The organism is Pseudomonas sp. GW531-T4 (assembly GCF_017349615.1).
Classification (GTDB): Bacteria; Pseudomonadota; Gammaproteobacteria; order Pseudomonadales; family Pseudomonadaceae; genus Aquipseudomonas; species Aquipseudomonas chlororaphis_I.
Map to the genome: position 1 here is coordinate 1 of NZ_JACMZT010000027.1, position 55,806 is coordinate 55,806.

56 protein-coding genes (1 of these 56 only partly in view) are annotated in these 55,806 nt (G+C 62.6%); 33 read left to right on the top strand and 23 right to left on the bottom strand.

Annotation, left to right across the window (positions count from 1 at the left end; genetic code table 11):
* Positions 1–98 precede the first annotated feature (98 nt).
* Together J4D28_RS20335 and J4D28_RS20340 are read right to left on the bottom strand one after the other, a co-directional pair.
* Complete coding sequence (locus tag J4D28_RS20335; RefSeq protein ID WP_016703894.1) at positions 99–1,319, bottom strand: CaiB/BaiF CoA-transferase family protein; 1,221 nt, start codon at positions 1,317–1,319, stop codon at positions 99–101.
* Positions 1,320–1,332: 13 nt separating this feature from the next.
* Positions 1,333–2,514: an acyl-CoA dehydrogenase gene (locus J4D28_RS20340; protein WP_103330775.1), complete on the bottom strand. Its 1,182-nt coding sequence runs from the start codon at positions 2,512–2,514 to the stop codon at positions 1,333–1,335.
* A gap of 157 nt (positions 2,515–2,671) precedes the next feature.
* Here J4D28_RS20340 and J4D28_RS20345 point away from each other — a divergent pair, with 157 nt between their 5' ends.
* The 11 genes from J4D28_RS20345 to J4D28_RS20395 all read left to right on the top strand — a co-directional run bounded on the left by J4D28_RS20345 (position 2,672) and on the right by J4D28_RS20395 (position 12,818).
* Entirely contained in the window at positions 2,672–3,571 is a 900-nt protein-coding gene (locus tag J4D28_RS20345) for a LysR family transcriptional regulator (protein WP_009046306.1), read from the top strand.
* A gap of 451 nt (positions 3,572–4,022) precedes the next feature.
* The gene (locus J4D28_RS20350; RefSeq protein WP_009046305.1) at positions 4,023–5,144 is read left to right on the top strand and encodes a Re/Si-specific NAD(P)(+) transhydrogenase subunit alpha; all 1,122 of its coding nucleotides are present in this window, start codon (positions 4,023–4,025) and stop codon (positions 5,142–5,144) included.
* A 15-nt stretch (positions 5,145–5,159) separates the two neighbouring features.
* Entirely contained in the window at positions 5,160–5,483 is a 324-nt protein-coding gene (locus J4D28_RS20355; protein ID WP_003187010.1) for an NAD(P) transhydrogenase subunit alpha, read from the top strand.
* Complete coding sequence (locus J4D28_RS20360) at positions 5,483–6,919, top strand: NAD(P)(+) transhydrogenase (Re/Si-specific) subunit beta (protein WP_009046304.1); 1,437 nt, start codon at positions 5,483–5,485, stop codon at positions 6,917–6,919. Before J4D28_RS20355 ends, J4D28_RS20360 begins: the two co-directional genes overlap by 1 nt.
* A gap of 180 nt (positions 6,920–7,099) precedes the next feature.
* Positions 7,100–8,593, top strand: coding sequence for an acetyl-CoA hydrolase/transferase family protein (locus J4D28_RS20365; RefSeq protein ID WP_009046303.1), 1,494 nt, complete (start codon positions 7,100–7,102; stop codon positions 8,591–8,593).
* Between the two features lie 319 nt (positions 8,594–8,912).
* Positions 8,913–9,128 carry a DUF1127 domain-containing protein gene (locus J4D28_RS20370; RefSeq protein WP_007924247.1) on the top strand — a complete coding sequence of 72 codons (216 nt, stop codon included), beginning with the start codon at positions 8,913–8,915 and terminating at the stop codon, positions 9,126–9,128.
* Between the two features lie 277 nt (positions 9,129–9,405).
* Positions 9,406–9,615, top strand: coding sequence for a DUF1127 domain-containing protein (locus J4D28_RS20375; RefSeq protein WP_039967552.1), 210 nt, complete (start codon positions 9,406–9,408; stop codon positions 9,613–9,615).
* Between the two features lie 164 nt (positions 9,616–9,779).
* Positions 9,780–10,097, top strand: a complete 318-nt coding sequence (locus tag J4D28_RS20380; protein ID WP_009046302.1) for a DUF2388 domain-containing protein — start codon at positions 9,780–9,782, stop codon at positions 10,095–10,097.
* Between the two features lie 106 nt (positions 10,098–10,203).
* Positions 10,204–10,512 (top strand): DUF2388 domain-containing protein, encoded by a 309-nt coding sequence (locus tag J4D28_RS20385; RefSeq protein ID WP_009046301.1) that lies wholly within the window; start codon positions 10,204–10,206, stop codon positions 10,510–10,512.
* 27 nt (positions 10,513–10,539) lie between these two features.
* A complete protein-coding gene (locus J4D28_RS20390) occupies positions 10,540–10,860 on the top strand; it encodes a DUF2388 domain-containing protein (protein ID WP_009046300.1) in 321 nt (106 codons plus the stop codon).
* Positions 10,857–12,818: a DUF4105 domain-containing protein gene (locus tag J4D28_RS20395; protein WP_103330776.1), complete on the top strand. Its 1,962-nt coding sequence runs from the start codon at positions 10,857–10,859 to the stop codon at positions 12,816–12,818. The genes J4D28_RS20390 and J4D28_RS20395 overlap by 4 nt, the downstream gene beginning before the upstream one ends.
* A gap of 56 nt (positions 12,819–12,874) precedes the next feature.
* On the opposite strand, the gene J4D28_RS20400 is transcribed toward J4D28_RS20395, so the two are convergent.
* Positions 12,875–13,276 carry a GFA family protein gene (locus J4D28_RS20400; protein ID WP_009046298.1) on the bottom strand — a complete coding sequence of 134 codons (402 nt, stop codon included), beginning with the start codon at positions 13,274–13,276 and terminating at the stop codon, positions 12,875–12,877.
* Positions 13,277–13,617: 341 nt separating this feature from the next.
* On the opposite strand from J4D28_RS20400, the gene J4D28_RS20405 reads away from it, so the two are divergent.
* The 9 genes from J4D28_RS20405 to J4D28_RS20445 all read left to right on the top strand — a co-directional run bounded on the left by J4D28_RS20405 (position 13,618) and on the right by J4D28_RS20445 (position 23,775).
* On the top strand, positions 13,618–14,925 hold the full coding sequence (locus tag J4D28_RS20405) for a CitMHS family transporter (protein ID WP_007924260.1): 1,308 nt from the start codon (positions 13,618–13,620) through the stop codon (positions 14,923–14,925).
* Between the two features lie 87 nt (positions 14,926–15,012).
* Positions 15,013–15,780: a TerC family protein gene (locus tag J4D28_RS20410; RefSeq protein ID WP_009046297.1), complete on the top strand. Its 768-nt coding sequence runs from the start codon at positions 15,013–15,015 to the stop codon at positions 15,778–15,780.
* A gap of 215 nt (positions 15,781–15,995) precedes the next feature.
* On the top strand, positions 15,996–17,654 hold the full coding sequence (locus J4D28_RS20415; protein WP_009046296.1) for a Na/Pi cotransporter family protein: 1,659 nt from the start codon (positions 15,996–15,998) through the stop codon (positions 17,652–17,654).
* A gap of 56 nt (positions 17,655–17,710) precedes the next feature.
* The gene (locus tag J4D28_RS20420) at positions 17,711–19,096 is read left to right on the top strand and encodes a pitrilysin family protein (RefSeq protein WP_103330777.1); all 1,386 of its coding nucleotides are present in this window, start codon (positions 17,711–17,713) and stop codon (positions 19,094–19,096) included.
* A 60-nt stretch (positions 19,097–19,156) separates the two neighbouring features.
* Positions 19,157–20,188, top strand: coding sequence for a DUF5924 family protein (locus J4D28_RS20425; RefSeq protein WP_009046294.1), 1,032 nt, complete (start codon positions 19,157–19,159; stop codon positions 20,186–20,188).
* A gap of 69 nt (positions 20,189–20,257) precedes the next feature.
* On the top strand, positions 20,258–21,406 hold the full coding sequence (locus J4D28_RS20430; protein ID WP_016703904.1) for an ABC transporter permease: 1,149 nt from the start codon (positions 20,258–20,260) through the stop codon (positions 21,404–21,406).
* Positions 21,403–22,206 carry an ABC transporter ATP-binding protein gene (locus tag J4D28_RS20435; RefSeq protein WP_007924271.1) on the top strand — a complete coding sequence of 268 codons (804 nt, stop codon included), beginning with the start codon at positions 21,403–21,405 and terminating at the stop codon, positions 22,204–22,206. The genes J4D28_RS20430 and J4D28_RS20435 overlap by 4 nt, the downstream gene beginning before the upstream one ends.
* A gap of 1 nt (position 22,207) precedes the next feature.
* Complete coding sequence (locus J4D28_RS20440; protein WP_009046292.1) at positions 22,208–23,146, top strand: MlaD family protein; 939 nt, start codon at positions 22,208–22,210, stop codon at positions 23,144–23,146.
* Positions 23,143–23,775, top strand: a complete 633-nt coding sequence (locus J4D28_RS20445; RefSeq protein WP_009046291.1) for an ABC-type transport auxiliary lipoprotein family protein — start codon at positions 23,143–23,145, stop codon at positions 23,773–23,775. Before J4D28_RS20440 ends, J4D28_RS20445 begins: the two co-directional genes overlap by 4 nt.
* Positions 23,776–23,846: 71 nt before the next feature.
* Here J4D28_RS20445 and J4D28_RS20450 read toward each other — a convergent pair whose 3' ends face one another.
* The 6 genes from J4D28_RS20450 to J4D28_RS30475 form a co-directional block, all read right to left on the bottom strand.
* Positions 23,847–25,076: a nucleoside recognition domain-containing protein gene (locus tag J4D28_RS20450; RefSeq protein WP_103330778.1), complete on the bottom strand. Its 1,230-nt coding sequence runs from the start codon at positions 25,074–25,076 to the stop codon at positions 23,847–23,849.
* Positions 25,077–25,282: 206 nt separating this feature from the next.
* Positions 25,283–26,614 carry a glutamate/aspartate:proton symporter GltP gene (gene gltP, locus J4D28_RS20455; RefSeq protein WP_007924276.1) on the bottom strand — a complete coding sequence of 444 codons (1,332 nt, stop codon included), beginning with the start codon at positions 26,612–26,614 and terminating at the stop codon, positions 25,283–25,285.
* A gap of 738 nt (positions 26,615–27,352) precedes the next feature.
* Entirely contained in the window at positions 27,353–27,817 is a 465-nt protein-coding gene (locus J4D28_RS20460; RefSeq protein ID WP_103330779.1) for an inhibitor of vertebrate lysozyme family protein, read from the bottom strand.
* 2 nt (positions 27,818–27,819) lie between these two features.
* A complete protein-coding gene (locus J4D28_RS20465; RefSeq protein WP_003177151.1) occupies positions 27,820–27,984 on the bottom strand; it encodes a DUF1328 domain-containing protein in 165 nt (54 codons plus the stop codon).
* 71 nt (positions 27,985–28,055) lie between these two features.
* Positions 28,056–28,343, bottom strand: a complete 288-nt coding sequence (locus J4D28_RS20470; protein WP_009046288.1) for a hypothetical protein — start codon at positions 28,341–28,343, stop codon at positions 28,056–28,058.
* A gap of 31 nt (positions 28,344–28,374) precedes the next feature.
* Positions 28,375–28,509 (bottom strand): hypothetical protein, encoded by a 135-nt coding sequence (locus tag J4D28_RS30475; protein ID WP_256587560.1) that lies wholly within the window; start codon positions 28,507–28,509, stop codon positions 28,375–28,377.
* A 282-nt stretch (positions 28,510–28,791) separates the two neighbouring features.
* On the opposite strand from J4D28_RS30475, the gene algB reads away from it, so the two are divergent.
* Positions 28,792–30,138 carry a sigma-54-dependent response regulator transcription factor AlgB gene (gene algB, locus J4D28_RS20475; protein ID WP_009046287.1) on the top strand — a complete coding sequence of 449 codons (1,347 nt, stop codon included), beginning with the start codon at positions 28,792–28,794 and terminating at the stop codon, positions 30,136–30,138.
* A 10-nt stretch (positions 30,139–30,148) separates the two neighbouring features.
* A complete protein-coding gene (locus J4D28_RS20480; RefSeq protein ID WP_009046286.1) occupies positions 30,149–31,936 on the top strand; it encodes a KinB sensor domain-containing domain in 1,788 nt (595 codons plus the stop codon).
* A gap of 3 nt (positions 31,937–31,939) precedes the next feature.
* Here J4D28_RS20480 and J4D28_RS20485 read toward each other — a convergent pair whose 3' ends face one another.
* From J4D28_RS20485 to J4D28_RS20515, 7 genes are all read right to left on the bottom strand, one after another.
* Positions 31,940–33,562: an EAL domain-containing protein gene (locus J4D28_RS20485; RefSeq protein ID WP_081001194.1), complete on the bottom strand. Its 1,623-nt coding sequence runs from the start codon at positions 33,560–33,562 to the stop codon at positions 31,940–31,942.
* A 72-nt stretch (positions 33,563–33,634) separates the two neighbouring features.
* The gene (locus J4D28_RS20490) at positions 33,635–34,414 is read right to left on the bottom strand and encodes an N-acetylmuramoyl-L-alanine amidase (protein WP_009046284.1); all 780 of its coding nucleotides are present in this window, start codon (positions 34,412–34,414) and stop codon (positions 33,635–33,637) included.
* A gap of 105 nt (positions 34,415–34,519) precedes the next feature.
* Positions 34,520–36,676: a GGDEF domain-containing protein gene (locus J4D28_RS20495; protein ID WP_103330780.1), complete on the bottom strand. Its 2,157-nt coding sequence runs from the start codon at positions 36,674–36,676 to the stop codon at positions 34,520–34,522.
* Positions 36,673–37,551 carry an endonuclease/exonuclease/phosphatase family protein gene (locus tag J4D28_RS20500; protein WP_009046282.1) on the bottom strand — a complete coding sequence of 293 codons (879 nt, stop codon included), beginning with the start codon at positions 37,549–37,551 and terminating at the stop codon, positions 36,673–36,675. Before J4D28_RS20500 ends, J4D28_RS20495 begins: the two co-directional genes overlap by 4 nt.
* A 13-nt stretch (positions 37,552–37,564) precedes the next feature.
* Positions 37,565–38,194, bottom strand: coding sequence for a thiol:disulfide interchange protein DsbA/DsbL (locus J4D28_RS20505; protein WP_009041530.1), 630 nt, complete (start codon positions 38,192–38,194; stop codon positions 37,565–37,567).
* 195 nt (positions 38,195–38,389) lie between these two features.
* Complete coding sequence (locus tag J4D28_RS20510; protein ID WP_009041529.1) at positions 38,390–38,995, bottom strand: cytochrome c; 606 nt, start codon at positions 38,993–38,995, stop codon at positions 38,390–38,392.
* Positions 38,996–39,040: 45 nt separating this feature from the next.
* A complete protein-coding gene (locus J4D28_RS20515) occupies positions 39,041–39,331 on the bottom strand; it encodes a cytochrome c5 family protein (protein ID WP_009041528.1) in 291 nt (96 codons plus the stop codon).
* A gap of 191 nt (positions 39,332–39,522) precedes the next feature.
* Here J4D28_RS20515 and yihA point away from each other — a divergent pair, with 191 nt between their 5' ends.
* Positions 39,523–40,164, top strand: a complete 642-nt coding sequence (gene yihA, locus J4D28_RS20520) for a ribosome biogenesis GTP-binding protein YihA/YsxC (RefSeq protein ID WP_009046280.1) — start codon at positions 39,523–39,525, stop codon at positions 40,162–40,164.
* 422 nt (positions 40,165–40,586) lie between these two features.
* On the opposite strand, the gene polA is transcribed toward yihA, so the two are convergent.
* Positions 40,587–43,385 (bottom strand): DNA polymerase I, encoded by a 2,799-nt coding sequence (polA, locus tag J4D28_RS20525; RefSeq protein ID WP_009046279.1) that lies wholly within the window; start codon positions 43,383–43,385, stop codon positions 40,587–40,589.
* Positions 43,386–43,459: 74 nt separating this feature from the next.
* On the opposite strand from polA, the gene J4D28_RS20530 reads away from it, so the two are divergent.
* Together J4D28_RS20530 and J4D28_RS20535 are read left to right on the top strand one after the other, a co-directional pair.
* A complete protein-coding gene (locus J4D28_RS20530; RefSeq protein WP_007924295.1) occupies positions 43,460–43,747 on the top strand; it encodes a DUF2782 domain-containing protein in 288 nt (95 codons plus the stop codon).
* 62 nt (positions 43,748–43,809) lie between these two features.
* Positions 43,810–44,760 (top strand): homoserine kinase, encoded by a 951-nt coding sequence (locus J4D28_RS20535; RefSeq protein ID WP_028683571.1) that lies wholly within the window; start codon positions 43,810–43,812, stop codon positions 44,758–44,760.
* 74 nt (positions 44,761–44,834) lie between these two features.
* Here the strand turns inward: J4D28_RS20535 and J4D28_RS20540 are convergent, their stop codons facing one another.
* A complete protein-coding gene (locus tag J4D28_RS20540) occupies positions 44,835–45,764 on the bottom strand; it encodes a zinc ABC transporter substrate-binding protein ZnuA (RefSeq protein ID WP_009046277.1) in 930 nt (309 codons plus the stop codon).
* A gap of 57 nt (positions 45,765–45,821) precedes the next feature.
* Between J4D28_RS20540 and zur the strand changes: the two genes are divergently transcribed.
* The 7 genes from zur to J4D28_RS20575 all read left to right on the top strand — a co-directional run bounded on the left by zur (position 45,822) and on the right by J4D28_RS20575 (position 51,445).
* Positions 45,822–46,304 (top strand): zinc uptake transcriptional repressor Zur, encoded by a 483-nt coding sequence (zur, locus tag J4D28_RS20545; RefSeq protein WP_007924301.1) that lies wholly within the window; start codon positions 45,822–45,824, stop codon positions 46,302–46,304.
* Positions 46,304–47,089 carry a zinc ABC transporter ATP-binding protein ZnuC gene (gene znuC, locus J4D28_RS20550; RefSeq protein WP_009046275.1) on the top strand — a complete coding sequence of 262 codons (786 nt, stop codon included), beginning with the start codon at positions 46,304–46,306 and terminating at the stop codon, positions 47,087–47,089. The genes zur and znuC overlap by 1 nt, the downstream gene beginning before the upstream one ends.
* Positions 47,082–47,870, top strand: a complete 789-nt coding sequence (gene znuB, locus J4D28_RS20555; protein WP_009046274.1) for a zinc ABC transporter permease subunit ZnuB — start codon at positions 47,082–47,084, stop codon at positions 47,868–47,870. Before znuC ends, znuB begins: the two co-directional genes overlap by 8 nt.
* 37 nt (positions 47,871–47,907) lie before the next feature.
* Positions 47,908–48,621, top strand: a complete 714-nt coding sequence (locus tag J4D28_RS20560; RefSeq protein ID WP_009046273.1) for a PA5502 family lipoprotein — start codon at positions 47,908–47,910, stop codon at positions 48,619–48,621.
* 313 nt (positions 48,622–48,934) lie between these two features.
* Positions 48,935–49,942 carry a methionine ABC transporter ATP-binding protein gene (locus J4D28_RS20565; RefSeq protein ID WP_009046272.1) on the top strand — a complete coding sequence of 336 codons (1,008 nt, stop codon included), beginning with the start codon at positions 48,935–48,937 and terminating at the stop codon, positions 49,940–49,942.
* Positions 49,942–50,616 carry a methionine ABC transporter permease gene (locus tag J4D28_RS20570; RefSeq protein ID WP_009046271.1) on the top strand — a complete coding sequence of 225 codons (675 nt, stop codon included), beginning with the start codon at positions 49,942–49,944 and terminating at the stop codon, positions 50,614–50,616. The genes J4D28_RS20565 and J4D28_RS20570 overlap by 1 nt, the downstream gene beginning before the upstream one ends.
* A 55-nt stretch (positions 50,617–50,671) precedes the next feature.
* On the top strand, positions 50,672–51,445 hold the full coding sequence (locus tag J4D28_RS20575; protein ID WP_009046270.1) for a MetQ/NlpA family ABC transporter substrate-binding protein: 774 nt from the start codon (positions 50,672–50,674) through the stop codon (positions 51,443–51,445).
* Positions 51,446–51,634: 189 nt separating this feature from the next.
* On the opposite strand, the gene J4D28_RS20580 is transcribed toward J4D28_RS20575, so the two are convergent.
* From J4D28_RS20580 to J4D28_RS20600, 5 genes are read right to left on the bottom strand one after another with little or no spacing between them, the layout of a single operon-like run.
* Positions 51,635–52,270, bottom strand: coding sequence for an SCO family protein (locus J4D28_RS20580; RefSeq protein WP_009041520.1), 636 nt, complete (start codon positions 52,268–52,270; stop codon positions 51,635–51,637).
* Positions 52,267–53,166: a heme o synthase gene (gene cyoE / locus J4D28_RS20585; protein WP_009046269.1), complete on the bottom strand. Its 900-nt coding sequence runs from the start codon at positions 53,164–53,166 to the stop codon at positions 52,267–52,269. The genes J4D28_RS20580 and cyoE overlap by 4 nt, the downstream gene beginning before the upstream one ends.
* A complete protein-coding gene (locus J4D28_RS20590; RefSeq protein ID WP_007924313.1) occupies positions 53,154–54,233 on the bottom strand; it encodes a heme A synthase in 1,080 nt (359 codons plus the stop codon). Before J4D28_RS20590 ends, cyoE begins: the two co-directional genes overlap by 13 nt.
* A gap of 10 nt (positions 54,234–54,243) precedes the next feature.
* Positions 54,244–54,837: a hypothetical protein gene (locus J4D28_RS20595; protein ID WP_009046268.1), complete on the bottom strand. Its 594-nt coding sequence runs from the start codon at positions 54,835–54,837 to the stop codon at positions 54,244–54,246.
* A complete protein-coding gene (locus J4D28_RS20600; RefSeq protein WP_016703916.1) occupies positions 54,803–55,543 on the bottom strand; it encodes an SURF1 family protein in 741 nt (246 codons plus the stop codon). Before J4D28_RS20600 ends, J4D28_RS20595 begins: the two co-directional genes overlap by 35 nt.
* A gap of 69 nt (positions 55,544–55,612) precedes the next feature.
* Between J4D28_RS20600 and J4D28_RS20605 the strand changes: the two genes are divergently transcribed.
* Positions 55,613–55,806, top strand: the 5' portion of a protein-coding gene (locus J4D28_RS20605) for a twin transmembrane helix small protein (protein WP_016703917.1). 10 nt of this gene lie beyond the right edge of the window; the window shows 194 of its 204 coding nt (coding positions 1–194); its start codon is at positions 55,613–55,615; its stop codon lies off the right edge, out of view.

A 55,806-nucleotide genomic window follows, 5' to 3' on the forward strand; every position in this document is an offset into this window, starting at 1 on the left:
TGCTTTTACTATGAATAAACTTGAAAACACCCCAAAAGGGGTGTTTTCAAGCCTCATATATAGAAGGGATCAGATGCTCTCTATATAGAAGAGCACATTCACAACACGCCCGAGGCTCGCAAGGCATCCACGGACTCAAGCTCAAGCCCCAACACCCGCTGCAGAACCTGGGCGGTATGCTCTCCTAATAAAGGAGGAGCATGACGGTACTCGACCGGCGTTTCGGAGAGACGGATCGGACTCGCCACCTGAGGCACCAGCCCGGCCAACGCATGGGGCAGCTCGATCGCCAACCCGCGCGCCTTGACCTGCGGATCTTCGAACATCTGCGCCAGGTCGTTGATAGGACCGCAAGGCACTCCCGCCTGCTCCAACTGGGTGACCCACTCAGCAGTGGTCTTGAATACCGTGGCCTGACGAATCAGTGGAATCAGCACCGCCCGATTGGCAACCCGCAGTTTATTAGTCGCAAAACGCGGATCGTCCGCCCACTGCGGTTGGCCCGCCACCTCGGCAAACTTGCGGAACTGCCCGTCATTCCCCACGGTAAGGATGAAATCACCATCCGCCGTAGGAAAGTCCTGATAAGGCACGATATTCGGGTGAGCATTACCCAGGCGCTTGGGAGCGACTCCAGTGGTCAGGTAATTCATCGCCTGGTTGGCCAGACACGCAACCTGCACATCCAGCAGCGCCATATCGATGTGCTGCCCACCACCGCTGTGCTGCCGATGCGCCAGCGCGGCAAGAATCGCCACAGTCGAATACAGCCCCGTCAGGATATCCGTCAACGCCACCCCGACCTTCACCGGCCCGGCACCTTCGTCGCCCTCAGGACGCCCGGTCAGGCTCATCAGCCCGCCCAGCCCCTGGATCATGAAGTCGTAGCCGGCACGCTTGGCATAAGGCCCGGTCTGGCCGAAGCCGGTAATGGAGCAATAGATCAGGTCAGGGTTGAGCGCCTTCAGCGACTGGTAGTCCAACCCATAGGCCGCCAAACCGCCAACCTTGAAGTTCTCGATCAGAATGTCGGACTTGGCCGCCAGTTCGCGCACCAGGCGCTGACCCTCCGGCCGAGTGAAGTCGATGGTCACCGACTGCTTGTTACGGTTGGCCGACAGGTAATAGGCAGCCTCCGTGGTGTTCTCGCCATAAGCGTCCTTGAGGAAAGGCGGCCCCCAGGCGCGGGTATCGTCACCATTGCCCGGACGCTCGACCTTGATTACCTCGGCCCCCAGGTCTGCCAGGATCTGACCGGCCCAAGGCCCGGCCAGCACTCGCGACAAGTCCAGCACCCGCAAATGAGATAACGCGCCCATGGTCGCTCTCCTATTAGTAGAACGCCTGGATGCCGGTCTGCGCGCGCCCCAGGATCAAGGCATGGACGTCATGGGTCCCTTCGTAGGTATTCACCACTTCCAGGTTGACCAGGTGACGGGCGATACCGAACTCGTCGGAGATGCCGTTACCACCCAGCATGTCGCGAGCCATGCGAGCGATGTCCAGCGACTTGCCGCAAGAGTTGCGCTTCATGATCGAGGTAATTTCAACCGCCGCCGTGCCTTCATCCTTCATCCGGCCCAGACGCAGGCAGCCTTGGAGGGCGAGGGTGATCTCGGTCTGCATGTCTGCCAGTTTTTTCTGGATCAGTTGGGTAGCCGCTAGCGGGCGACCGAATTGCTGACGATCCAGGGTGTATTGGCGAGCGGTGTGCCAGCAGAATTCGGCCGCACCCAGAGCGCCCCAGGAAATGCCGTAGCGGGCAGAGTTCAGACAGGTGAACGGACCTTTCAGGCCACGCACGTCCGGGAAGATGTTCTCTTCCGGAACAAAGACGTTGTCCATGACGATTTCGCCGGTGATGGAAGCGCGCAGGCCGACCTTACCGTGAATCGCCGGAGCACTCAGACCTTTCCAGCCTTTTTCCAGCACGAAGCCGCGGATATCGCCAGCATCGTCCTTGGCCCACACCACAAACACATCAGCGATCGGACTGTTGGTGATCCACATCTTGCTGCCAGTCAGGCTGTAACCGCCGTCCACCTTGCGAGCACGGGTAACCATCGCGCCCGGGTCGGAACCATGGTTGGGTTCGGTCAGACCAAAGCAGCCGATCCACTCGCCAGAAGCCAGTTTCGGCAAATACTTCTGCTTCTGGGCTTCGGTACCAAATTCGTTGATCGGCACCATCACCAGGGAGGACTGCACGCTCATCATCGAGCGGTAGCCGGAATCCACACGCTCCACTTCACGGGTAATCAGGCCGTAGCAGACATAGTTCAGGCCGCTGCCACCGTACTGCTCGGGAATGGTGGCACCCAGCAGGCCGACTTCGCCCATTTCGCGGAAGATCGCCGGGTCGGTCTTTTCATGACGGAAAGCTTCGAGCACACGCGGCGCCAGCTTGCCCTGAGCGAATTGCTCGGCACTGTCGCGCACCATGCGCTCTTCTTCAGTGAGCTGTTGATCCAGCAGAAGGGGATCGATCCAGTTGAAGCTTGCTTTACCGCCCATGAGTGAGTCCTCGTGAAGTAGGTCAACGTTCGTGGGTTGATCCTAGGCCGGCTTGCCGGGCGCGGCAAACGAGGATTTCGCATACTGTTGTGCTAATTTCTCACTCCGTAACAGCCGTAAGTGGCTTTTAGCGATTCCATTAGTGAGATTGCCGTACATGCGCAGAAAGATCCCCAGCACAGCCGCCCTGATCAGCTTCGAAGCCGCCGCACGCCACGAGAGCTTTACCAAGGCGGCGCAGGAGCTTTCGCTAACCCAGGGCGCAATTTGCCGACAGATCGCCAGCCTGGAAGAGTTTCTCGGGGTCGAGCTGTTCCGCCGGTCCCGGCGCGGCGTCAAGCTGACCGAAGCCGGGCTCTCCTACAGCCGCCGCGTGGCCACCCAACTGGACGCGGTGGAGCGCGACACGCTTTCCGTCATGGGCCAGCAGGGCGCCAACGTCATCGAGCTGGCGGTGGTCCCGACCTTTGGCACCCAATGGCTGCTGCCCCGACTCAAGGATTTTCAGCAGCGACACCCGGAAGTCACGGTCAACCTGACCAACCGCACCCGGCCTTTCCTGTTCGCCGATACCGACTTCGACGCCGCGATTTACTTTGGCGATGCCGACTGGTCGGGCACCCAATCCCATCGCCTGATGGGAGAAAACCCAATGCCGGTGTGCAGCCCCGCGACCCTGGGTAACCGCACCCGGCTAAGTGCCGAAGAAATCGCCGAGCTGCCGCTGCTGCAGCAGACCACGCGCCCCTATGCCTGGCGGCAATGGTTCAACTCACAGCACCTGAATATCCCGCGGGACATGACAGGCCCGCGTTACGAACTATTCTCCATGCTGGCGCAGGCCGCCATGCACGACATGGGCATCGCCCTGATCCCGCCATTCCTTATTCAACGGGAGCTGAGGGAAAAGCGCCTGGTGATCGCCAACCCCGAAGCCCTGGCGAGCATCAAGGCGTATTACCTGATGATTCCCGAGCGCAAGGTGGAATCAGCGTCTTTACGGGCTTTTCGCGATTGGCTGGTGGAGCAGGCACAAAGCTACAGCCTAGAGAAATAGCAGGGCAGGGCAACAAGCTGACTTCGTAGTCAGAAAAAACCAAACACTACAGATATAACTAAATGTCGCATTCAGACAGACTGTATCGATAAGCGGGACAACCGTCCTACAAGCGCCTAACCACGTGGCTTGTAGGGCTTTTTGAGGGTCATGAACGCTCATTCACGCGAGCAATATGAAAATTGTTTTATTTTCCGTCGAAATCCTTACAGGTCACGACTTACAAGGGATTGAGCCCAACCCTTGCGACATTCGGTCACAGGGTGACTTGTAGTTAATTTTCCGTCACCCCTCATAATCCCTTGAAGGGCGTAATGTTCGCCTGCAAAATGCCGCGCCCCGCCTTGATTCTGGCGGGATCGTGCTGATCGGCCGCCCCAGTTGCACCATCCGTAGTGCGCTGGCCTTCTAGAAAAGATCGAAAGCAATAAGATCAAGCAGGAGATTTGACGTGCACATTGGTGTTCCTCTCGAGACCCAAACGGGTGAAACACGGGTTGCTGCAACCCCGGAAACCATCAAGAAACTGATCGGCCAGGGTCATAAAGTCACTGTGCAGAGCGGCGCCGGCATCAACGCCAGTGTTGTCGACAGTGCCTATGAAGCGGCAGGTGCAACCATTGGCAGCGCCAACGATGCATTCGGCGCGGAGCTGATTCTCAAGGTCGTGGCTCCCAGTGACAGCGAGCTGGCCCTGATCAAAAGCGGCACCGTCCTGGTGGGCATGCTCAATCCGTTCAGCAATGAAACCATTGCCAAGATGGCCGAATGCGGCATCACCGCCTTTGCCCTGGAAGCAGCGCCACGTACCTCGCGGGCCCAGAGCCTGGATGTGCTGTCCTCGCAAGCCAACATCGCCGGTTACAAGGCGGTGCTGCTCGCTGCCCACTATTACCCGCGCTTCATGCCGATGCTGATGACTGCCGCGGGCACCGTGAAGGCTGCTCGCGTGCTGATTCTCGGTGCCGGGGTTGCCGGCCTGCAGGCCATTGCCACCGCCAAGCGCCTGGGCGCGGTGATCGAGGCCTCGGACGTACGTCCGGCGGTCAAGGAACAGATCGAATCCCTGGGGGCCAAGTTCGTCGACGTGCCTTACGAGACCGATGAAGAGCGCGAATGCGCCGTCGGTGTCGGTGGTTACGCGCGCCCGATGCCTGCCAGCTGGATGCAGCGCCAGGCCCAGGCCGTGCACGAACGCGCCAAACAGGCGGACATCGTGATCACCACCGCCCTGATTCCAGGCCGCAAGGCGCCAGTGCTGCTGAGCGCCGAAACCGTGGCCCAGATGAAGCCAGGCTCGGTGGTCATCGACCTCGCCGCGGCCCAGGGCGGCAACTGCCCGCTGACCGTGGCGGATCAGGTGGTCGTCGACAATGGCGTAACCATTGTCGGCCCGACCAACCTGGCCGGCGCTGTCGCTGCCGATGCCTCGGCGCTGTACGCCCGCAACCTGCTGGACTTCCTGAAGCTCGTCTTCACTAAAGAAGGTCAGTTCGAGGTCAACCTAGAAGACGACATCGTCGCCGCGTGCCTGATGTGCCGCGACGGCCAAGTCATCCGTAAAAACGCCTAAGCAGGGATTCAGACGATGGAAGAGCTTATCTCCCCCGGTATCTACAACCTGATCATCTTCGTGCTGGCGATTTATGTCGGTTATCACGTGGTCTGGAACGTTACACCCGCACTGCACACCCCGCTGATGGCGGTAACCAACGCCATTTCGGCGATCGTGATCGTCGGCGCCATGCTGGCCGCCGCCCTGACCGTGACGCCACTGGGCAAGACCATGGGCACGCTGGCCGTGGCCCTGGCCGCGGTCAACGTGTTCGGTGGCTTCCTGGTAACCCGCCGCATGCTTGAGATGTTCAAGAAAAAAGCCCCGAAAGCCGTAAAAGAAGAGGCGCCCAAGTAATGAGCATGAATCTGGTAACGACGCTCTACCTGATCGCGTCGATCTGCTTTATCCAGGCCCTCAAAGGCCTGTCGCACCCGACCTCCTCGCGTCGCGGCAACCTGTTCGGCATGCTCGGCATGGCCTTGGCGATCGTCACCACCGTCGGCCTGGTGTTCAAGCTGGGTTCGGAACTGGCGACTGTCGGCATCGGCTACGTGATCGTCGGCCTGCTGATCGGTGGCACCGCCGGTTCGATCATGGCCAAGCGCGTGGAAATGACCAAGATGCCGGAGCTGGTGGCCTTCATGCACAGCATGATCGGTCTGGCAGCGGTGTTCATCGCCATCGCCGCCGTGGTCGAGCCGCAGTCCCTGGGCATCGTCAAGCAACTGGGGGATTCGATTCCAGCCGGTAACCGCCTGGAGCTGTTCCTCGGCGCGGCCATCGGCGCCATTACCTTCTCCGGTTCGGTAATCGCCTTCGGCAAGCTGTCGGGCAAGTACAAGTTCCGCCTGTTCCAGGGCGCACCGGTACAGTTCGGCGGCCAACACAAACTGAACCTGATTCTCGGCCTGGCGACCCTGGGCCTGGGCGTGACCTTCATGTTCACCGGCAATCTCAGCGCCTTCGCCCTGATGCTGGTCCTGGCCTTCGTGCTGGGCGTGCTGATCATCATCCCGATCGGCGGTGCCGACATGCCGGTGGTGGTGTCGATGCTCAACAGCTACTCGGGCTGGGCAGCGGCAGGGATCGGCTTCTCGCTGAACAACTCGATGCTGATCATCGCCGGCTCCCTGGTGGGTTCGTCCGGTGCGATCCTGTCGTACATCATGTGCAAGGCGATGAACCGTTCGTTCTTCAACGTACTGCTTGGCGGCTTCGGCAACACTGCAGACGCTGGCGGCCCGGCGGGCGCGCAAGAAGCCCGCCCGGTGAAGTCCGGCTCGGCCGACGACGCCACCTTCCTGCTGACCAACGCCGACACCGTGATCATCGTTCCGGGTTACGGCCTGGCGGTCGCGCGGGCCCAGCACGCGCTGAAAGAGCTGACCGAGAAACTGGTACACCGTGGCGTGACCGTGAAGTACGCGATCCACCCGGTCGCGGGGCGCATGCCCGGCCACATGAACGTACTACTGGCCGAGGCCGAAGTGCCGTACGACCAGGTGTTCGAGATGGAAGACATCAACTCCGAGTTCGGCCAGGCCGACGTGGTGCTGGTGCTCGGCGCCAACGACGTGGTCAACCCGGCGGCGAAGAACGATCCGAAATCGCCGATCGCCGGCATGCCGATTCTCGAGGCGTTCAAGGCCAAGACCGTCATCGTCAACAAGCGTTCGATGGCCAGCGGTTATGCCGGCCTGGACAACGAACTGTTCTACCTGGACAAGACCATGATGGTGTTCGGCGACGCCAAGAAAGTCATCGAAGACATGGTCAAAGCCGTCGAGTAAACCCTGCTCCAGCGCAACACCCAAGACCTCAGCCTTTAGTAGGCTGGGGTTTTTTATTTCCCGCACAAACCCGACAAAAGGCTCTAAATCGCGGCCTTTCATTCGACCTTGGTAGCGGGACGAATTTTTTTGAAATCACTAGACTGCGCATCTTGCTTCCGCTGCCCGAGATAACAATCCATGTACCGTGATCGTATCCGCTTGCCTTCGTTGTTGGATAAGGTGATGAGCGCCGCCGACGCTGCCGCTCTGATTCAGGACGGCATGACCGTCGGCATGAGCGGCTTCACCCGCGCCGGCGAAGCCAAGGCCGTGCCCCATGCATTGGCCGAGCGCGCCAAGGTAACCCCACTGAAAATCAGCCTGATGACCGGCGCCAGCCTGGGCAACGACCTCGACAAGCAACTGACCGAGGCCGGTGTCCTGGCCCGACGTATGCCGTTCCAGGTCGACAGCACCCTGCGCAAGGCGATCAATGCCGGCGAGGTGATGTTCATCGACCAGCACCTGTCGGAAACCGTGGAACAGCTGCGCAACCAGCAGCTCAAGCTGCCGGACATCGCCGTCATCGAAGCCGTGGCGATCACCGAGCAAGGCCATATCGTGCCGACCACCTCGGTGGGCAACTCCGCCAGTTTCGCGATCTTCGCCAAGCACGTGATCGTCGAGATCAACCTGGCGCACAACCCGAACCTGGAAGGTCTGCACGACATCTATATCCCGACCTACCGGCCGACCCGCACGCCCATCCCGCTGGTGAAGGTCGACGACCGTATCGGCAGCACCGCCATCCCGATCCCGGCGGAGAAGATCGTCGCTATCGTCATCACCAACCAGGCGGACTCGCCATCCACTGTTTCGACGCCAGACAGCGAAACCCAGGGGATCGCCAATCACCTGATCAACTTCTTCAAGCAGGAAGTGGACGCTGGGCGCATGAGCAACAAGCTCGGCCCGCTGCAGGCGGGTATCGGCAATATCGCCAACGCGGTGATGTGCGGCCTGATCGAATCGCCGTTCGAAGACCTGACCATGTACTCCGAAGTGCTGCAGGATTCGACTTTCGACCTGATCGACGCCGGCAAGCTGAGCTTCGCTTCGGGCAGCTCGATCACCCTGTCGAGCCGGCGCAATGCCGATGTGTTCGGCAATCTGGAGCGTTACAAGGACAAGCTGGTGCTGCGCCCGCAGGAGATCTCCAACCATCCGGAAGTGGTGCGTCGCCTGGGCATCATCGGCATCAACACCGCCCTGGAGTTCGACATCTACGGCAACGTCAATTCCACCCACGTCTGCGGCACGCGGATGATGAACGGCATCGGCGGTTCGGGTGACTTCGCTCGCAACGCGCACCTGGCGATCTTCGTCACCAAGTCCATTGCCAAGGGCGGGGCGATTTCCAGCGTGGTGCCAATGGTCAGCCACGTCGACCACACCGAACACGACGTCGACATCCTGGTGACCGAAGTCGGCCTGGCCGACCTGCGTGGCCTGGCGCCACGGGAGCGGGCCCGGGTGATCATCGACAACTGTGTACACCCGGACTATCGCCAGCCCCTGAATGACTACTTCACCGCCGCCTGCGCTCTGGGCGGCCACACGCCGCACATCCTGCGCGATGCCCTGCGCTGGCACATGAACCTGGAAGAAACCGGGCGCATGCTCGCTGTGTGATGGGTACAGTCGATGGCTGACGCAAGCACAGTTGCGTCAGCTCATCGACAGTCCTTAAACACTTGTCAAAAACTGTACTGCTGTACTGGTGTTTTACCCTCTCAAAACCCTACCTTTTTCAAGAAAACGTCCTGAAACGCACCTAAATGGTGCTGATAGGTACAGTTGCATCATTTCCGAACAGTACAGCACCTATAAACAGTTAACTGGTCCCTCACAATACAGATGAACTGTATCTACAGAGACTGGCGCGAGAGGAGGATCATGGGCACCAGTTAAACCACTACCTAATCCCGCCACAAGCGGAAGGATGCACACCATGGAACGTACACTCAGTTCCGAACTGTTCTTCGAAGACAAAGCTGCAAAAACCCAGGCCTCCCTGCCTCTGCGCGTTCTCGCCAACCTGATGTTGTGGCAGCGCCGCATCTCCAGCCGCCACCAACTGGCTCGCCTGGATTCGCGTCTGCTGGCTGACGCAGGTATCAGCGAAGCTCAACGCTACGAAGAGCTGAGCAAGCCGTTCTGGCGCTAAGTTAGCGTCGCTGGCCCTGACCCACCGGGTCCACCGCCAGCACCCCGAATTGAAAAAACAAAACCCGTCGCGGGCAACTGCGACGGGTTTTGTCGTTTTAGGCCTGGCAATACTGGGAAGAGCCGGTACAGAAAGGGTATGGCCAGACAGGTACAGTTTAAATATAAATAAAACTGGACCAGTACAATTTCACACTGTTGTATCTGTATACGAGCCTGCGTGAATAGCAACATGGTGTCCCAAGTCCCTGACTTCGGCCTGCCGAAAGGACCGCACCATGAACCACATACCAGGACGTATCGCACCTCTCAGCTTCTCCCATCCTCAGATAAGCGCGTGGAAACGCTTGTACCGCGCCTTGTGCCAAATGCAACAGAACGCCCGGACACGCCGCGTACTGGCAGGGCTCAACGATCAGCAATTGTCCGATGTAGGCATCAGCCATAGCGACCGCATGGCTGAACTGGACAAACCCTTCTGGCGCTAGTTCGCGCCAAGACAGCAGAAGAGGGCTATTCGAACAGATGGGGTGGGCCTAATATCCAGTAGCGTGTAGCGATTTTCCTGAAGGGGCGTCTGATTCATCTGCCCCACAGTGACTACCCGGTGCCCACTCAGCACCACCCTATCTGTTATCAAGGAGTTTTACCTATGTCCCGTCTTCGCCTGCTCAGCGCTGCTGCCTTGCTGGCCTTGGCCTCCAACGCCCACGCCTCCAGCTTTATCGTCACCACCGATGCGGTTGTCGGCGCACTCAAGGCCACTTCCGATGCGACTTCCGACGTCACATCCTCGTTCCGTGACGACAAAATCGTGCGCGCCGCTCGTGACGACGCCGCCAGTTTTGTCGCCACCGAAGGCGCCATTCGTGGAGTGAAGCTGGAAAGCGCGTTTGACCACATCCGCCAACAGTTGCCACAACTGAGCGCTACTGACGCCCAGCTCGCTCAGGCCATCCTGACGATCTGACACCGGTCCGGCGACGGGTGCGCCCAACGCACCCGAAACCCTGGGCGCTGGCTCTCGCCCGGGCATTGCGCTAGCCTTGCCGCTGGTTTTTCAGCTGTCGAGACTCATGCGTTTTTTCAGATCCCTGCTTACCGTCCCTTCGTTGATTGCCGTTTGCTGGACAGGCTCGGCCGCTGCTTTCGACTTGAGCACACAAGGCCTGGTCATCACTGGCTACGCCACCAGCAAGGTGACCTCCGCGCCTTTCGACAACAAACGCGTACTGGCTGCCCAGGATGATGCCGCGGCGTTCGTCGCCACTGACGGCCACCTGCGCGGAGCCCGGCTGGAGTCAGCCCTGAAATACCTGCGTAAAACCCAGCCACAACTTCATGTCGGCGACCTTGAACTGGCGCAGGCAATTCTCGTCCAATAACTATCCCTGTCATCCCGGAGTCGTTCCATGCGTAGCCCGCTGATTGCTGCCACCCTTGGCCTGTTGCTGTTGGCTGATGTGGCCCAGGCACAAACCCTGGTAGCCACCAGTAACATCATCGTTCGAGCCTTTGGTCGTACCATCGATTTCACCTCGGACACCACCACCTCCATCCGCGACTCGAAAATCGTGCGTGCCGCCCATGACGACGCCGCCAGCTTCGTCGCCAGCGACGGCGATATTCGTGGCGCCCAGCTGGAGGCCGCCTTCGATACCTTGCGTAACCGCGTGCCGGAAGCCCGCGACGCCAGTGATCAGGTGCTCGCCGAAGCCATCCTCGCACTGTGAGGCCGCTCGCTGCCTGGCTGCTGGGTGCAGCGCTGTTACTCTTGGGCAACAGCGCTCAGGCCGATCTGCAACTGCGGCTCAAGACCGAAGGCTTGAGCCCGGAACAGCAGCACGCCAGCCAGGCGCTGCTGGATGAAGCGATGCAAGCGCTGCCGCCGCGCTTCATCGAGCAACTGGACCGGCGCATCGATGTCGGCTGGACCGACGACATGCCTCACAACGCCTACGGCCAGGCATCGCTGGTCGACGAACTCGACCTGAATCGCAAGCTGCTGGCCAGCCTCACCGACGGCAGCGCGGCCACTCAGAAAACCCATCGCCCCCATGGCACCGTGCGCCGGGAAATGCTCGCCACCGTGCTGCATGAACTCACCCATATTTATGACCGTTCGCGCCTGTGGCCTGGCGCCGAGCGCACGCTGATCCAGCGTTGCAGCCGCCAGAACAGTGCCTCGGGCCTGATCGGGCTGCCGGACCAGTGCCGCGGCCAGACCGCGCGCCGCTTCACCCTCAGCGACGACCCGCGCCTGCTCGACCTCGCTGGCTGGCCGCAATACGTCGGACGTCGCGGCGAGCGCGAGCAGTACAACCGCCAGGTCGCCCGCAGCCCGGATATCTACGAAACGACCAACCCGAAAGAGTTCGTCGCGGTGAACATGGAATACTTCCTCCTGGACCCGAGCTACGCCTGCCGCCGGCCAGCGCTGTACCGTTATTACCAGGAACACTTCGGCTGGGCACCGAAGGCCAAGGACACCTGCACCCAATCCTTCGCCTTCCTCAACGCCGGCAACGACTTCGCCAAGCAGCCGCTGGGCAAGGTCGACCCGGAGCGGGTCTACGCCGTGGATTACCTGCTGGCCGAAGCCAACCAGAACTGGGTCAGCCGCTGGGGGCACAGCATGTTGCGCCTGGTGATCTGCGCCCCCGGCCGGCCACGCGGGCCGGACTGCCGGCTGGACCTCGAGCAGCACCTGGTGCTGTCCTACCGCGCCTTTGTCGGTGACGTGCAGCTGTCGAGCTGGGACGGCCTGGTCGGCAAATACCCGTCCCGCCTGTTTATCCTGCCGTTGGCCCAGGTCATCGATGAATACACCAAGACCGAGCTGCGCAGCCTGGCTTCGGTGCCGCTGAACCTGTCGCGCAACGAGATCGAAGAAGTGGTCGAGCGCGCCGCCGAGATGCACTGGAGCTACGACGGCAACTATTACTTCCTGTCCAACAACTGTGCCGTGGAAAGCCTGAAGCTGCTGCGCAGCGGCAGCAACAATGCCCAGCTCACCGGGCTCGACAGCATCATGCCCAACGGCCTGCTGGAAGTGCTCAAGGGCCGTGGCCTGGCCGACACCAGCGTGCTGGACGATCCTCGCGAAGCCTTGCGCCTGGGGTATCGCTTCGACTCCTTCCGCGACCGTTACCAGGCGATGTTCGAGGTGTTGAGAAAGCACCTGCCGATCAAACAGAACAGCGTCGAAGACTGGCTGTCCCTGAGCGCCGCGCAGCGCCGCCAATGGTTCGACCAGGCGGACCTGCGCACCAGCGCTGCCTTGCTGCTGCTCGAACAGGCGAGCTTCCGGCGCCAGCTGCTGTTGGCCCAGGATGAGGTCAAGCAGCGTTACCTGGGCGCTCGCGACCTGCAGAACGGCGGCATGGACAAGGCCAACAAGACCCTGCAGGAAATCCTCGCCAACAGCGGCTTCCTCAGTCGCCCGGCCGAGTTGCTCGGTAGCAGCGGCTATGGCTTGCCGCAGCCAAGCGAATGGCAACGCCTGGAGTCGGAAAGCAGCCTGCGCCAGAAACAGCTGCAGGCCCTGACCGGCGATCTGGACAAGGAAGTACGGGCCTTGCTGGAGCCGAACCGCGCCGCCGAAATCGCCGCCAACGAAGCCAACCTGAAACAGCTGGGCGAACACCTGCGAGCCTTGCACAAGGCCGCGGGCGGGCTGGAACTGCCCTGATCCCGCATCGCGGGCCAGCCTCCTTCATAGCTGGCCCGCGAAGCGATCCCGCAACCTTACAACGTCTCCTCGGCCTCTCCCGGCAGCTGCTCATCCAGGTGCAGCCAGGGCAAACGGCTGTCGGTCCAGATATGCCGCTCGGCCGGCGCCAGTTCCGGATGATCCAGGGTAGCGATGGTCACATCGATGCTGTCCGGGCTCAGTTGTGTGATCAGCGCCAGATGGGCACCGCAGTTCGGGCAGAAGTACCGCGCACAGCCGGGTGAGGAGTGGTAACACGCCGGCGTCCCGGCCAGCCACTGGAAAGCCGGGCGGGGCAGGGTGATCCAGGTGGTCACCAGGCCGCCGCTGACCCGTCGGCAGATCGAACAATGGCAATGGGCGATATCGCGCAACGGCCCACTGAACTGATAACGCAGCTGGCCGCAATGGCAACCGCCGGTATGCAACAGGCTCATACAAGGACCTCCCATCGAATGGCAGCGGAAAACTCCGTCAGCAGGCCGATCTGGTTGTTTTTTAACCGCACGTCGGCTTGCGACGCATCTGATCATTGCTTTCTACAACGAAAGGTAGCTGAAAGCTTCCGCGATTAGGATCGCCTCCACTGCCGGCAACAGACCGGTTGGCCATTGGGCGTTTTCGCGCCTCCAGGCCCAATTAACAACAACAATGGTGATTCTGATGTCCGTTCGTACCCGCCTTTTCGCCCCGCTTCCTCCACGTCCCGCGCTTCCCGTTCTGCGCTGACCCCAACCGGTTCGCCATTCCCTAGCCGCGCTACGCCTGGAGTATTCCCATGCTGACTTTCCTTGGCTTCGCCATGGTCATCACCTTCATGTTCCTGATCATGACCAAGCGCCTGTCTGCGCTGATCGCCCTGATCATCGTTCCAATCCTGTTCGCGCTGTTCGGCGGCTTCGCCCCGAAGATCGGCCCGATGATGCTCGAAGGCATCACCAAGCTGGCACCGACCGGCGTGATGCTGATGTTCGCCATCCTGTATTTCGCCCTGATGATCGACTCCGGCCTGTTCGACCCGGCCGTGCGCAAGATCCTCAAGCTGGTCAAGGGTGACCCGCTCAAGGTCTCGGTCGGTACCGCCGTGCTCGCGCTGGTGGTGTCCCTGGACGGCGACGGCGCCACCACCTACATGATCTGCGTGGCGGCCATGCTGCCGCTGTACAGCCGCATCGGCATGAGCCCGCGGATCATGGCCGGCCTGATCATCCTGGCTGGCGGCGTGATGAACATGACCCCCTGGGGTGGCCCGACCGCCCGTGCCGCCAGTGCGCTGCATGTCGACCCATCGGACATCTTCGTGCCGATGATCCCGGCGATGCTGGCCGGCGTGGTGGCGATCCTGGCGATCGCCTATATGTACGGCAAGCGCGAACGTGCGCGCCTGGGTGAACTGCACCTGCAGGGCGACGAGATCGACCACAGCGAAATCAGCGTCTCGCAGTTCCCGGACGCCCGCCGTCCGAAGCTGATCTGGTTCAACGGCGCCCTGACCTTCGCCCTGATGTGCGCACTGATCGCCGGCCTGTTGCCGCTGCCAGTGCTGTTCATGGTGGCCTTCAGTATCGCGATGATCGTCAACTATCCATGCCTGCAACAGCAGAAGGACCGCGTCGCGGCCCACGCTGGCAGCGTGCTGGCGGTGGTCGGGCTGATCTTCGCCGCCGGTATCTTCACTGGCATCCTGTCCGGTACCGGCATGGTCGACGCCATGTCGAAGAGCCTGCTGGCGGTGATTCCGGATGCACTGGGCCCGTACCTGGCGGTGATCACCGCGCTGGTGAGCATGCCGTTCACCTTCTTCATGTCCAACGATGCCTTCTATTACGGCGTGCTGCCCGTTCTCGCCGAGGCCGCCAGTCACTACGGCATCACCGCGGTGGAAATGGCACGTGCCTCGATCGTCGGCCAACCCGTCCACTTGCTCAGCCCGCTGGTACCATCCACCTACCTGCTGGTGGCCCTGGCCGGTATCGAGTTCGGCGATCACCAGCGCTTCACCCTCAAGTGGGCAGTACTGGTTTGCCTGTGCATAATGTTCGCCGCCTTGCTGATGGGGATTTTTCCGCTGTTCAGCACTCTATAAAAAGCAATGACTCACCGCGTCGGCCGCTAGACTTCGTTCTCGGAAATCTCGACTGGCGCGGTACAACACTCGCTCAAAGGAATACACATGGAATGGCTGACCAACCCGGAAATCTGGGTTGCCTTCTTTACCCTGACCGCCCTGGAAATCGTCCTGGGTATCGACAACATCATCATGATCTCGATCCTGGTCAGCCGCATGCCCAAACACATGCAGGCACGGACCCGGATTTTCGGCCTGGCGCTGGCCATGATCACGCGGATCCTCCTGCTGCTGTCGATCACCTGGGTCATGCGCCTGACCGCCGACCTGTTCGTGGTCTTCGGCCAGGGTATTTCCGGGCGTGACCTGATCCTGTTCTTCGGTGGCCTGTTCCTGCTCTGGAAGAGTTCCCAGGAGATGTACCACGCCCTGGAAGGCGAGGACGAAACCGCGGAAGAACCAAGCGGCAAGGGCGGCAACTTCCTCTACACCATCATCCAGATCGCGATCATCGACATCGTGTTCTCCCTGGACTCGGTGATCACTGCCGTCGGCATGGTCTCCCATGTGCCGGTCATGGTCGCGGCGATCATCGTCGCGGTGCTGGTGATGATGCTGGCCTCAGGCACCATCAGCGAGTTCATCGACAAGCACCCGTCGCTGAAGATGCTGGCGCTGTCGTTCCTGCTGGTGGTCGGTACCGTACTGATCGCCGAGGCGTTCGAAGTGCATGTGCCAAAAGGCTACGTCTACTTCGCCATGGCCTTCTCGCTGGCGGTGGAGGCGATCAACATCAAGATGCGCACCGCCATCGCGAAAAAGAAAAAGCAGCAGGACCCGGTGAAACTGCGCAAGGACATCCCGGGTCAATAACCCGAGAGCGCAGCAGAAAAAGGGGCTTTCGAGCCCCTTTTTCACGCCCGCGAAAAGCCGTTTTTTTCATGACAGTTTTGTTTCAATCGCCGCATCAGCTATGCGATGCTGGCGCACGGACCGTTAGCCAACTACAGCTTAAGTACAGAACGTAGAACGACGCGCGGCACCGTTAACTTGCCCCTCTGGGGCGCTATTCACCACAGGGGGCCGTTATGCTCACCCTGCTCAATTTGCTGTCCGCCGTGGCCTTGCTGATCTGGGGCACGCATATCGTCCGCACCGGCATCCTGCGGGTCTATGGCTCGAACCTGCGTCACCTGATCGGCCAGAACATGGCCAAGCGTCCGCTGGCCTTCATCGCCGGGATCCTGGTCACCGCCATGGTCCAGAGCAGCAACGCCACGGCGATGCTGGTCACCTCGTTCGTCGGCCAGGGGCTGATGGCCCTGACACCCGCCCTGGCGACCATGCTCGGCGCCGACGTCGGCACCGCGCTGATGGCCCGGGTGCTGACCTTCGACCTGTCCTGGCTGTCGCCGCTGCTGATCTTTCTCGGGGTGATCTTCTTCCTGTCGCGCAAACAGACCCGCGCCGGCCAGCTCGGGCGGGTAGGGATCGGCCTGGGGCTGATCATCCTGGCACTGCAACTGATCGTCGAAGCCGCCGCGCCCATCACCCATGCCCAAGGCGTGAAAGTCCTGTTCGCCTCGCTGACCGGCGACATCCTGCTCGATGCCCTGATGGGTGCGCTGTTCGCCATGATTTCCTACTCCAGCCTGGCGGCCGTGCTGCTTACCGCGACCCTGGCCGGGGCCGGCGTGATCAGCCTGCCGGTGGCCATCGGCCTGGTGATCGGCGCCAACATCGGCAGCGGGGTGCTGGCCTTTCTCAGCACCAACATGCAGAACGCCGCCGGCCGCCAGGTGGCGCTGGGCAGCCTGCTGTACAAGCTGATCGGCCTGCTGCTGATCATTCCGGTGCTCGACCCGCTCGCCCACTGGATGGACAGCCTGGACTTCAGCCCGCAAGAGGTGGTGATCGGTTTCCACCTGCTCTACAACACCCTGCGTTGCCTGGTGCTGCTGCCGACGGTCGGGCCGATGGCCAAGGTCTGCGCCTGGCTGCTGCCGGAGCGCCCGGAAACCAACGGCCGGGCCAAGCCTCGCCACCTCGATCCGACTGCCCTGGCCACCCCCAGCCTGGCCCTGGCCAACGCGGCGCGGGAAACCCTGCGCATCGGTGACCTGATCGATAACATGCTCGAAGCCGTGCGCGATGTGCTGCACGGCAAGCAGACCGCGATCACCCAGGAAATGCGCAACCTCAACGACGACGTCGAAGTGCTCTATAACGCGATCAAGCTCTACCTGGCGCAGATGCCCCGGGAAGACCTCAGCGAACAGGACAGCCGGCGCTGGGCCGAAATCATCGAACTGGCGATCAACCTGAAACTGGCCAGCGACCTGATCGAACGCATGCTGCGCAAGATCCAGCAGCAGAAGACCGCGCAGCGCCGCTCCTTTTCCGAAGTCGGCATCGAGGAACTGGTCGGCCTGCATGAACAGCTGATCGCCAACCTGCGATTGGGGCTTTCGGTGTTTCTCAGCGCCGATCCGGAAAGCGCCCGGCAGTTGCTGCGGGAAAAACGCCGCTTTCGCGCTCAGGAACGTCGCCTGGCCCATGCCCATGTCAGCCGCCTGCAACGTAAAATCGTCCAGAGCATCGAGACCAGTTCGCTGCACCTGGAACTGATCGCCGATATGAAACGCTTGAATTCGCTGTTCTGCGGCAGCGCCTACGTGGTGCTGGGGACGTCCGAAACCGGTGCGCTCGCCGTGGACGATATGGCTGACATCACCCATTCACCCTGAACGTCCACAGTTACCCGAAGTCTGTAGAACTTACGCCCGTCGTAAGGAAGCCTGTTATGCGTTGCCTGTTATTCGCCTGTCTGCTGCTCGGATCAGCCCACTCGTTTGCCCTGGATCGCTTCCAGGTCGAGGGCTACATGCTGCCCAACGGCCTGCAGTTGCTGCTCAAGCCGGGCAGCGAGCGCGGCCACGTGGCGATTCGCCTGGTGGTCGGGGTAGGGCTGGACGACTTCGGCTGCGCCGACAAGGAACTGCCGCATGTGCTCGAACACCTGCTGTTCAGCGGCATCGACGCCAGCGGCGAGGGCGGGCTGGAAGAACGCATGCAAGCCCTGGGCGGCGAGTGGAACGCCTATACCAGCAATGCCGACACCACCTTCGTCATCGAGGCCCCGGCGAAAAACCAGCGCAAGGTACTGGACCTGCTGCTGGCCCTCTTGACCCGCACCGAACTCGACGACAACGCACTGCAAACGGCGAAACGGGTGGTCGAGCGCGAGGACGGCGGGCACTACTCGCACCTGCAACGCTGGCTGGACCGCCAGGACCTCGGCCACACCGCCAGCAACCAGCTGGCAGTGGAACTGGGCCTGAAATGCGCCGAACGGGCCGAGGTCGATCAACTGACCCTCGAACAGCTGGAGCGGCTGCGCAAGGACTGGTACGCGCCGAACAACATGACCCTGATCGTCGTTGGCGACCTTGACCGCCTGTTGCCGGCCTACCTGGAGCGCAGCTACGGCGCGCTGGAACCGGTGGAGCCCAGCGAGCACCAGGGCCTGCCGGACATTCAACAAACGGCCGTCGCCGAGCGCAGCCTGATCCACGGCTGGGTCGGCGACAGCGCCAAGCTGCATTGGCTGTTTCCCGAGCCAACCCTCGACCGGCAGCACGATGAAACCTTCGACCTGCTCAAGGATTACCTGGACTGGGCGCTGTACCAGAAGCTGCGCCTGCAGCACGAGCTGTCCTACGGACCGAACAGCGAACGCGAGGTGTTCGGTGGCGTCGGCTTTCTCAGCCTGAATGCCGACCTGGAACGCGCGGACCTGCCCCAGGCCCGACAGGTGATCGATGAGCTCAAGGCGCAATTGCTCAAGGACGGCCTGGAGCCCGCCACCTTCGCCCGCCTGCAACAGGCCGCCATTGCCCGCCAGGCCTGGGCGGTACAGGGCAACAGCGCCCTGGCGGACTACTACTGGGGCGCCTTGAGCGACTATGCGGACGGACATTTCAGCGACCCGGCCAAGCGCCTGAAAGCCGTCAGCCTGAAGCAGGCCAACCAGGCCATGCGCCAGCTGCTGGAGCAACCCGGCTACCTGCGGATCGAAAAACCGCTGCTGAGCTACACGGCCTTGAGCGGGCTGATCCTCGGCGCACTGCTATTGATCATTTTGGCGCTGTTCGGCTGGCGCGCTTATCGCAAACGAATCCGTGGCTGATGCGTCTTTTGTCATGCTAAACCGTTATTCTGTCGGGGATTTTTCTAGTGTGATCGCCGAATGCCAAACCTGACTCATTACATGCAGCGCATCCTGGAACTGATGAAGCGCTACCCAGGGGTCATTGCGCTCGGCGGTTTCATTTCCGGTGTCGGCAGTTTCATCCTGGTGGACCGCCAACAGGGCCTGGCCACCTGGATCGCCGTGATCATGCTGGTGAGCTGGATCTGGCTGATGCTGGAAAACAGCCTGACCCAGCTGTTCACCAAGATCTTCAAACGGGAAATCCCCCAGCCGCTGCTGCGTTACGCAACGCAGATGATTCACCAGGAAAGCCTGTTTTTCGTCCTGCCGTTCTTCTTCATCACCACCGCCTGGAACAGCGGACAGCTGGTATTCACCGGCCTGCTGGGCGCCTCGGCGCTGGTCTCGATCATCGACCCGCTGTACTACAAATGGCTGGCCCCGCGGCGCTGGCTGTTCCTCGCCCTGCACACCCTGACACTGTTCGCTGCGCTGCTGACCGCGCTGCCGATCATCCTGCACCTGACCACCGCACAGAGCTTCAAGCTGGCCCTGGGTATCGCCATGCTGCTGTCATTCCCCAGCCTCGCGTCGATCTTCCCGATCCGCAACCTGCGCGGTGCGCTGATGCTGCTGGGCATGACCCTGGCCATCGGCGGCACCGGCTGGCTGCTGCGTTCCTGGGTTCCGCCGGCGACCTTGTGGATCGCCGAGGAAGCCATCAGCACCCAGTTGCAGGACCGCACCCCCGGCGCCAGCCTCAAGGAAGTCAGCGCCAGCGACGTGCGCAGCACCGGGCTGTATGCCTACACCGCGATCAATGCGCCGCGCGGGCTGGACGAGCGCATTTATCACGTCTGGCAATTCAACGGCAAAGAGGTCGACCGGGTGGCCCTGGACATCCACGGCGGGCGCAAGGAGGGCTACCGCGCCTGGTCGCACAAGCAGAACTTCCCCGGCGATCCGACCGGCAGCTGGCAGGTCCGGGTGCTGACCGAAGACGGGCAGGTGATCGGCGTGCTGCGCTTCAAGATCACCGGCACCAACGGACAAAACTCAGCACCTTAGTACAAGGCAAAGTCGCCTCGATCGTGGTATTACGTAGCACTGCGTAAAAACCATACAAGCACGGAGCTTATGACCCAGAGCGCGACGGCCGGCAGTGCCCAACTGGATACGTCAAGTTCCCCCTCGCGGTTGCGAGTCACGGGGGACTGGACGCTCGTCCATTACACCGAGCTCAAGCACCTCTGCGAAAAGCTCACCGGACAATACGACACCAGCACCCACATCGACCTCAACGGCCTCGGCGCCCTGGATACCGCGGGCGCCTCGCTGCTGGTCGAACTGCTGGGTTCCGAGCGTCTCGGCAAGTCTGCCGAACACCCCGACTGCACCCTGTCTTCGGCCGACCGCGCGCTGCTGCAGACTGTCTATTGCTCGCTGAGCGACTTCTGCGTGCCGCTCAAGGAACCGGAAGTATCGGTCGGCATCCTGTTGCTGACCCGGATCGGCAAGGCGGTCGACGCCATCTGGCAGGACAGCCTGAAGCTGCTGGGTTTCGTCGGCCTGATCCTGGAAACCCTGGTCCGTGGCCTGCTGCATCCCAAGCGCTGGCGCATCACGCCGATGGTCGCGCATATCGAGCAGACCGGCCTCGACGCCGCGCCCATCGTCGCTCTGCTGACCTTCCTGGTGGGCGCCGTAGTGGCCTTCCTCGGCGCCACGGTGCTGCAGAGTTTCGGCGCCAGCATCTTTACCGTGGACCTGGTGGCGTTCTCCTTCCTGCGTGAATTCGGCGTGCTGCTCACCGCGATCCTCATGGCCGGCCGGACCGCGAGCGCCTTTACCGCGCAGATCGGCTCGATGAAGGCCAACGAAGAAATCGACGCCATCCGCACCCTGGGCCTGGACCCGATGGAGCTGCTGGTGCTGCCCCGGGTCCTGGCGCTGCTGGTGGCGCTGCCGATGCTGACCTTCCTGGCGATGCTCTCGGGGATTGTCGGTGGCGGGGTGGTCTGTGCGCTGTCGCTGGATATCTCGCCAGCGATGTTCCTCGCCTTGCTGCAATCGGACATCGGCGTGCAGCATTTCCTGGTGGGCATGGTCAAGGCGCCGATCTTCGCCTTCCTGATCGCCGCCATCGGCTGCCTGGAAGGCTTCAAGGTCAGCGGCAGCGCCGAGTCTGTGGGTGCCCACACCACGTCCAGTGTGGTGCAATCGATCTTCGTGGTGATCGTCCTCGATGCCGTCGCCGCGCTGTTCTTCATGGAGATGGGCTGGTGAACCGTTCAACCCGTCCGCCTGCCGAGGCGGTGATCGAAGTCCGCGGCCTGTGCAATCGCTTCGGCCCGCAGAGCGTGCACGAAAACCTCGACCTGGACCTGTACAAGGGCGAGATCCTCGCCGTGGTCGGCGGTTCGGGCAGCGGCAAGTCGGTACTGCTACGCAGCATCATCGGCCTGCGCCAGCCCAGCGAAGGCTCGGTGCGGGTGTTCGGCCAGAACCTGCCAAGCCTGGCGGAACATGAGCGCTCGCTGATCGAACGGCGCTTCGGCGTGCTGTTCCAGAAGGGCGCGCTGTTCTCGTCGCTGACCGTGACCGAAAACGTCGCCCTGCCGCTGATCGAGCACGCCGGCCTGAGCCGCGCCGACGCCGAGCACCTGGCGGCGGTGAAGCTGGCGCTGGCCGGGCTACCGCTGTCGGCGGCCGACAAATACCCGGCCTCGCTGTCCGGTGGCATGATCAAGCGCGCCGCCCTGGCCCGGGCGCTGGCCCTGGACCCGGACATCCTGTTTCTCGACGAACCCACCGCCGGCCTCGACCCGATCGGCGCCGCGGCGTTCGACCAATTGATCCTGACCCTGCGTGACGCCCTGGGCCTGAGCGTGTTCCTGGTCACCCACGACCTGGATACGCTGTACACCATCACCGACCGGGTGGCGGTGCTGGCGCAGAAAAAGGTGCTGGTGGCGGATGCCATCGACCAGGTCGCCGAGACCGACGACGCCTGGATTCACGAGTACTTCCATGGCCCTCGCGGCCGCGCGGCGTATCAGGCCGCTACACAGCTCAACGAGGTATGACATGGAAACCCGAGCCCATCATGTACTGATCGGCCTGTTCACCGTGATTGTGGTGGTCGGCGCCCTGCTGTTCGGCCTGTGGCTGGCCAAGTCCAGCGTCGACACGGAGTTCAAGGACTACGAGGTCGTGTTCAACGAGGCCGTCAGCGGCCTGTCCAAAGGCAGCGCCGTGCAGTACAGCGGGATCAAGGTCGGCGATGTGGTCAGCCTGCGCCTGGACCCGAACGACCCGCGCCGGGTCCTGGCGCGGATCCGCCTGAGCGGCGAAACCCCGATCAAGGAAGACACCCAGGCCAAGCTGACCCTGACCGGCATCACCGGGACTTCGATCATCCAGCTCAGTGGCGGTACTCCACAAAGCCAGCCGCTTCAGGGCAAGGACGGCAAACTGCCGGTGATCGTCGCTTCGCCATCGCCGATCGCCCGCTTGCTGAACAACAGCGAAGACCTGATGACCAGCGTCAACCTGCTGCTGCACAACGCCAACAGCATGTTCTCGCCAGAGAACGTCGAGCGCATCGGCAACACCCTCGAACACCTGGAGCAGACCACCGGGGCCATCGCCGAACAGCGCGGCGACGTGCGCCTGGCCATGCAGCAACTGGCGTCCATCGGCAAGCAGGCCAGCGCCACCCTGGAACAGACCACCGCGCTGATGCGCAATGCCAACGGCCTGCTCAACGAGCAGGGCAAGCAGATGTTCGGCAGCGCCGAGCTGGCCATGCAATCGCTGGAACAGAGCAGCGCCACCATCAACAAACTGCTGACCGACAACCAGGACTCGCTGAACAACGGCATCCAGGGCCTCAATGGCCTGGCGCCGGCGGTGCGCGAGCTGCGCGACACCCTGAGCTCGCTGCGGGCCATTTCGCGTCGCCTGGAAGCCAACCCCAGCGGCTACCTGCTGGGCAGTGACAAGAACAAGGAGTTCACGCCATGAAGCGTGCCTATCGCCCATTCGGCCGGCTGGCCCTGGCCGCCGGCTTCGCCTTGAGCGGCGCCTGCTCGATCCTGCCCCAGGCCGACCCAGTGGATATCTATCGCCTGCCCACGGCCCAGAGCGCCGCAGCCCAGCCTCAGGGACACACACAGCCCTGGTCCCTGCGCCTGACCAAACCCCTGGCGAGCGACGCCTTGAACAGCGCGAGAATCGCTGTGATCCCCCAGGGCGATGTGATCAGCAGCTACAAGGACGCGCGCTGGAGCGATCCGGCGCCGGTGTTGTTGCGCAATCGGCTGCTGGACGGATTCCTCGCCGACGGTCGGGTGCAACTGCTGGGCACCGACGACAGCGATGTGCAGACCGATCTCGAACTGGGCGGCAACCTGCAGGCATTCCAGAGCGAATACCAGGGCAAGGCCGTGGCGGTGGTGATCCGCCTGGATGCGCGCCTGGTGCGCGGCTACGACCAGAAGATCCTGGCCAGCCAGCGCTTCGAAGTGCGCCAGCCGCTGAACGATACCAAGGTGCCGGCGGTGGTCGCCGGATTTGGCCAGGCGGGGGATACCCTGAACCGGCAGGTGGTGGAGTGGACGGTGAAGCAGGGCAGCCAGTTGGTCAGGCGCTGACGGCCTCATCGCGGGCAGGCCTCGCTCCTACAGGATGTTTATCATCCTTGTAGGAGCGAGCTTGCTCGCGATCAGCCGAAGAACCAGTAGCACACCGCAATCGCCGCCACCACGCCGGCCAGCTCGGCCAGCAGGGCGCAGCCGACGGCATGGCGCGCGCGCTGGATGCCGACCGAACCGAAGTACACCGCCAGCACGTAGAAGGTGGTCTCGGTACTGCCCTGGATAGTCGCCGCGGCCAACGCCGGGAAACTGTCCACGCCCTGGGTCTGCATGGTTTCGATCAGCATCGCCCGCGCGGCGCTGCCGGAGAATGGCTTGACCAGGGCCGTCGGCAGGGCATCGACGAAACGCGTGTCCCAGCCAGCCCATTCCACCAGATGGCGGATGCCGTCCAGGCCGAAGTCCAGGGCCCCGGAGGCGCGCAGCACGCCTACCGCGCAGAGCATCGCCACCAGATACGGCAGCAGGTTCTTGGCGACGTCGAAACCTTCCTTGGCGCCCTCGACGAAGGCCTCGTAGACCTTGACCTTGCGTAACGCGCCAATCACCAGGAACAGCATGATCAGGCCGAACAACGTCAGGTTGCCCAGGATCGACGACAGCGACGCCAGCGCGGTGGCCGACAGCGTGGCCAGCAGGGCCATGAAGCCGCCCAGGGCCAGGGCGCCGGGAATCAGGTAGGCCAGTACCACCGGATCCCACAGGCGCAGGCGCTGCATCACCGCGACCGACAGCAGGCCGATCAGAGTCGAGGCGCTGGTGGCCAGCAGGATCGGCAGGAACACCAGGGTCGGGTCGGCGGCGCCCTGCTGGGCGCGGTACATGAAGATGGTCACCGGCAGCAGGGTCAGGGACGAGGCGTTCAGCACCAGGAACAGGATCTGCGCGTTGCTCGCCGTGGTTTCGCTGGGGTTGAGGTCCTGCAGGGCGCGCATGGCCTTGAGGCCGATCGGCGTGGCGGCGTTGTCCAGCCCCAGGCCGTTGGCCGCGAAGTTCAGGGTGATCAGGCCGATGGCCGGGTGCCCTGGCGGCACGTCCGGCATCAGGCGGGTGAACAGCGGGCCCAGGGCCTTGGCCAGCCAGTCGACGATCCCGGCCTTCTCGGCGATCCGCAAAAAGCCCAGCCACAGGGTCAGGGTGCCGAACAGCAGCACCATCACTTCCACCGACAACTTGGCCATGGCGAAGATGCTTTCCACCATCGCCGAGAAGATCCCGGCGTTACCGCCAACCAGCCACTGCGCCAGCGCTGAAACGGCCGCCACGATGAAGAAGCCAAGCCACAGGCCATTGAGCATCAGTTATTCCCCCAGAAGATGCGGCGAATGATAGCGGGGCGGACAGAAACGACAAACCCCGGATTGACCGGGGTTTGTCGATGATGACAGAGCAGAACATTGCTAGCCGCTGCCACAGGCTGCGCTCGCCTGCGCAGGAGGCGCCGCGGCCCGGATCGCGAAGTTCCTGCGGAACTTATCGCAGCCTTCGGCAGCGGCTACAGGTATCAGCCTTTGGTGACTTCACCGGCTGGCAGCGGCTCCTTGCTGCGCCAGTGCGGCAGGGAGTTCCAGTAGCGCTGGCCCTTGGCGTCGTCGTACATGCCTTCCCAACGAGCGATGACCAGTACCGCCAGGGCGTTGCCAATCACGTTCAGGGCAGTACGGGCCATGTCCATGATGCGGTCGACACCGGCGATGAAGGCCAGGCCTTCCAGCGGAATGCCCACGCTGCCCAGGGTCGCCAGCAGGACCACGAAGGACACGCCCGGTACGCCGGCGATGCCTTTGGAGGTGACCATCAGGGTCAGGACCAACAGCAGTTGCTGGCTGATCGACAGGTCGATGCCGTACAGCTGCGCGATGAAGATCGCCGCGATGCTCTGGTACAGGGTCGAGCCGTCGAGGTTGAACGAGTAACCGGTCGGCACCACGAAACTGCAGATGGCTTTCGGCGCACCGTAGGCTTCCATCTTCTCGATCACCCGCGGCAGCACGGTTTCGGAGCTTGCGGTGGAGTAGGCCAGCACCAGCTCATCCTTGAAGATGCGCATCAGCTTGATCACCGAGAAGCCGAACAGGCGAGCGATCAGGCCCAGGACCACGAAGGCGAAGAAGGCGATGGCCACGTAAACCAGGATCACCAGCTTGGCCAGCGGCAGCAGGGAGGCGAAACCGAAGTTGGCCACGGTCACCGCGATCAGGGCGAATACGCCGATCGGGGCGTAGTTCATGATCATGTGGGTGACTTTGAACATGCTTTCCGAGACGCCCTGGAACATCTTCACCAGCGGCTCGCGCAGGTCGGCCTGCAGGCTCGACAGACCGAGGCCGAACAGCACCGAGAAGAAGATGATCGGCAGCATCTCGCCGCGGGCCATGGCCGCGAAGATGTTCGATGGGATCAGGTTGAGGATGGTTTCGATGAACGCGTGTTCATGCTGTACCTCGGCGGCGGTCGCCTGGTACTTGGAAATATCCACGGTACCCAGGGTGCTCATGTCGATGCCGGCGCCCGGGTGGAACACGTTGGCCAGCACCAGGCCGACCAGGATCGCGATGGTGGTAACGATTTCGAAGTAGATGATGGTCTTCAGGCCGATACGCCCGAGTTTCTTCGCGTCGCCCACGCCGGCGATACCGACGATCAGCGAGGAAATCACGATCGGGATCACGATCATCTTGATCAAGCGGATAAAGATATCGCCCGCAGGTTGCAGGACGTTGCTGATCCACCAGGCTTTTTCGGCACTGAAATGGTTGAGCAGCGCACCAATTGCAATCCCCAGCACCAGACCGATGAGGATCTGCCAGGCGAGGCTTAGTTTTGCCTTCTTCATATCATTACCCTTACTTCAGTTGGACTCGGGCTGATGCGCGAACTGGAACGCTCAATGGCGGAAAAGTCTGTGCATCGGCCCCCGTATAAGGTCACCCCGAGCGAGCATTTACGGCTCTCTGCAGGCGAAAAAAGGCGCAACTATTCCGACGCAAGGGGGGCGCGTCTAATGCCGTAAACGCCTACCCTATGCCGAATCGGCATGAGTTTTTCTAAACGAAACGGGCGTCCCAACCGGTTCGAATGCGACATTTCGGCCTGGCCATCTACCGTGAAACGGCCATTTCAGGCGGCATTCAGGGTTTTTGGAAGGGTTCGGAATGACCTTCGAAAGAAGGGAAAGTTCTTACGTTAGAACCAGAAATCCCGTCTGGAAAAAGGCAAAAGTTTCTCGATGTACGGTCGCAAAGAAACACCGTGAAACGGTTAGGCCAGGCAACTCGGAATATTTGTCGCGAACCCCTGCCTGAAAAAGCAGGCACCGCTCTGCCACAAAGGTTTGTGGCATTCAAACACGACGCAAGTCGTCAAGCCTGAGCGGCTTGCGAGCTTGCGCCGCAGTTTTTCCTGACCCGGCCCTCGCGGAGGCACTCCCTGTCCCCCTAGGTCACTCCGATCCGGTTTCGATCAGAACGTCCCGGCCCCCTGGTCATGCGCTGCCCCTCCTCGGGGCGGTGCAACGGAAAGCAAGGCCCGCTGGACACTCGCCTTCCATGATCGAAGCTTTCGAACCGCAAACTCAGTACCAGTTCGGGTCCTTTTTCAGCTGTTCCCTGAGCAAGCCCTGCATGCCAGCGTCCGGCTTGCCGAGAAAACGGTATTCGGCATGGCGGGTCGGCGACTTGTCCGCGGGCAGGCCCGCCGGCACTTCGACCAACATGGCGTAGGCGTGTTTCTTGTCGAAACTGAACGCCACGATCAGGCGCTGGTTGCGACAGGTATCGCGGGTTTCGCAAAGCGGACCGACCAGGTAGTTGTCGCCGTCTTCTTCCAGCGCATTCATCTGCTGCGCATCACCGGACAGGTTCATCACCCACTCCGGCAGGCGCTCTTCCTTTTCGACGACGTCCTGCCAGGTTTCGCGATATTGCGGGTCGCTGTTCAACAACTCGTTGACCCGGGTCTGACCGTCGTTGGCTGCCATCGCCGTGGCCGCGCCGCCCAGTAACAGGGCGGCGGCCAATGCTTTCAAAGAAACGCTCATGTTCAACCTCGACCACGACGGCCAAAGAAGAAGGAAGCAATGAACATCACCAGGAAAACGACAAAGAGAATCTTGGCGATACCCGTGGCGGTGCCCGCGATACCACCGAAGCCCAGTACCGCGGCGATGATGGCAATGATCAGGAATGTGATTGCCCAGCTCAACATGGTCATTCTCCTTACGCTTCTATTTAGAGGTACTGCTTAGCCGGCCCGCAGTTGCGTACCGGCTGTCCTGCCTAGAACACCCAGCGCTCCTGATAAGCCGTGTCGGTGGCAGGCTGAGCCTGGTCGACGTCCATCAGATGCAGCGGGGCGGAATCGGCAAACCGAGTGCTGACTGCACTGAAGTGGGTTTGGGTGGTGTGATAAACCGGCAACCTCACAGCCTCTTGCTGCTGGCTCTGCTCCCAACGTGAAAACTGCTGACCGCCAATCAAGGTCACCAGCAATGCCAGGCTGGCGAACAATCCCTGCTGCAGGTGCAGGGGCGAAACAGACAATTGGGCGAGACGTTGGCGTTTCATCCGGAGGCTCCTCCCACGCGGGTCATTGTTCTCAAGCGCTTGTGGCTGCGCTTGCAGCTTGTTCGGCCGAGTCTGATCGGACTGTTGCAGCCTGCATGCCAGTTTTTTGAATTGAAATAAATTCAATAAAAACAATGAGTTGAAAGCAAACAAGGAAGATCTTCATACGCCATCCTGCACGATGCCGCCCTGGATACCGTGCGAATTGCACGATTGGACTGATACTTGAGGAAAAAACGCGGCTGAAAATGCAGGAGTACAGTGACGAAATCGGGAAAGAATTACGGAGAAGTCCTAAAAGCAATAAAAAACCTATTATTTTCAATCGATTAGCAATACACCCCGGAGATGACTAACCTGCACCCCTGGGAATCGATAAGAATTAACCATGCAACTTGCCCGATTTTTCCGGGACTAAATAAGATCACTCACTTCAGGAGCCTCGGACATGGAATCAGCACCGGAAAATCAAGGCCGCATTCTTCTGGTAGATGATGAGTCCGCAATCCTGCGTACCTTCCGTTATTGCCTGGAAGACGAGGGCTATACCGTCGCCACGGCCAATAGCGCCGCTCAGGCCGAGGCCTTGCTGCAACGCCAGGTGTTCGACCTGTGTTTCCTCGACCTGCGCCTGGGCGAGGACAACGGCCTGGACGTGCTGGCCCAGATGCGCATCCAGGCCCCCTGGATGCGGGTGGTGATAGTCACTGCCCATTCGGCCGTCGACACCGCGGTGGACGCGATCCAGGCCGGCGCCGCCGACTACCTGGTCAAGCCCTGCAGCCCCGACCAACTGCGCCTGGCGACCGCCAAGCAGCTGGAAGTCCGCCAGCTCTCGGCGCGCCTGGAGGCCCTCGAAGGCGAAGTGCGCAAACCCAAGGACGGCCTGGACTCCCACAGCCCGGCGATGAAAGTGGTGCTGGAAACCGCCCGCCAGGTCGCCGGCACCGATGCCAACATCCTGATCCTCGGCGAATCCGGCACCGGCAAGGGCGAGCTGGCCCGGGCCATTCACGGCTGGAGCAAGCGCGCCAAGAAATCCTGCGTGACCATCAACTGCCCGTCGCTGAACGCCGAGCTGATGGAGAGCGAATTGTTCGGTCACAGCCGCGGAGCCTTCACCGGCGCCAGCGAAAGCACCCTTGGCCGGGTCAACCAGGCCGATGGCGGCACGCTGTTCCTCGACGAGATCGGCGACTTCCCGCTGACCCTGCAACCCAAGTTGCTGCGGTTCATCCAGGACAAGGAATACGAGCGGGTCGGCGACCCGGTGACCCGTCGCGCCGACGTGCGCATCCTCGCCGCGACCAACCTCAACCTCGAGGACATGGTGCGCGACGGCCGCTTTCGTGAAGACCTGCTGTACCGCCTGAACGTGATCACCCTGCACCTGCCGCCGCTGCGCGAACGCAGCGAAGACATCCTGACCCTGGCCGACCGTTTCCTCGCACGCTTCGTCAAGGAATACGCCCGTCCCGCCCGAGGCTTCAGCGACGAGGCCCGCGAAGCGCTGCTCAATTACCGCTGGCCGGGCAATATCCGCGAGCTGCGCAACGTGGTGGAACGCGCCAGCATCATCTGCCCCCAGGAGAAAGTGGAGATCAGCCACCTGGGCATGGCCGAGCAACCCACCAACAACACTCCACGCATCGGCGCCGCCTTGAGCCTGGACGAGCTGGAGAAAGCCCATATCGGCGCCGTGCTGGCCACCAGCGATACTCTCGACCAGGCCGCCAAGACGCTCGGTATCGACGCCTCGACGCTGTACCGCAAACGCAAACAGTACAACCTGTGAGCCGCACCTCATGAAGTTAGCGATGAAACTGCGCACGAGACTGTTTCTGAGCATCTCGGCGCTGATCACCGTGGCGCTGCTCGGCCTGTTGCTCGGGCTGGTCAGCGTGATGCAGATGGCCAAGACCCAGGAAGCGCTGATCCGCAACAACTTCATCACCCTGGACCTGGGGCTCAAGCTGCGCCAGACCCTGGGCGACCAACTGATCATCATGCTCAACCACAACCCTGACCGGGCGGCGCTGGACGACTCCAGGCAGGAATACCTGGCCCTGCTCGACCAGGGCATCGAGCATGAACGGCAAAACAATGTGCGCAACGGCTTCACCCAGGCACGCGACGACTACCAGAGCTTCTTCGAGGCCTTCGAGCGTGCCGACGGGACCTCGGCAGGGGTCAATGGCAATACGGAACTGACCCACCGCTTCAATACCCTGCGCAATGGCTTGATCAGCGAACACAAGCAGGCCCTGGACAACATCAATGACATCGAACATCAGGCCCGCAATCGCGCCTTGCTGATCGCCGGCCTGCTCGGCCTCGTCGGGCTGGCCGTGCTGATCATCGGCTTCATCACCGCCCACGGCATCGCCCAGCGCTTTGGCGGCCCCATCGAAGCCCTGGCCAAGGCCGCCGACAATATCGGCCAGGGCAACTTCGACGTGACCCTACCCCTGTCTTCGGCTGCCGAGATGAACTTGCTGACCCGGCGCTTCGGGATCATGGCCCAAGCCCTGCGCGAGCATCAGGCCACCAATGTCGACGAACTGCTCGCCGGCCAGCAGCGCCTGCAATCGGTGCTCGACAGCATCGACGACGGCTTGCTGATGATCGACCGCCAGGGTCACCTGGAACACCTCAACCCGGTGGCGCAACGTCAGCTGGGCTGGGACGAGGAACGCCTTGGACAAGGACTGGGCAGCGCCCTGCAGCGACCGGAGCTGGACGAGCAGCTGCAACTGGTACTGCGCGGCGGCAGCCTGGAACGGCCGCCGGAGGACCTGAGCATCGAGGTCGATGGCGAATCGCGCCTGCTGACGTACAGCCTGACCCCGGTCAGCCATCCCCAGGGGCATATCCTCGGCGCGGTGATGGTGCTGCACGACGTCACCGAGCAGCGGGCCTTCGAGCGCGTGCGCAGCGAATTCGTGCTGCGCGCCTCACATGAATTGCGCACCCCGGTCACCGGCATGCACATGGCGTTCGGCCTGCTGCAGGAACGCCTGCGCTTCCCTGAGGACTCCCGCGAAGCCGACCTGCTGAACACCGTCAACGAAGAAATGCAGCGCCTGATGCAACTGATCAACGACCTGCTGAACTTCTCGCGCTATCAGAACGGCCTGCAGAAACTCACCCTGGCACCCTGCTCCCTCGAAGAGTTGCTGGAGCAGGCGCGCAACCGCTTCATCGGCGCTGCCACGGCGCAGGGCATCGAGCTGCTGGTGGAACTGCAGGAGCCGCTGCCGCGGCTGCATGCCGACCGCATGCAACTGGAACGGGTGCTGGACAACCTGATCGACAATGCCCTGCGGCATACCGCCAAGGGTGGGTTGATTCGCTTGCAGGCGCGTCGGCATGGCGAGCGGGTCATCATCAGCGTCGAAGACAACGGCGAAGGCATCGCCTACGGGCAACAGGGACGGATTTTCGAACCCTTCGTCCAGGTCGGGCGCAAGAAAGGCGGGGCCGGCCTGGGCCTGGCGCTGTGCAAGGAAATCGTGCAACTGCACGGCGGACGCATGGGTGTCTATTCGCGGCCCGGGCAGGGGACCCAGTTCTATCTGGCCTTGCCTCTTTAGGGGCTAGACCTCGTCGTCCAGACGCCGCGGGCCCAGGCGGCGTCCGCGGGTAATCAGGTCGATGAACTGCACTGCGCTCAGCGCATGGGCAAACAGCCAGCCCTGGCCAAAACGCACGCCCTCGCTGCTCAGCAGCAACGCCTGATCCTCGAATTCGATGCCCTCGGCAATCACCTTGAGCTCCAGGGCATGGGCCATGCGAATGATGTGCGGGGCGACGCCGCTGCTGGCGGCGTCATGCCCCAGGGCATCGATGAATGCCTTGTCGATCTTCAGGTAATCCACCGGCAGGGTCTGCAGGTAGGCCAGGCTGCAATACCCCGTGCCGAAGTCGTCGATCAGCACCTGATGGCCAACGTCCCGCAAGGCTTGCAGGTTATGCCGGGCGACCACCACATCGATCAGCCCGCGCTCGGTGACTTCGAAGGCGATCTGCCGCGCCGCCACCCGATGCAGCGCCAGCAGGCGCGCCATCACCTTGCCGATCCGCGGCACCATGACATCGCAGGCCGCCAGGTTGACCGAGATGTACAGCTGCGGGTTGGCCCGCAACAGATGCCCCAACTGCTCGAGCAGGCGTTGCAGGACAAAATCGGTGATGGGGCGGATCTGCCCGGTGTTCTCCGCCATGGGAATGAACAGCTCCGGACTGGTCAGGGTGCCGTCCGGACGGCGCCAGCGCAGCAGAGCCTCGGCGCCGACACACTGGCGCGTTCGTAGATCGAAGATGGGCTGATACAGCACCTGCAGCTCGCCACGGCGCAGCGCCCCTTGCAATTCGGCGCCCAGGGACTGGCGCTGCCCAGCCAGTTGAAAGGCCAGGCCGCCGATGAAGATCGCCAATGCCAGGCTGCTGGGCAGCAGCCACCACCACCCCTCGAACATTTCTCGCTGCATGTTGGTGCGGGGGGTGACGAGTACCAGCTGATACTCCGGATTGCGGGTGGGCATCCGGTAGATCAACTGGTCCTGGGTCACCAGCAACGGGCTGCGCCCCGCGGGCGGCCACGGCTCGGTCGGCGGCCATTCCAGCGCCGGCCCCAGCACCGGGATGGCCCGCAAGCCATGGTCGAGAACCACCATCAGGCTGCTGTTGGCGGGTAGATCGACCATATCGGTCAGATGCCCGCGAGACGTTGCCACGCGAAAGTTGCCGCGCCCGAGCATCAGCGCCGCGCGGTTTTCGTTGGGTTCGGTGGAGGTGTTCAGCCAGTAGTTGTAGGTCGGGCCGCTGATATCCGGCGGCCGCATCACGGCCAGGTTGTCCTGGCGTGGCCAGTTGGTGCAGGCCTGGGCAGCATCGATGTAGGCCGCTTCATAAATGAAGCGATAACTGAAACTGATCTGCTGCAGGGTCGCGACCATCTCGGGGCTGCATTCGCGCAGGGGCTGCGCCTCGAGCACGTCCAGGCCTTCGCGCAGCTGGCCGAACAGTTGCTCCAGGCGCTCGAGAAAGCGCTGGCCCTGGGCATTCATCTGCTCGCTTTCGCGCAGTTGCGCCTCGTGCATCGCAATGCCCAGGCTCGCCGCCAGCAGCAATACCGCACTCAATACAGCCGCGCACGTCGCCAACAGCCAGGGGCGATAGAACCAACTGCGCAGGGGTTCGCGGGCGGCCAGCATCATTGGATATCCGAGGGTTACCAATGAGTTATAGCTACTGATTGAGAAAAAGCCCTGACCGTCGGGCGGGCGTCATTATTTTGTCTGGTTGAGAACCTGCAGGATCGCAGCGCTTTGCGCATCCGGCTGGCCGTCGAAACGCGACGGCCGGTAATGCATCTGGAACGCGGCCAGCACGTGACGGGTCGCCACATCCAGTTCGCCAGTCTGCGGCGTCTCATAGCCAAGACGCGCCAGGCCTTGCTGGAACCAGGCGATGCTCGGCAACTGCGCGGCAAAGAACGCCTCCTGGCGCGCCACCGCCTGGGCGTTCGGCCAGCGGCCCAACCCGGCTTCGGCCAGACGCTTCCAGGGGAACAACGGGCCCGGGTCGAGCTTGCGCAGGGGGGCGATATCGCTGTGGCCGATGATGTGTTGTGGCGCGATGTTGTTGCGCTTGCTGATGTCCTTGAGCAGCACGATCAGGCTCTGGACCTGCGCTTCGCTGTAGGGGTACCAGACACGTCCGGTGGGTAGGTCGCGAAAGCCCGGGTTGACGATCTCGATCCCGATGGAGCTGGAGTTCAGCCAGGTACGGCCTTGCCACTGGCTCTCGCCGGCGTGCCAGGCGCGGTACTGCTCGTCCACCAGTTTGTAGATGGTCGCCGCCTTGTCGTCGCCGATCAGGTAGTGGCTGCTGACCTGGCCATGGGTCAGCAGTTGCAGGGAGCGCTCCATCGAGGCCGAGGTGTAATGCACCACCACGAATTGCACCCGCTCATCGAAGTTGACCGAAGGGTGGCTGGTATCGAAACGCGGACCGCTGGCGCAACCGGCCAGCAACAGAAGGGACAAGGCGAGGACAAGAACTTTCATGGTGGAAGGCAGTACGCTGGAGAAAATAATGCAACAGTGTAACGTACTGCCTTTGCGGAAAACCGGCAAAAACACCGTTTTATACAAAATGGAACAAATTATGCCTCAACCCAGTTCCACCCGGTTGCGCCCCGCCTCCTTGGCCCGATAGAGCGCCTGATCGGCTCTTTTGAGCACCAGATCGCTGCGTTCTCCCGGCTTGAAGGCACTCATGCCGATGGACATGGTGATGGTCACGCGCTCGCCCTTGAAGTGGAACGGACAGGCTTCGATGGCCGCCCGCAAGGTTTCCGCCAGGCGCGCCCCGACCGGCCATGAGGTATTGGGTATCAGCAGGACGAACTCTTCACCGCCGAAACGGGCGATGAAATCACTGCCGCGCAGGCGCTTGCGCAGCACGCCGGCGATGATCTTCAACACCTTGTCGCCGGCCAGGTGACCGTAGTTGTCGTTGATGCGCTTGAAGTGGTCGAGGTCGAGCATCGCCAGCAACAAGGTGTTGCCGTGCTGCTGCCACTGCGCCACTTCATGCTCCAGGCGCTCGCTCCAGGCCGCGCGATTGGGCAGGCCGGTGAGGGGGTCGATCAACGCTTTCTGCCGCTGTTCTTCCAGGTGCTCGCGGTAGCCCTGGGCTTCCTGCTCCATGCTCGACACCCGCTCGGCCAGGCTCTGCAGGCGCGCGGCCACTTCCTTCTCGCGCTCGTCACGCTGCTTCTGGTGATGGTCCATGGTGCCGAGCAGGCCTTCCAGGTGGCTTTCCAGGACCTGCTTGAGGTCGTCCAGATCCGCCGCCTCCTGAACGCTGCTTTGCAGACCATCGACCTGCTCGCGAATCTGCGTGTCCATCTCCCGCGCCGCGGAACTGCTGTCGGCATGGCCTTCGCTGGCGGCCTGCAGGTTGCTCTGGAAGGATTCCAGGCGCTCGTTGAGCTGCTTGAGATAAGCCTCGAACTCATGCTGGCCACTGTCGGTGATCGCCAGCATCAACACTGCCAGATCGTCGAGGATCGGCAGCAATTCGTACCAGTTCAATCCATGTTGCAAGCGATCGCGCATGGACTCGGCTTGCGGCCGGTGACGCTCGGGCAGGCTCAAGTCGTCCAGCAGGCCGAGCAGGGTATGTTCGATGTGCTTGGCCACCGAACTGTAGGACGGCTCCGGCGAGTCGGGCAGGGCGTACAGCACATCCTGCTCGGCCTGCTGCGGATCGACCGCCGCCAGCGCCTCGGCCATGGCCGCCGGCAATGGCAAGCGGTCAAGCAGCACTGGCGCCGGGGTCGCCTCGGCGGGTGCGGCAACGATCAATTCGTCCGGGTTGGAAAGAACAACCGGAGCCTCGACAGTCGGCGACTGCACGGACAGCGGTGCTTCGACGGGGCCAGGCACAACTGGCAGCGGCGCTTCCTGCGAATCCGGCATCGGCGGTGCCGGCTCGACGGCGATGGGTTTCTCCGACTCCAGCACCGGCGGCACAAAGGCCTCGACCTGGACTGCCGTGGTTACCTCGGGCAGCGCTTGCGGCTGTGGCTCGGGCGGCTGGCTGACAGCAGCGGGCTTCTCGACCACAGGCGGGGGCACCGGCTCCAGGGTTTCGGACGGCCGTGCGGGCGCGACTTCGACCCGAGGCGGGGGCGGGGGCGTGTCAACTCTTTCAGCCGTTGCCAGCGGCTGCTCCATAGCGGGGGCTGCCACCACCGCAGGCGTCTCAGCCGCGGACGCCGCAGGCGCTTCGTCAGCGTCACGACCACCAAACAAGCGCTGCAGCAAACCTGGGCGGCTCGGCTCCGGGGGGCTCTCCAACTGGCTCAGCGCCTTGCCTTGCAGGCCGCTCAGTTCGCCCAGCAACAGTGGGATTTCCCGGGCCTGGCCGACGCGACCATCCAGCTGCTTGGCGAAGTTTTTCAGCGGCCGACTCACCTCGCGGGGCAACGGCAGCTTCTGCAACTGGCTGACCAGCGAAGTCAGGGCCGTGCTCATTTGCTCGATGCGCGTCTCGCGACGCTGCTCGGAGTCCAGCACGGCTTTTTCCAGGCGTGGCAACAGGGCCGCCAAGGCCGCGTCCATATCGTCGGTGCGCACCACCTCGCGCATTTCCTTCATGCACTGGTCGACGGCGCGATCAGTCCCTTCGGCCGCCAGCGTGCTGCGCACCAGGCCACGGCGAAGCAGGTCGAGGCGGGCATTCCAGCGTCGCTCGAGTTTTTCCTGTTGTTCGATACTTTTGAGGTATTTCTCTTTCCAGCGCTGGGCGTCGTCGCTCATTCATGGGTTCCGCGAGGGGCAGGACTCAGCGCGGGCAATGCATCGGCCGTGAGCGAACCCGGCAGACGAATCTCTACCGCGACCGGCAGGTGATCGGAAATCGGTTGGGCCAGGACTTCGACCCGCTCCAGCGTCAGGCTGGAGCTGAGCAAAATATGATCAAGACAGCGTTGCGGGCGCCAGCTGGGGAACGTCGCTTCCAATTGCGGCGCCAGCAGACCGAGGTCGCGCAACGGCGAATGTTCCAGCAGATCGCTGGCATGGGTGTTCATGTCGCCCATCAGCACCTGATGCTTGTAGCCGCCGATCATCTCGCGGATGTAGGCCAGCTGCCGGGTGCGCGTACGGGCGCCCAGGGCCAGGTGCATCATCACCACCACCAACGCCTCGGGACCATCGCCGAAGCGCAGAAGGATCGCACCACGCCCCTTGGGGCCTGGCAGCGGATGATCTTCGATCGCCCAGGGTCGCAGGCGGCTGAGCACACCATTGCTGTGCTGGGCCAGGCGACCGAGGTTGCGATTGAGTTGTTGGTACCAGTAGGGGAAGGCGCCGAGCTGGGCCAGGTGCTCGACCTGATTGACGTAGCCCGAGCGCAGGCTGCCGCCATCGGCTTCCTGCAGGGCGACCAGATCGAAGTCGCCCAGCAGATCGCCGATCCTTTGCAGGTTGTCGGCGCGCCCGTTGTGCGGCAGCAGGTGCTGCCAGCCACGGGTCAGGTAATGCCGGTAACGTTCGGTACTGATACCGACCTGGATATTGAAACTGAGCAGCCGCAGACGGCTGTCTGCCGGCAGGCCGGAGGACGCCACATGGTGCTCGTTGACCCGCGGGTCATGCAGGCCAACGATGCGTTCCGTACCCCAACGTCGCATGGCAGGGGCTCGCTTACTTGGCCGCCCGCTCTTTGGCGATCAGCTGGTCGGCGACGCTCAGGGCACCTTCAGGACCACCGGCGGTGCCCAGGTCGAAGCGGTACTTGCCATTGACGACCATGGTCGGTACGCCGGAGATCTGATAAGCCTGGGCCTTCTTCTTCGCGTCCTCGACCTTGCCTTTGACGGCGAACGAGTTGTAGGTGCTCAGGAACTTGTCCTTGTCGACGCCTTCGCCGGCCAGGAACTCGGCCATTTCCTCTGGGGAAGCGAGTTTCTTGCCGCCATGGATGGCTTCGAATACGGCTTTGTGGACCTTGTGCTCGACACCCATGGCTTCCAGGGTGATGAACAGTTGGCCGTGAACGTTCCAGATACCGCCGAACATGGCCGGGATGCGTACGAAGTTGACGTCGGCCGGCAGTTTTTCAGCCCATGGGTTGATGGTCGGCTCGAAGGCGTAGCAGTGCGGGCAGCCATACCAGAACAGCTCGACCACTTCGATCTTGCCAGGCACCGCAACCGGAACGGCGCTGCTCAGCTCTACGTATTGTTTACCGGCTTCAAGGGGTTCGGCGGCTTGAGCGGTCATGCCAAACAGGCTGGCAGTGACGAGAGCGGCGCTGAGAATCAGATTACGCATGCTTTACTCCTGAACAAGTAAGGTCGCCTCGCGCGGCCTGTTCGCAGACAGGTCATGGCGGGGCTTGAGTTCGCTAGTGTAGCGGCAGACGCCATAAAAAAGGGCGGCCTGAGCCACCCTTTATGCTTTCATCGACAGATTAATCGATCATTAACGTTGCGCAAGATAGACCCTTTCGCAACATGATCGCCGGCCTCAGTGCAGGCCCTGGATGTAGCTGGATACTGCTTCGATGTCCTTGTTGCTCAGCTTGGCGGCGATGCTGCGCATGATCATGGTGTCGCCGTCGTTGGTGCGGTTGCCTTCGCGGAAGTCGGTCAACTGCTTGGCTACGTACTGAGCGTGCTGGCCACCCAGGTGCGGGAAGCCGGCGGCGGCGTTACCCGTGCCATTTGGCGAGTGGCAACCGGTGCAGGAAGGCATGCCTTGATCCAGCTTGCCGCCACGGAACAATTCTTCACCGCGAGCCACGACTTTCGGGTCTGCCGCGCCGACGCTGCCTTTCTGGCTGGCGAAGTAGGCGGAGAGGTCGGCCAGGTCCTGATCGCTCAGGTTGGTCAGCAGGCCGGTCATTTCCAGCACCTGGCGCTTGCCGGACTTGATGTCGTGCAACTGCTTGTTCAGGTAACGCTCACCCTGACCCGCCAGCTTTGGAAAGTTAGGCGCCATGCTGTTCCCATCCGGACCATGGCAAGCACCACATACGGCGGCTTTCGCCTGACCGGCAGCAGCGTCGCCTGCAGCATGGGCGACACCTGTGATGCCCAAGGTCAACAGCAGACTCACGAGTAATTTGTTCATCAGCTAATCCAACTACGGCTAAGGGTTAAGAGTTATGGACCGGGATCACTCGCTCATCCAAAGGATGATGGCTCGGTAATCCTCGGCACTGCAGTCCATGCACAAACCACGCGGCGGCATCGCCTTGAAACCCTGGGTCACGTGTTGCACCAGCGTCTCCATACCTTGCGCCAGCCTCGGCGCCCAAGCTCCCTGGTCCCCCTTGCGGGGAGCCGTTGGTAGTTGGCCGGAATGACAAGCCCCACAAACACGGTTGTACACAGCTTCCGGATCCTGTGTAGCCTGAGCGCTGTAAAGCGGTATCAGGACGCCGGCAGCTAGCAGCCATTTCGTCATAAAACGACCTTTTCAGGGTTGAGAGCGTGCTGCGTTCTAATGCGCAATCAAGGTCTATCGCTCTCGTGAACTTCATCCTACGCTGGGACAAAGCGCACACAAAATCTGCGGCATTATATACTGGCGTTACTGAAACGGAAACGACACCGCTCGCCGCGTCCATTCTCGGCACCGCCCCTATCGGAAATCCCATGCAACTGAAAAACCCCATTCTTGGTCTGTGCCAACAGTCCACTTTCATGCTCAGCGCCGCCAAAGTCGATCAATGCCCCGACGACGAAGGCTTCGAAGTGGCCTTCGCCGGGCGTTCCAACGCCGGCAAATCCAGCGCCCTGAATACCCTGACCCATGCCAGCCTGGCACGCACCTCGAAAACCCCGGGCCGCACGCAGCTGTTGAACTTCTTCAAGCTAGACGACGATCGCCGTCTGGTCGACCTGCCGGGCTACGGTTACGCGAAAGTACCGATCCCGCTCAAGCAACACTGGCAGCGTCACCTGGAAGCCTACCTGGGCAGCCGCGAGAGCCTGAAAGGGTTGATTCTGATGATGGACATCCGCCATCCGATGACCGACTTCGACCTGCTGATGCTCGACTGGGCCGTCGCCAGCGGCATGCCGATGCATATCCTGCTGACCAAGGCCGACAAACTGACCTACGGCGCGGCCAAGAACACCCTGCTCAAGGTGCAGTCGCAAATCCGTAAAGGCTGGGGCGACAACGTCACCATCCAACTGTTCTCGGCGCCAAAACGCATGGGCCTGGAAGAGGCCTACACTGTACTGGCGAGCTGGATGGAACTGGCAGACAAAGGCGCCGAAATCGAAGTCTGAAGACATAGATAAAACTGTCTGTGGAGTGATCAGGCAAGGCAAAAACTGGCGGGAACGGCTGGGGTCGCATTCGACTTTAGGGGCCTAAATGAGCATTTCCCGCCAGTTTTTAACGCAGCATGATCGCGCCACAGGCAGTTTTAGGGCAAAAAAAACCCCGGACTTCGTATGGGGAGGGGAAGTTCGGGGTCCAAGTTCCGGACCGCTAGGGCGGGGTCCAGATATCTGCCAACACTTAACACAACATAGGAGCATCGAAGGGCTTCACCAGCCATTCAGATACTCTGAGTGGGCTTTCGCCGATTAAGTTCCGGGAGGTTTCAAAAACTATTGGCAATAGTCGATGAAATTTTCCGCACTAATAGCTCTTCGCCAGCCTTCGCCGCGGCACTATGCCGCGGCCAAAGTGCTGCGTTCTCGCCTCAGTGCGCCTCATCCCAGTTACTGCCCACCCCGACCTCGACCAGCAGCGGCACATCCAGGGTCGCGGCCTTGCTCATGTAGCCGCGAATCTCCTCGCTTACCTGGTCCACCAAGTCTTCGCGCACTTCCAGCACCAGTTCGTCGTGCACCTGCAGGATGACTTTGGCATCCAGGCCTGAGGTCGCCAGCCAGTTATCCACCGCCACCATGGCCTTTTTGATGATGTCGGCCGCCGTGCCCTGCATCGGCGCGTTGATCGCCGTACGTTCGGCGCCGGCGCGTTCCTGCGGCTTGTTGGAGTTGATCTCCGGCAGGTACAGGCGGCGCCCGAACAGGGTTTCCACATAACCCTGTTCCGCAGCCTGGGCGCGGGTGCGATCCATGTATTCGCGCACGCCGGGATAGCGGGCGAAGTAGGTGTCGATATAGGCCTTGGCGGTCTTGGTATCGACGCCGATGTCCTTGCCGAGCTTCTGCGCGCCCATGCCGTAGATCAGGCCGAAGTTGATCGCCTTGGCGCTGCGGCGCTGATCGGAACTGACGTCCTTGAGCTCGACCTTGAATACTTCGGCCGCAGTTGCCGTGTGCACGTCGAGGTTATTGCGGAAGGCATTCAGCAGCCCTTCGTCGCGGGACAGGTGCGCCATGATCCGCAGTTCGATCTGCGAATAGTCAGCCGCCAGCAGTTTGTAGCCAGGCGGCGCGATAAAGGCCTGGCGGATACGCCGGCCTTCGGCGGTACGCACCGGGATGTTCTGCAGGTTCGGATCGCTGGAAGACAAACGCCCGGTAGACGCGACCGCCTGATGGTAGGAGGTATGGATCCGCCCGGTACGCGGGTTGATCTGCTCCGGCAAGCGGTCGGTGTAGGTGCTCTTGAGCTTGCTCATGGAGCGGTACTGCATCAGCACCTTGGGCAGCGGGTAGTCGTCCTCCGCCAGCTTGGCCAGCACTTCTTCAGCAGTGGACGGCTGGCCTTTGGCGGTTTTCTTCAGCACCGGCAGGCCGAGCTTGTCATAGAGAATCACCCCCAACTGCTTGGGCGAGCCGAGGTTGAATTCTTCGCCGGCGATCTCGAAGGCTTCACGCTCCAGTTCCACCATCTTGTCGCCGAGTTCGATGCTCTGCACACGCAGCAGGTCGGCATCCACCAGCGCTCCCTGGCGCTCGATCCGCGCCAGTACCGGCACCACGGGCATTTCGATATCGCTGAGCACGCTGGCCAGGCTCGGGATCGCAGCCAGTTTTTCATGCAGGACCTGATGCAGACGCAGGGTCACATCGGCGTCTTCCGCCGCATAAGGCCCGGCCTGCTCGAGGGCGATCTGGTCGAACGTCAGCTGCTTGGCGCCCTTGCCGGCGATGTCCTGGAAGCTCACGGTGGTGTGGCCCAGGTATTTCTCCGCCAGGCTGTCCATGTCGTGCCGGGTAGCCGTGGAATTGAGCACATAGGACTCGAGCATGGTGTCGAAGGCGACCCCGCGCACCGTGATGCCGTTGGCCTGATCGCCGCCGATGGCGCAGTTGGCCAGGATGTTCATGTCGAACTTGGCGTGCTGGCCGACCTTGAGTTTGTTCGGGTCTTCGAGAATCGGCTTCAGGGCCCGCAGGACGGTGTCGCGATCCAGTTGCTCCGGCACATCGATATAAGAGTGGGTCAGCGGAATATAAGCCGCTTCGTTGGCCTGCACGGCGAAGGACAGCCCCACAAGCTGCGCCTGCTGGGCGTCGATACCGGTGGTTTCGGTATCGAAGGCGAACAGCTTGGCGTTCTTCAGTTTCTCCAGCCAGATATCGAAACGCGCCTGATCGAGGATGGTTTCGTACTGCGCTTCGACAACCACCGGCACTTCGATCTCGACCTGAGTCAACAAGTCGGCCACCGGCTCAGAGGCGGCGACACTCAGCTCCAGGCGCTTGGCATCGCGCTGCAGCTCGTCGAGCCAGCTCTTGAACTCCAGCAGGCTGTACAGCTCGAGCAGTTTGTCGCGGTCCGGTTCGCCCAGGTGCAGGTCGTCCAGGCCGATATCCAGCGGCACATCAACCTTGATGGTCGCCAACTGATAGGAGAGGAAAGCCATCTCCTTGTGCTCTTCGAGCTTGGCCGGCAGGGTCTTGGCCCCGCGAATCGGCAGGCTCGGGACGATATCGAGCTGGGCATACAGCTCGTTCAGGCCACCGTTGACCCCCACCAACAGGCCGGAAGCGGTCTTCGGGCCGATGCCCGGCACACCCGGAATGTTGTCGGAGGAGTCGCCCATCAGCGCCAGGTAATCGATGATCTGCTCGGGAGCGACGCCGAATTTCTCCTTCACGCCCTCCACGTCCATGCTGCTACCGGACATGGTGTTGACCAGCGTAATGTGCCCGTCCACCAGTTGCGCCATGTCCTTGTCGCCAGTGGAGATCACCACCGGCCGGTCGGCCGCCGCGCTGCTGCGGGCCAGGGTGCCGATCACGTCGTCCGCCTCGACGCCCTCGACGCACAGCAGCGGAAAGCCCAGGGCGATCACGCTGGCGTGCAACGGCTCGATCTGCACCCGCATGTCGTCGGGCATGCTCGGACGATTGGCCTTGTACTGGGCGTACATGTCATCGCGGAAGGTTCCGCCCTTGGCGTCGAACACCACGGCGAACGGACTGTCCGGGTACTGCTTGCGCAGACTCTTGAGCATGTTCAGCACGCCCTTGACCGCACCGGTCGGCATGCCTTTGGAAGTGGTCAAAGGTGGCAGCGCGTGGAAGGCGCGGTACAGGTAAGACGAACCGTCCACCAGGACGAGGGGGGCTTGGCTCATGAGCAGGATCAACCTTTTCGGCGGGTCCGGCGCTAGAATAGCGGGACCGTTGACGACAAAGGGACAAGGTTATCATGCGCACACTAAATCGCTTGCTGCTGGCCAGCCTGATTGCAATCGCGCCGATGGCCGTGATTGCGGCGGAGGATGCGCCATCGGCGGATCCGGAAGTGACCATTCGCACGGAAGGCGACAAGACCATCCAGGAGTACCGCCAGAACGGTTTCCTGTACGCCATCAAGGTCACGCCGAAGGTTGGCAAACCCTACTTTCTGGTGCGCGCCGACGGTTCCGATGGCAACTTCATTCGTTCGGACCAGCCGGATATGCTGATTCCGGCGTGGAAAATTTTCGAGTGGTAAACCACTCCTAACTTCAACCGGCGCTGGCTCGACAGCGGCGCCCGTACTGGCAGTTTTTAACCATGTCTGTGTTTACTCCCCTGGCTCGGCCCGAGCTGGAAACCTTTCTCGCCCCTTACGGGCTCGGCCGCCTGCTTGACTTCCAGGGGATTGCCGCTGGTAGCGAAAACACCAACTTCTTCATCAGCCTGGAACAGGGCGAGTTCGTCCTGACCCTGGTCGAGCGCGGCCCGGTCCAGGAAATGCCGTTCTTCATCGAACTGCTGGACGTGCTGCACGACGCCGACCTGCCGGTGCCTTACGCCCTGCGCACCACCGACGGCGTGGCCCTGCGCGAGTTGGCCGGCAAGCCGGCGCTGCTGCAGCCGCGCCTGGCCGGCAAGCACATCAAGGAAGCCAATGCCCAGCATTGCGCGCAGGTCGGCGAGCTGCTCGCTCACCTGCACCTGGCGACCAAGGACAACATGATCAAGCGCAAGACCGATCGTGGCCTGGACTGGATGCAGGAAGAAGGCTCGCAGATGCTCTCGCATCTCGATCCGCAGGCGCGGGATCTGCTGCAGCGGGCGCTGGATGAAATCGCCGAACAGAAGGTGAAGATCCTCGCGCTGCCACGGGCCAATATCCACGCCGACCTGTTCCGCGACAACGCGATGTTCGAAGGCACGCACCTGACCGGGCTGATCGACTTCTACAACGCCTGCTCCGGGCCGATGCTGTATGACGTGGCGATTGCCCTGAACGACTGGTGTTCCGACGCCGACGGCCTGCTCGACGGCTCGCGCGCCCGGGCCCTGCTGGGCGCCTACGCGACCCTGCGCCCGTTCACCACCGCCGAGGCCGAGCTGTGGCCAACCATGCTGCGGGTGGCCTGCGTGCGCTTCTGGCTGTCACGCCTGATCGCCGCCGAGTCCTTCGCCGGACAGGACGTGCTGATTCACGACCCGATGGAGTTCCAGCTGCGCCTGGCCCAGCGCCAGCAGGTCAGCACGCCATTGCCGTTCGCCATCTGAAAGCATCGCGGGCAAGCCTCGCACCTACGATCCCCTGTAGGAGCGAGGCTTGCCCGCGATAGCGTCAGCCGCCTTTACAGCGATTCCAGGCAACCCGCCAGATCGTTGCCCAGCTTCTCCAACACCTGCTCGTACCCCTGCGCGGAGGCCGGGGTGTAGCCGCCCAGCGCATCGAGCTCCGCCAGCTTCACCGGCAAGCCCGCCACCAGGGTTTCGGCCAGGCGCGGGCGCAATGGCGGCTCGCTGAAGACACAGGTCTTGCCGACTTCCTGCAAGCGCGTGCGCATCGCCGCTACATGCTGCGCGCCTGGCTGCACCTCGGCCGCGACGCTGAACACGCCCGCGTGCTTGAGGCCATAAGCGTCTTCGAAATAATCGAAGGCTTCGTGGAAGACGAAGTAAGGCTTGCCGGCGATTGGCGCCAGGCGGGTTTTCAAACGGGCATCCAGGGCATCCAGGCGTGCGTCGAAAGCCTTGGCGTTGCTCTGGTAACGCGCGGCGTTGGCCGGGTCCGCGGCGCTCAGGTCGGCCGCCATGCGGTCGGCGATGACCCGCGCGTTGACCGGCGACAGCCACAAGTGCGCATCGAGGCTGCCCGGACGATGATCGTGATCATGTTCGTCGGCTTCTTCAGCGTGCGAGTGGTTATCTTCGGCGAAATGACGGAGTTTCAGGCCTGGTAGGTCCTGCACCGCCAGCGATGGCAACGTGCGGCCCTTGAGCACCCGCGGCAGGAAGCTCTCCATGTCCGGGCCGATCCAGTACAGCAACTCCACCGACTGCACTTTGCGCACGTCGGAAGGGCGCAGCGCATAGTTGTGCGGCGAGGCACCCGGCGGCAGCAGAACCTCGGGCACGGCGATGCCATCCTGGACGGCGGCGGCGATCAATTGCAGGGGTTTGATGCTGGTCAGGACCCGGACCTCGGCCTGGGCCGAGCTGATCACGAACAAACTGGCGGTAAAAGCGACAAAAAGGGCAAAAAGTCGGGACACGATGACCACTCGAAGAGGCGAGAACGGGTAACATAATAACGTCTCTCACAATTATCGTCGCCGCTCATGCCTAAAACCCCCCTCGCCAGTCGCCCCCACGACCACTCTCACTGCGTGCACAGCGCGCTGTCCGAGGCCGATGCCCTGTGTGCGCGCCAAGGCCTGCGCCTGACCGCCCTGCGTCGGCGGGTGCTGGAGCTGGTCTGGCAAAGCCACAAACCACTGGGTGCCTACGACATCCTCGCCGTGCTCAGCGAACAGGACGGTCGTCGCGCCGCGCCGCCAACCGTGTACCGCGCCCTGGATTTCCTCCTGGAAAACGGCCTGGTGCACCGCATCGCCTCGCTCAACGCCTTCGTCGGCTGCAACCACCCGGAACACGCGCACCAGGGCCAGTTCCTGATCTGCCGCGTCTGCCACGCCGCCATCGAGCTTGAACAGAAATCCATCAGCGACGCGATCATCAGCAGCGCCCGCGATGTCGGCTTTGTCGTCGAAGGCCAGACCGTTGAAGTGGTCGGCCTCTGCTCGGGTTGCCAGGGGGCTTGATGAGCACTGCCTTGATCCGCCTCGACCAGGTCGCGGTGACCTTTGCCGGGCAGAGCGTGCTGGACAACATCCAGCTCAGTGTCGAACCAGGGCAGATCGTCACCCTGATCGGCCCCAACGGCGCCGGCAAGACCACCCTGGTGCGCGCCGTGCTCGGCCTGCTCAAGCCCGACAGCGGCAGCGTCTGGCGCAAGCCGAAGCTGCGGGTTGGCTATATGCCGCAGAAGCTGCACGTCGATCCGACCTTACCGCTGTCGGTGCTGCGCTTCCTGCGCCTGGTGCCCGGCGTGGACCGCGCGACAGCCTTGGCCGCGCTGAACGAAGTCGGCGCCGAACAGGTGATCGACAGCCCGGTGCAGAGCATTTCCGGCGGCGAAATGCAGCGTGTGCTGCTGGCCCGCGCCCTGCTGCGCGAGCCGGAACTGCTGGTACTGGACGAGCCGGTACAAGGCGTGGACGTCGCCGGCCAGGCCGAGCTGTACAGCCTGATCACCCGTTTGCGCGATCGCCACGGCTGCGGCGTGCTGATGGTCTCCCACGACCTGCACCTGGTGATGAGCACCACCGACCAGGTGGTCTGCCTCAATCGCCACGTGTGCTGCTCCGGCCACCCGGAACAGGTCAGCGGCGACCCGGCCTTCGTCGAGCTGTTCGGCCAGAACGCGCCGAGCCTGGCGATCTACCACCACCATCACGACCACGCCCACGATCTGCACGGCTCGGTCGTCACCGGGGCCGCGGCCGGTCACGTTCATGTTCACGGAGATAGCTGCAAGCATGGCTGATTTTCTGTTCTACGCCCTGCTCGCAGGCCTGGCGCTAGCGCTGGTGGCAGGTCCCCTGGGATCGTTCGTGGTCTGGCGGCGCATGGCCTATTTCGGCGACACCCTGTCCCACGCCGCCTTGCTCGGCGTGGCCCTGGGCTTTCTGCTGGATGTCAGCCCGGCGGTGGCGGTGACCGTCGGCTGTCTGTTGCTGGCGGTGCTGCTGGTCACCCTGCAACAACGCCAGCCGCTGGCTTCCGATACGCTGCTGGGGATTCTCGCCCCCAGTACGCTCTCCCTCGGGCTGGTGGTACTAAGCTTCATGCATGACGTGCGGATCGACCTGATGGCCTATCTGTTCGGCGATCTGCTGGCGATCAGCCCCGGCGACCTGGCGTGGATTCTCGGCGGCAGCGCCGCGGTCCTGCTGCTGTTGGTGGCCCTGTGGCGGCCGTTGCTGGCGATCACCGTGCACGAGGAGCTGGCCAGGGTCGAAGGCTTGCCGGTGGCGTCGTTGCGCCTGGCGCTGATGCTGTTGATCGCGGTGGTGATCGCGGTGGCGATGAAGATCGTCGGGGTGTTGCTGATCACTTCGCTGCTGATCATCCCGGCGGCTGCGGCTCAACGTCACGCCCGTTCCCCGGAGCAGATGGCGCTGGGCGCAAGCCTGCTGGGCATACTCGCGGTCTGTGGCGGGCTGGCGTTGTCCTGGTTCAAGGACACCCCCGCGGGGCCGTCGATTGTGGTCACGGCGGCCGCATTGTTTCTGCTGAGTTTTGTCCTGCCCCGTCGAGGGGTGTAGACTTGCTCGCTTTTTGCGCAATTAGAGAGTCGCAGGAATGAAGCCGTTCGCCTCCCGTTATCTGCTCCTTGTCGCATTTTCCCTGCTGCTGGGCGCCTGCCAGAGCACGCCGCCGGCTGAAGTGCCCGACGCCCGCGCCACGGCCATCGCACAGCTGCAGCAAAATATCGCCAGCAGTGAACTGGCCACCGCCGAAGACCAGTTGAGCGCCTTGCAGGCCCAGTCGCCCAACGACCCGCAGCTCGAGCAATACCAGCGCCAGCTGGCCGAAGCCTACCTGCAGCGCAGCCAGATCGTGCTGCAAAAGGGTGATGTCAACGCCGCCGCCACGGCCCTGAGCCGCGCCCGCGCGCTGATGCCCAAGGCACCGGCCCTGACCGGTGGCGTCGATGGCGCCATCACCCAGGCCCGTAAAGCCGAGCTGGAAAAAGCCGAAGCCGCGCTCAAGGCCGCTGAAGCCCGGCCGCCAGCCAAGCTGATCGACCCGGCCGCCGAGAGCACCACCATTGCGCTGAACCTCAGCGATATCAAGCAACTGCGTCGGCAACTCGATGCGATCGCCGCCGATGTGGTGAATTACCAGTGCGACGTGAGCATCCAGGCGCCACGCACCGAGGATTACCCCTGGCTGAAGACCCTGCTGAGCAAGCGGGTGAAGAAGCTCGACGGTGAGTTCGACCTGCAGATCGAGCGGCAGATCCTGCGCCACGTCCCGGCACAGATGGTGCTGAGCCCGCGCAAGCCCCAATAAGCCCATCGCCCGCAAACCCGCGTCTGTAGGAGCAAGCGGGCGGCGATCCGACTTGCCCGCGATGAACGATAACGCGGTACTACAGATGACCGTGGCGCCCCCATCGCACGCAAGCTGTGCTCCTAAACAAACATCTCGCCGCAATCGCCTTGGGCTCCCGCTCCCAGAGCCGGTGCCATAACCTTTGATCGCGTTATTGCCAAATCGAAGGATGAATACAAAATAAATGCTAAGAACCTCTATACGGACAGGCTAAAATGCGCGCCCGGCTAACCGCTGATCCTTTTCTAACGCGCCCCACAAGGTTCGCTACGTGATCGAGTTTCAAAACGTCCATAAAACCTACCGGGTCGCCGGTAAGGATATTCCCGCCCTGCATCCGACCAGCCTGAAGGTCGAGAATGGCCAGGTATTTGGCCTGATCGGCCATTCCGGCGCGGGCAAAAGTACCCTGCTGCGCCTGATCAACCGCCTGGAAAACCCCAGCGGCGGCAAGATCATCGTCGACGACGAGGAAGTCACCGCCCTGGACGCCAACGGCCTGCGCCGCTTCCGCCAGCAGGTCGGGATGATCTTCCAGCACTTCAACCTGCTGGCTTCCAAGACCGTGGCCGACAACGTCGCGCTGCCGCTGACCCTGGCCGGCGAGCTGTCGCGCAGTGCGATCGACCAGCGCGTCGCCGAGCTGCTGGCCCGCGTCGGTCTGTCCGATCACGCCAAGAAATACCCGGCCCAGCTGTCCGGCGGGCAGAAGCAGCGCGTCGGCATCGCCCGCGCCCTGGCGACCAAGCCGAAGATCCTGCTGTGCGACGAAGCCACCAGCGCCCTGGACCCGCAGACCACCGCGTCGGTCCTGCAACTGCTGGCCGAGATCAACCGCGAACTGAACCTGACCATCGTGCTGATCACCCATGAGATGGACGTGATCCGTCGCGTCTGCGACCAGGTGGCGGTGATGGATGCCGGGGTGATCGTCGAGCAGGGTTCGGTGGCCGAGGTGTTCCTGCATCCCAAGCACCCGACCACCAAGCGTTTCGTCCAGGAAGACGAGCAGATCGACGAAAGCGAACAGCGCGACGACTTCGCCCACGTACCGGGGCGCATCGTGCGCCTGACCTTCCAGGGCGACGCCACCTACGCGCCGCTGCTGGGCACCGTGGCCCGCGAAACCGGGGTGGACTACAGCATCCTCGCCGGCCGCATCGACCGCATCAAAGACGTCCCTTACGGGCAACTGACCCTGGCTATCACCGGCGGTGACATGGAGGCGGCCTTCGCCCACTTCACCGCGGCGGACGTTCATATGGAGGTGCTGCGCTAATGGAACTGCTGACAAGTTTCTTCGCCAATATCGACTGGTACGAAATCTGGCTGGCCACCGGCGACACCCTGCTGATGCTCGGTGGTTCGTTGCTGTTCACCGTGCTGCTGGGCCTGCCCCTGGGTGTGCTGCTGTTCCTTTGCAGCCCGCGCCAACTGCTGGAGCAGAAGAGCCTCTACGCCCTGCTGTCGCTGATGGTGAACATCCTGCGTTCGCTGCCGTTCATCATCCTGCTGATCGTGATGATCCCGTTCACCGTGCTGATCACCGGTACCTCGCTGGGTGTCGCCGGCGCGATCCCGCCCCTGGTGGTCGGCGCCACGCCGTTCTTCGCCCGCCTGGTGGAGACCGCCCTGCGCGAAGTGGACCGCGGCATCATCGAAGCCACCCAGTCGATGGGCGCGACCACCCGACAGATCATCACCAACGCCCTGCTGCCGGAAGCCCGTCCGGGTATTTTCGCGGCAATTACCGTGACAGCGATTACCCTTGTTTCCTACACCGCCATGGCGGGCGTGGTAGGCGCGGGCGGTCTCGGCGACCTGGCGATCCGCTTCGGTTACCAGCGCTTCCAGACCGATGTGATGGTGGTCACCGTGGTGCTGTTGCTGGTGCTGGTTCAAGTTCTGCAAACCGTCGGCGACAAGCTGGTGGTGCACTTTTCCCGAAAATAAGTCGGCCCTGGCCGGCAGGCGTCCGGCACCGGGCGCCTCACAAGGAGCTAGCTGGATGAAAAAACTACTCGTCGCTTTCGCCGCCGTTGCCGCGTTTTCCGCGAACGCCGCTGACACCCTGACCGTGGCCGCCACTCCGGTGCCTCACGCCGAGATCCTCGAATTCGTGAAGCCGGCGCTGGCCAAGGAAGGCGTGGACCTGAAGGTCAAGGTCTTCACCGACTACATCCAGCCGAACGTGCAGGTCGCCGAAAAGCGCCTGGACGCCAACTTCTTCCAGCACCAGCCGTACCTGGATGAGTTCAACAAGGCCAAGGGCACCCACCTGGTGAGCGTCGCCGGCGTGCACCTGGAGCCGCTGGGCGCCTACTCCAACAAGTTCAAGAAGCTCGAAGAACTGCCAGGCGGCGCCAACGTGGTGATCCCCAACGACGCCACCAACGGCGGCCGTGCCTTGCTGCTGCTGGCCAAGGCCGGCCTGATCAAGCTCAAGGACTCCAACAACATCCTGTCCACGGTCAAAGACATCACCGAGAACAGCAAGGACCTGAAATTCCGTGAGCTGGAAGCCGCGACCATCCCGCGCGTGCTGACCCAGGTCGACCTGGCGCTGATCAACACCAACTACGCCCTGGAAGCCAAGCTGGACCCGTCCAAGGACGCCCTGGTGATCGAAGGCAAGGACTCGCCTTACGTGAACATCCTGGTGGCCCGTCCTGACGACAAGGATTCGGACGCCATGAAGAAACTGGTTGCCGCCCTGCACAGCCCCGAAGTGAAGCAATTCATTCTCGAGAAGTACAAAGGCGCCGTGGTTCCGGCGTTCTGATCGGTTACAGAAACACAAACGGGGCGCCTCAAGGCGCCCCGTTTCGTTTCAGTTGCCTACCGCGCCCCCTGTAGCCGCTGCCGCAGGCTGCGATCGGCTCCGCAGGAGACGCGCTCTTGAGGGCCTCGGAAGGTGCTCCGCACCTTATCGCAGCCTGCGGCAGCGGCTACAGGACTCAGGCGTCCCGGATTACTTGCGCTGCAACATCACCGGCAGCTGGGCCACCAGTTTCTGGTTGTTCAGCGGCGCGCGGATGAAGCCGCGCTGGGTGCCGTCCGGGCCGATCACCGCGAGGTTGCCGCTGTGGTCGACGGTGTAGTTGGGCTTGCTGGTATCCGCCGGAATGAACGGGATACTCACCGCATTGGCGAGCTTCTGCACATCCGCCACCGAGGTCGCGGTCAGGCCCTTGAAGTCCTTGTCGAAGTAGCCCAGGTACTGTTTCAGCTGCTGCGGCGTATCGCGGTTCGGGTCGACGCTGACCAGCACCACCTGCAGGTTGTCCACCGCCTCCTTGGGCAGCTCGCTCTTGATCTGGCGCAGTTGGGCGAGGGTGGTCGGGCAGATGTCCGGGCAGAAGGTGTAGCCGAAGAACAGCAGGCTCCACTTGCCCTTGAGCTCATTGAGCACCACCGGCTGGCCTTCCTGGTCGGTCATCTTCACATCCGGCAGGTTGCGGCTCTGGGGCAGCAGGATGATCCCGGCGTCGATCAACGCGGTCGGGTCCCCCTGGTTCTTGCCGGTCAGCACTTTGTTGACGGTGAGCCCCAGCACCAGGGCCACCAGCGCCACGAGAATAAAGACGGTTTTCTGAGTTCGAGTCATAGGTTCAACAATAGGTAGTGGTCTACGAGCAGCGCGATAAACAGCAGGAACAAGTAATAAATAGAGTACTTGAAGGTGTTGATCGCCGCGTGCGGCCGACTGCCACGGTACAGCACCCAGGCCCATTGCAGAAAGCGCGCGCCCAGGCCCAGGGCACAAATCAGGTAGAGCAGGCCGCTCATGTGGATCGCATAGGGCAGCAGGCTGACCGCCAGCAGGGCGAAGGTGTAGAGCAGGATATGCACCTTGGTGTAATGCTCGCCGTGGGTCACCGGCAGCATCGGGATGTCGGCCTTGGCGTATTCCTCCTTGCGGTGAATGGCCAGGGCCCAGAAGTGCGGCGGGGTCCAGGCGAAGATGATCAGCACCAGCAGCAGTGGTTCGGCCGTCACATGGCCGGTGGCCGCGACCCAGCCCAACAGCGGCGGCGCGGCCCCGGCCAGACCGCCGATCACGATGTTCTGCGGGGTCGCCCGCTTGAGGAAACCGGTGTAGATCACCGCATAACCGAGCAGCGATGCCAGGGTCAGCCAGGCAGTCAGCGGGTTGGTGAACGCCAGCAGCAAGGCTTGCCCGGCGATGGCCAGCAGCAGGGCGAAACCCAGCGCCGCCGGCGGCGATACCCGGCCTTCGGCCAGCGGCCGTTTGTGGGTGCGCGCCATGACCGCGTCGATCCGCCGGTCCACCACATGGTTCACCGCTGCCGCCGCACCGGCGCACAGGGCGATGCCCAGGTTGCCGAACACCAGCACCGTCCACGGCACCCCGGCACGGGTGGCGAGGAACATGCCCACCAGCGAGGTAATGAGCATCAGCACCACCACCTTGGGTTTGGTCAGCTCCAGGTAGTCACGCCAGATCGCCTGGCGGTGACGCTCGCCGATCAGAGTCGCCATGGCATTTCTCCTTTAATAGTGATGGGCCCGGCGGCGTGTTTGCGCGGGCTCAGGCGCCAGCCCAGCGGCAGGTGCGAGCGGGCGCGGACCAGGCTGGTACGGGCGTGATAGTTGACCAGCACCAGGGTCAGCAGCAGCGCCGCGCCACCCGCGTTATGCGCCACGGCCACCGGCAGCGGCAGGTGGAACAGCACATTGCTGATGCCGAGGCCGATCTGCGCCGCCAGCGCCACCAGCACCAACCCGGCGAGGCGGGTCATGCCCACATGCTTGAGTTGCCAGGCCAGGCCGAGCAACACCAGGGTCACCAGCAACGCGCCGATGCGATGGGTCAGGTGGATGGCGGTGCGGGCGTCGCTGTCGAGCTGCCCGCCCAGGTAGTTGGGGCCGATGTGCTGGGTCAGGTGAAAACCGTTGGCGAAATCCGCCGCCGGCCACCACTGGCCGTGGCAGGTCGGCAGGTCGATGCAGGCCACCGCCGCGTAGTTGGAGCTGACCCAGCCGCCCAGGGCGATCTGCCCGATCACCAGCACCAGCCCGGCCGTGGCCCAGTACTGCAGGCGGCGCGGCACGATCAGCGCCGGCAGCACCCCGGACAGGCGCAGCGTCAGCAAAAACAGCAGGCTCAGGGTGGCGAAGCCGCCCAGCAGGTGCGCGGTGACCACCTGCGGCCACAGCTTGAGGGTCACCGTCCACATGCCGAACAAGGCCTGGGCGAATACCACCGACAGCAGGAACAGCGGCAACTTCAATGGTTGCCCGGGATGATGCCGATGGGTCCAGGAGCGTGCCGCCAGCAATACGATCAACAGGCCCAGGGTACCGGCGAAATAGCGGTGGATCATCTCGTTCCAGCCCTTGTGGGCTTCCACCGGGGTGTCGGGAAAATGCAGCTCGGCATGGGCCAGCTGGGCTTCGCTTTTCGGCACGCTGATGAAGCCGTAGCACCCCGGCCAGTCCGGGCAGCCGAGGCCGGCGTGGGTCAGTCGGGTATAGGCGCCGAGCAGCACCACGATCAGTGCCAGCAAGGTGGCAAACAAGGCGAGGCGAAATCCAGGTTTGGCCATGACGATGCCCTTATCCGATGTTCGACAGTTTCAGCAGATGGCGCAGGTCGTTGAGCAGGTCCTTGCCCTTGACCCGGGCGTCGTAGCGCAGGACCAGGTTGCCGTGCGGGTCGACTATCCACAGCAGCGGCGCGCCCTGGTCGCTGGCGCCCTTGGCGAAGGTCGGCAGGTCCAGTGGGTAGCGTTGCAGTTGCGGGTACTCGCGCTGCAGCTTGGCCTGGTAATCGGTGTCCAGCGGCTGGGCGGCGGCCAGGGCGTGGCTGGCCCGGGAGGCGTCGCGGCCCAGGGAGATCTGGATCTGCCGCGCCAGGTACACCAGTTGCTGGCAATCCACCGCGCAGTCCCTGGGTGCGGTGACCAGGATCTGCCAGCGCGTCTCGTCGGCCTGGACCCCGATGTCGGCGCGGCTCTGGCCGTTGCCGATCAGCTCACCGTGGTAGCTGCGGCTTTCCGGCACCCAGAACTGCAACTTGTACATGCCCGTGGCGAGGATCATCGGGCCGATCACCATGGCCACGATCAGCAGCAGCTGCCAGCGTCCGCGGCGCCGGTTGTGCGGCGCCTGGGCCTCAGAAATGTTGGGTGGATTCATGGCCGCTCCCATGGTGTTTCTCCCTTGCGTTATGCCATCCGAGATAGAGGTACAAAGCGCACAGGGCCAGCGCCATGGCGAACCACTGCACGGCGTAGCCCAGATGTTTTTCCGGCCCCATGGCCACCACCGGCCATTCGGTCAGGTAGGCGCCCGGGCCAGCCTCCTGGCGTAGCTCGTAGGCAAAGCCGCTGCGTCCCAGCTCGCTCCAGAGCCTGGCCGGATCGACCGTCGTCACCAGCCGCGGCCACTGGGCATTGCGCGGATCGGCATGCAGTTGAAAGGTCGCGCCGGGAGCGACATAGACCCAGGCGTCGAGGTCCAGAGGTTGTTCGGGGGTACTGAACGCCGGTGGCGTGCGCCGGTCCGGCCAGGGCAGCCAGCCACGGTTGAGCAACAGCCATTGGCCGCTGGCCTGGTCGAGAAAGGGTTGCAGCAGCTCGACCCCGACCTTGCCTTCGTGCATGCGGTTATCCAGCAGCAGGCTGTGGGCTGCATCGAAGCTGCCATGCACTCGCACCCGGCGGAACGCCGGATCAGGGGCAGCCTGCAGCTCATCCACTCTCAAAGGCTCGGCCACCCGCCGTTCCGCGTAGCTGGCCAGCAGCTCGCGCTTCTGTTCGCCCCGGCCCAGTTGCCAGAACCCGAGCGTCACCAGCACCGGCAGCAACGCCAGCACCACCAGGGTCGGCAGCACGCCCGGGCGAAAGCCGTTCATGGCAGCGCCCGAAAGTGGCGAGATCGACTGGCTATACTCAAGCGCATCGCGTTTCCCCTGGAGCCCACCATGCTTAAAGCGGCAATCGTCCTGTTGCTGATCGCCACGCTCATCAGCCTGTTCAGCGGCCTGTTCTTTCTGGTCAAGGACGACAGCAGCTCCCATCGCCTGGTCAGGTCGTTGACCGTGCGTGTGTGCCTGGCCGCGCTCACCGTCGGCTTGATCGCCTGGGGCTTCTTCAGCGGCCAGCTGGTGTCGCACGC

Bases quoted from the DNA above. Each gene is read 5' to 3' on its own strand.
- J4D28_RS20335 (WP_016703894.1), bottom strand. From the start codon at position 1,319: ATGGGCGCGTTATCTCATTTGCGGGTGCTGGACTTGTCGCGAGTGCTG.
- J4D28_RS20340 (WP_103330775.1), bottom strand. From the start codon at position 2,514: ATGGGCGGTAAAGCAAGCTTCAACTGGATCGATCCCCTTCTGCTGGAT.
- J4D28_RS20345 (WP_009046306.1), top strand. From the start codon at position 2,672: ATGCGCAGAAAGATCCCCAGCACAGCCGCCCTGATCAGCTTCGAAGCC.
- J4D28_RS20355 (WP_003187010.1), top strand. From the start codon at position 5,160: ATGGAAGAGCTTATCTCCCCCGGTATCTACAACCTGATCATCTTCGTG.
- J4D28_RS20360 (WP_009046304.1), top strand. From the start codon at position 5,483: ATGAGCATGAATCTGGTAACGACGCTCTACCTGATCGCGTCGATCTGC.
- J4D28_RS20365 (WP_009046303.1), top strand. From the start codon at position 7,100: ATGTACCGTGATCGTATCCGCTTGCCTTCGTTGTTGGATAAGGTGATG.
- J4D28_RS20370 (WP_007924247.1), top strand. From the start codon at position 8,913: ATGGAACGTACACTCAGTTCCGAACTGTTCTTCGAAGACAAAGCTGCA.
- J4D28_RS20375 (WP_039967552.1), top strand. From the start codon at position 9,406: ATGAACCACATACCAGGACGTATCGCACCTCTCAGCTTCTCCCATCCT.
- J4D28_RS20380 (WP_009046302.1), top strand. From the start codon at position 9,780: ATGTCCCGTCTTCGCCTGCTCAGCGCTGCTGCCTTGCTGGCCTTGGCC.
- J4D28_RS20385 (WP_009046301.1), top strand. From the start codon at position 10,204: ATGCGTTTTTTCAGATCCCTGCTTACCGTCCCTTCGTTGATTGCCGTT.
- J4D28_RS20390 (WP_009046300.1), top strand. From the start codon at position 10,540: ATGCGTAGCCCGCTGATTGCTGCCACCCTTGGCCTGTTGCTGTTGGCT.
- J4D28_RS20400 (WP_009046298.1), bottom strand. From the start codon at position 13,276: ATGAGCCTGTTGCATACCGGCGGTTGCCATTGCGGCCAGCTGCGTTAT.
- J4D28_RS20405 (WP_007924260.1), top strand. From the start codon at position 13,618: ATGCTGACTTTCCTTGGCTTCGCCATGGTCATCACCTTCATGTTCCTG.
- J4D28_RS20410 (WP_009046297.1), top strand. From the start codon at position 15,013: ATGGAATGGCTGACCAACCCGGAAATCTGGGTTGCCTTCTTTACCCTG.
- J4D28_RS20415 (WP_009046296.1), top strand. From the start codon at position 15,996: ATGCTCACCCTGCTCAATTTGCTGTCCGCCGTGGCCTTGCTGATCTGG.
- J4D28_RS20420 (WP_103330777.1), top strand. From the start codon at position 17,711: ATGCGTTGCCTGTTATTCGCCTGTCTGCTGCTCGGATCAGCCCACTCG.
- J4D28_RS20425 (WP_009046294.1), top strand. From the start codon at position 19,157: ATGCCAAACCTGACTCATTACATGCAGCGCATCCTGGAACTGATGAAG.
- J4D28_RS20430 (WP_016703904.1), top strand. From the start codon at position 20,258: ATGACCCAGAGCGCGACGGCCGGCAGTGCCCAACTGGATACGTCAAGT.
- J4D28_RS20440 (WP_009046292.1), top strand. From the start codon at position 22,208: ATGGAAACCCGAGCCCATCATGTACTGATCGGCCTGTTCACCGTGATT.
- J4D28_RS20445 (WP_009046291.1), top strand. From the start codon at position 23,143: ATGAAGCGTGCCTATCGCCCATTCGGCCGGCTGGCCCTGGCCGCCGGC.
- J4D28_RS20450 (WP_103330778.1), bottom strand. From the start codon at position 25,076: ATGCTCAATGGCCTGTGGCTTGGCTTCTTCATCGTGGCGGCCGTTTCA.
- gltP (WP_007924276.1), bottom strand. From the start codon at position 26,614: ATGAAGAAGGCAAAACTAAGCCTCGCCTGGCAGATCCTCATCGGTCTG.
- J4D28_RS20460 (WP_103330779.1), bottom strand. From the start codon at position 27,817: ATGAGCGTTTCTTTGAAAGCATTGGCCGCCGCCCTGTTACTGGGCGGC.
- J4D28_RS20465 (WP_003177151.1), bottom strand. From the start codon at position 27,984: ATGTTGAGCTGGGCAATCACATTCCTGATCATTGCCATCATCGCCGCG.
- J4D28_RS20470 (WP_009046288.1), bottom strand. From the start codon at position 28,343: ATGAAACGCCAACGTCTCGCCCAATTGTCTGTTTCGCCCCTGCACCTG.
- J4D28_RS30475 (WP_256587560.1), bottom strand. From the start codon at position 28,509: ATGAAGATCTTCCTTGTTTGCTTTCAACTCATTGTTTTTATTGAATTT.
- algB (WP_009046287.1), top strand. From the start codon at position 28,792: ATGGAATCAGCACCGGAAAATCAAGGCCGCATTCTTCTGGTAGATGAT.
- J4D28_RS20480 (WP_009046286.1), top strand. From the start codon at position 30,149: ATGAAGTTAGCGATGAAACTGCGCACGAGACTGTTTCTGAGCATCTCG.
- J4D28_RS20485 (WP_081001194.1), bottom strand. From the start codon at position 33,562: ATGATGCTGGCCGCCCGCGAACCCCTGCGCAGTTGGTTCTATCGCCCC.
- J4D28_RS20490 (WP_009046284.1), bottom strand. From the start codon at position 34,414: ATGAAAGTTCTTGTCCTCGCCTTGTCCCTTCTGTTGCTGGCCGGTTGC.
- J4D28_RS20495 (WP_103330780.1), bottom strand. From the start codon at position 36,676: ATGAGCGACGACGCCCAGCGCTGGAAAGAGAAATACCTCAAAAGTATC.
- J4D28_RS20500 (WP_009046282.1), bottom strand. From the start codon at position 37,551: ATGCGACGTTGGGGTACGGAACGCATCGTTGGCCTGCATGACCCGCGG.
- J4D28_RS20505 (WP_009041530.1), bottom strand. From the start codon at position 38,194: ATGCGTAATCTGATTCTCAGCGCCGCTCTCGTCACTGCCAGCCTGTTT.
- J4D28_RS20510 (WP_009041529.1), bottom strand. From the start codon at position 38,995: ATGAACAAATTACTCGTGAGTCTGCTGTTGACCTTGGGCATCACAGGT.
- J4D28_RS20515 (WP_009041528.1), bottom strand. From the start codon at position 39,331: ATGACGAAATGGCTGCTAGCTGCCGGCGTCCTGATACCGCTTTACAGC.
- yihA (WP_009046280.1), top strand. From the start codon at position 39,523: ATGCAACTGAAAAACCCCATTCTTGGTCTGTGCCAACAGTCCACTTTC.
- polA (WP_009046279.1), bottom strand. From the start codon at position 43,385: ATGAGCCAAGCCCCCCTCGTCCTGGTGGACGGTTCGTCTTACCTGTAC.
- J4D28_RS20530 (WP_007924295.1), top strand. From the start codon at position 43,460: ATGCGCACACTAAATCGCTTGCTGCTGGCCAGCCTGATTGCAATCGCG.
- J4D28_RS20535 (WP_028683571.1), top strand. From the start codon at position 43,810: ATGTCTGTGTTTACTCCCCTGGCTCGGCCCGAGCTGGAAACCTTTCTC.
- zur (WP_007924301.1), top strand. From the start codon at position 45,822: ATGCCTAAAACCCCCCTCGCCAGTCGCCCCCACGACCACTCTCACTGC.
- znuC (WP_009046275.1), top strand. From the start codon at position 46,304: ATGAGCACTGCCTTGATCCGCCTCGACCAGGTCGCGGTGACCTTTGCC.
- znuB (WP_009046274.1), top strand. From the start codon at position 47,082: ATGGCTGATTTTCTGTTCTACGCCCTGCTCGCAGGCCTGGCGCTAGCG.
- J4D28_RS20560 (WP_009046273.1), top strand. From the start codon at position 47,908: ATGAAGCCGTTCGCCTCCCGTTATCTGCTCCTTGTCGCATTTTCCCTG.
- J4D28_RS20570 (WP_009046271.1), top strand. From the start codon at position 49,942: ATGGAACTGCTGACAAGTTTCTTCGCCAATATCGACTGGTACGAAATC.
- J4D28_RS20575 (WP_009046270.1), top strand. From the start codon at position 50,672: ATGAAAAAACTACTCGTCGCTTTCGCCGCCGTTGCCGCGTTTTCCGCG.
- J4D28_RS20580 (WP_009041520.1), bottom strand. From the start codon at position 52,270: ATGACTCGAACTCAGAAAACCGTCTTTATTCTCGTGGCGCTGGTGGCC.
- cyoE (WP_009046269.1), bottom strand. From the start codon at position 53,166: ATGGCGACTCTGATCGGCGAGCGTCACCGCCAGGCGATCTGGCGTGAC.
- J4D28_RS20590 (WP_007924313.1), bottom strand. From the start codon at position 54,233: ATGGCCAAACCTGGATTTCGCCTCGCCTTGTTTGCCACCTTGCTGGCA.
- J4D28_RS20595 (WP_009046268.1), bottom strand. From the start codon at position 54,837: ATGGGAGCGGCCATGAATCCACCCAACATTTCTGAGGCCCAGGCGCCG.
- J4D28_RS20600 (WP_016703916.1), bottom strand. From the start codon at position 55,543: ATGAACGGCTTTCGCCCGGGCGTGCTGCCGACCCTGGTGGTGCTGGCG.